Origin of the sequence: Vibrio orientalis CIP 102891 = ATCC 33934, assembly GCF_000176235.1 — a bacterium.
Taxonomy (GTDB): Bacteria; Pseudomonadota; Gammaproteobacteria; order Enterobacterales; family Vibrionaceae; genus Vibrio; species Vibrio orientalis.
This window is the reverse complement of the sequence record NZ_ACZV01000004.1, coordinates 1384117-1440831: the sequence shown is the minus strand read 5'-3', so window position 1 is coordinate 1440831 and position 56715 is coordinate 1384117. Positions and strand designations below refer to the sequence as shown.

Genomic DNA, 56715 nt, shown 5'->3' with positions numbered 1-56715 from the left:
TAAGTTGCCATCCGCCACTTGGCTCATGACATCAATACACTGACCTAACGGCCCAACCATGGTATCGAGCAGATTGTTAATGCCGTCCCCAAGTTCTTTCATGAAACCGTTATAAACGCTGGTGTCGATTCGTTCATTTAACTCACCGGCAATGGCTTTTTGAATCAAGGATTCAACTTGGCGTTGACCATCTTGCTGCTCGGTAATATCAACCCACTGCAACGCAGGACCAACGTAGTTTCCTTGACCATCACGCATCGCAATACACGTTAAGTTGAACTCTAGGCCGCCAACTGCGATGTTAGATGAAAACGGCAGCCGATCAGGGTTGGCAATAATATTGCGCTGGTGGCTAGGGTTCTTATGGAAGACATCAATATTTTTGCCAACCAAGTTACTGGCGTCAAAGCCCGGAAGAGCTTTCTGTAGGTCACTTTCACGGCTTTTTAGTAGGGTTGCAAGCGATGGGTTTAGATAAGTAATGATGCCGTCTTTATCGGCCATCATTAGGTTGGTTGTCATACCTGATACCGCTGATGCTAAGCGCCCGATCTCTTCTTCTTTAGCACGTTCCTCTGTCACATCACGCCACTCTAAGGTATTACCAATATAGTTACCTTGGGCATCATTGATAGCAGCGACATTGAGCTCAATCTTTAAATCTTGAATTGAAATATCAGTGCTATAAGGCAAGTTGTTCTGATCGGCAAGCAATTGACGTTGGTGTGCTGGGTTTCTGTGGAACTCATCGATACAGCGCCCTAGTAACCACTCTTCGCTGGCGGTAAAACCCGACCATACAGAGCGTAGTGTCGCCTCATGTTTACTAAACAAGTTAATCGTTTCGTGGTTGGTGTAGGTAATATTTAAGTCACGATCAATCATGACCATCGCTGTTTGTGCTTGATCGACAGCCGCTTGAAGGCGGGTGATTTCATCCTGCTGTTTTAGATCACTAGTTACATCAGACCATTCCAGGGTGTTACCCACATAGTTACCACTCGCATCAATGATCGCGCCAACATTCAGCTCGATCTTAACGTCTTTAACGGTAATGGTTGTGGTGTAAGGCAAATTAGAGGGATTAGAAAGCATTTGTCTCTGATGACTTGGATTGGTATGAAATAAGTCAATACAGTAACCAAGCAGGAACTCTTCCGTCGCTTGAAAATTTGGCCACACTGAGCGAAATAAGGCTTCATGTGTTTGTAACAGATCCATCGACTTTTGGTTGAGGTAGGTGATATTGAAATCACGGTCTATCATCATGAGTGCCGTTTGCGCGGCGTTAAGCGCAGAAAATAGCTGCTCTTTCGTTACTCCCTGATCTTGTTCTTGTTCTGGCTCAACGCTTTCTGTCAACGTATCTTGCGTTGGTGCTACAAATTGAGCTGAAGGCTCCGTTCTTCTATTCCAAAATGCCATGAGTTTCCCCTCACTGGTTGCTTCATCTGACGTTATCTACCGACACGAAAACACTGCATACGTAACGGCCTTAAGCCCAACTCTCTTCCTCTTGGTTGGGTAGAACTAATTCTGCTGCATCGAACAGAGTTTCAAGATTAATAAGAATAAGGTGCCCATTTGCTACCGAAGCAATTCCTCGAACATAGCTATGATCGACATCAGCGGAGACATACGGAGATGGTTTGATCTGCTCTTCGCTAAGTGGATAAACTTCAGAGACACCATCAACAATGATGCCTAACGGATGTTTTTGTGCATCATTGAGTACAATCACTACCGTCGTTGCCCCAATATGGGCCGGAGACAAACCAAATCGCATTCTCAGGTCAACAATAGGGACATATTCTCCACGAATCTCCAACACCCCTTTCATATACTCCGGCGAGTTTGGTACTTCTCTGACTGAGCTCCAGCCACGCACTTCTCTCACCTCTAGAATAGGAACGCCGTACTCTTCCTCTTCAAGGACAAAGCTTAAAAACTCTTGAGTCATAATCATGAGTGCGCCCTTAATATTCGTTCAATGTTAAGTAACTCTTCTGTATCAAGTAATGACATGACTTGTTCACCAACATTGATCAGCCCTTGCAAGTAGGGGGTCACAAGCGATTCACCAACCGCCGGATAGAGTTCATTTTGACCTTGGCTAACCACATCACTAACCGCATCGACGACTAAGCCCATCAAGCGCTCTTGCTCATCATCACTAAAGCGCAGCACGATAACGACTGTCGTTGGTAGATACTCTCGAACTCCAACTGAAAAACGCAGTCTTAGGTCGACAACGGGAACGATCATCCCTCGCAGGTTTATCACCCCACAAACAAAGTCTGGCGCTCTTGGAATCGGGGTTGGTCGCTCCCAAACGCGAATCTCTTCGACGTCTTTTATCTCAACGCCATAAAGCTCCCCAGCAAGTTGGAAGCTGAGAAAATCCGCACTTTCGCTCGCCTCATCATTCATGTTCTCAAGCAAGGCTTCCGCTTGAGCTTCAATATTTTCTCGCGACTGCGCGGCAAGTTCGTTGTTGTTACTTGGTGTTGCTACCACTTCCATGTTCGCCCCCTTACGCCGCTAGGCCTTTGTTAGATGAATCAGAGGTACGATTTAAGAAATTGGTAATCAGTCCTTGCACATCAATAATCAAAGAGACCGAACCATCTCCCAAAATAGTGGCTCCGGATATCCCCGCCACTTTGCTGTAATTTGATTCTAAACTCTTGATCACGACCTGTTGCTGATCGAGCAATTCATCAAGCAGTAGACCAACTCGATTTCCCGCCGCTTCAACAAAACAGAGAATTCGTTGATCTAGACCGCCGCTGCTGCCCATCTCTAACTCTTCTTGTAATCGCAAGATTGGAATGTTCTCTTCTCTAAGGCGATACAACTCGATACCGCCAGAAGCGAGTTTGATGCATTGAGGATCAATCTGAATCGATTCAACAATGGTTAATAGCGGAATAACATAGACTTCTCCCGCGACTCGAACTAGTTGGCCATCGAGAATAGCCAAAGTCAGAGGTAGGCTAATAGTAAATCGACTGCCTTTCCCTAGCTCTGATTCCACCTCGATATGTCCACCTAACTCCTCAATATTTCGTCTAACCACATCCATTCCTACACCTCGACCAGAGATGTCTGAAACTTCTTCTGCTGTTGAAAAGCCCGGTGCAAAAATGAGGTTCATGATCTGTTTGTCGCTATACTCTTCGCGACGTGAGTCCGGTGATAACACGCCCTTCTCTAGAGCCTTATTCCACAATTTGTCGCAATTCAGGCCTGCACCGTCATCTCGGATTTCGATAACAATCGCACCACCTTGATGGTAAGCATTCAGTTCAATCACACCCATTTCTGACTTGCCGTTTTCTAAACGCTGCTCTGGCTGTTCAATACCGTGGTCGATACCATTTCTGACCAAATGCACTAGAGGATCCACTATTCGCTCAAGAACGGTTTTATCTAGCTCGGTTTGTTCGCCTTTAATTTGCAGGTCAACTTGCTTCTCAAGACGGCTTGATAAATCACGAACTAAACGAGGGAAACGGCTGAAGGCAAAGCTCATCGGTAACATACGTATGTTGAGCACATTCTCTTGCAAGTCTTTACTGTTCTGCAGCAGTTGATCTAAGCCTGATTTAAGTTTCTCTAGCTTATCGATGGAAAAATCATTACCAATTTCAGTCAGCATCGACTGAGTAATCACCAACTCACCTACTAAGTTGATCAAGCTATCAACTTTGTCGATGTCAACACGGATGGAACTCACGCTGGAGTCAGACTTCGCGACCTTAGTCGATTTAGCAGCACTCTCTGGTACAGGTTTTGTCTCAGTGTTTTCAACCGTTGTGACAGGTGACGTTGTTTGTTGGCTATCTTCAGCAGGTTGCTCTATATCGGGTTGGCTCAACTCAATAGTTAAGTCACACTCATCTTCTACCCACTCAAAGATTTCTTTAATAAGGTCGAGGTCAAGTGCGCCACTTATCGTCGCATGCCAAGATAAGAAGCAAAGTTCAGATTCAATCTCTTGTAGTTCAGGCAGAGCGGAAGTATCAATATTGATCTGACATGAATCGTCTAGCTCGCTCAGTTCTCTCAATATTCTAAGCGGGTCATTGCCGCTAAAGAACATATCCTGATGGGGTGCAAAAGAGATATTCCAGACTTGATCGGCGTTTGATGAGGTTTCTAAAACGTCTTCACTTTCACAGTCGACAACTTCAGGCTCACTCGAGTCGCTACCTAATAGCTCTGCCAACTTTTGACTGACCTCTTGTTTGAGATCCAGATTCACATCGGTTCCCTGTTCATGCCCTTCTAGCATGCTGTGAATACAGTCGCCGCTCTTAAGGAGTAGATCGATGCTGTCGGCAGTGAGCGTTCGTTCTTGGTTGCGCACTAAATCGAGATACGCTTCGACATTATGAGTAAACTCGCTAATGTCGAGAAGATTAAACGTCCCTGCTCCCCCTTTGATTGAGTGTGCTGCTCTAAAGATTGTATTGATGGACTCATCTTCAATATGAGCCAAATCTAAATTGAGCAATACCTCTTCTAGCACTTCAAGATTTTCACGACACTCCTCGTAAAACATCTTGCGCAGTTGCTCCATGTCTAATGCCATATTGTTGCCTTACCAATTGACGTTGCAGTGGAAAACTAAACCGAACTAAATAACGCGTTTTAGTGTTTTTAATAGCGTATCTGGATTGAACGGTTTCACTAACCAACCTGTTGCTCCTGCCGACTTACCTTGTTGTTTCTTATCAGTACTGGTTTCAGTCGTTAGCATTAGGATGGGAATAAATTTGTATTGGGGTTTCTCTCGTAAAGCTTTAACTAATTCAAAGCCCCCCATGTTTGGCATGTTGACGTCTGAAATAACAACATCAAACTTTCCAGCGGTCACTTTGGACAAAGCGTCGCGTCCATCATTAGCGGTCTCAACATCGTAACCAGCATCACGTAATGTGTGGCTAACCATTTGACGAATTGACACCGAATCATCTACAGCCAAAATTTTTGTCATATTGTCACTCTCCAACTGAGTTGCTCTTTTCAAACTGTTCTTTCAGCCCAAGGGTCGAAATACCTTCAAGCAGTAAATTGGTTGGGTTGATGAGTTGAACCTCAATCTGATTGCGTTTCGCGGTCAGGAATAAAGCGGTGAGCGCTTGGATGCCTGCAGCATCAACACGCACCACTTCAGAAGCGTTAATATGGAGTGTGCTAGCTTGAGTAAGCCAATGTTGGTATTGAGTCGTCGTGTCGAGCACAGTCGATATATCAAGAGACTCAGGTAATAAACAGTCCATGTTTTCACCTTTTTAATTATTCCTAGCCGATATTAAGCAAGTTGCTTAATGTTGAGTGTAGGAAGGAATCATTAATTCGCAAGGTGAGGCAATACAGATTTTGTATGAAGAGGGCTTGAATTTAGTTGTAGATAGATTAATTAATCTTTATATATTAGCTAATTAGGAAGTTTTAATATTGATATAAAAAAATGCTAATCAGGGCGGTATGTTTAACTACCATCAAGTTTATCAATATATTGTAGATTGAATTTACACTGTAAAACAGTCACTTGTTTACAGTGTAAATTCAGTCATTGAAATCTGATTCACCCTTTTTACAGTGTAAATCTAACCATGTTATAGAGACCGTAATATCTCTCTTAGAGCCTGTTCCGTTTGCTTATATCCTGCGAAATTGAACGCCTTAGCACATTGGTTCCAATCCCACCGTTGAACGACTTTTCGAATAAACAAATCATCAAGCTGATTCGCCAAGTGAGGGGCTTGCTTCCACCAATTATCAAGAATTGGCGCCACACTATCAAAGTTAGTCCCTCCTTGAGCATAGAGCTGAACTAAACGGCCAACGCCCCTATTTTCAACGGAAGCATCATTAACAGAGATTAAACTACGGACAAGTTCAATCTCAAGTTGTTGGAACCCTTCGCTCAATGCGTAGTGAAAACTTTGTTGGAAAATTTCACTCGCTCTATCGCTCCAATTGCTACTGCCTAGAGTCATTACAAGTGAGTGGGTTCCGCTCGCCTGATCTCGCTGACTTCCTAATTTGACGGGTTGAAAACCCACACTTTTCCAGAAGGCCACAAGTTCAGGTGTCGCACCAAAGCTGGTGGAATAAAAATCGTAGTGAGTCATATCTTGAAGCTGGCGAATCAGCAATTGTCCGTTACCCATATTCTGCAATTGCGGATGTACAGCAATACGCATCACTCTTAAGCTGGACTGCGCCGCTGCTTGTGTAAGTCCAAGTTGGCCCGCCAATACGATGGGAACAAGATGCCCACGTGGACGACGCTGACCAAGTTGAACCTCATTGATGAGTTGAGGAGATAACCTGCCTTCATCAACGGTGAGTATCGACGCTAAACATTGTTCGTCTTGCTGCCAAACATAAAGCTGAATTGCCGGATCGCTGAGCAACAACATCAGGTCATTGGGAGAAGTTTGATAATGAGCATTCACAAGTAAAGCGAAGCAAGAGCGTAGTAGTTCAGGTTTATCAACTAGACGTTGTTTATCGATTAACTCAAGCACAGGTTTACTCACCGCATTTGGCACTTCGACTAAATCGGCATTGAGTAAGAAACTGTCAAACAACCACAACTCTAATGGGTCTCCACTTGCCCATCGGATTGGCTGATCTAAGTGATAGAATACCGAGCCAGGACGCTGCTCTTTAAGCCAAGTTTGGAACTTAAGCGTGAACCCTCTACCGCAACCTTCGTAACCATGAATCGTGGTAGAAAACACAGTGCGATGATGACTCTCAACCATTTTCTTTAGCATTGGGATAGGGATAGCAGAGGCTTCATCGACAAATAGACAGTCAATCGCCTGGGTGCGTTTTAACAGCTCGTCAGGTGCAACAAACTCTAATATCGAGTTTTCCCATTCGATAATATTCTTGCCACGCTTTGCATCGGGTAACAGACGACTAGCGTGTTCAAATACAGGCGAAATGGTTGCCGAGCTTGGCGCCGTTAACACGATATGAATAGCTCGGCTTTGCATCAATTGTGCGGCGGCAATCCCCAGCGCACTGCTCTTGCCTCGACCTCTGTCAGCGGTCATAACTAACGGGCGCTTACGATGCCCTTCAACCACCTTAATGATTTTCTCAACCGCAATACCTTGTTGTTCGAACGGTGACATCTCGGTAACGTTAATGTTAGGCAACGCTGGAAGTTCACTGCCCTGCTCTATGACCAATAGTTTTTGTAACGACTGATTGAACCAAGCAGAGTCATAGCCCTGCGTTTGTTCTAAAGCATCACATAAGATAACAATGATTCCTCCACCTTTAACGCAGCCTGTCGCAGCGCTAAAACTGTTGGCATCAATCCCATCTCTAAAATCACAAACAAGTAACTCACACTCTTGTCCGAGTAACTGCTGACCTTTATTAAACTTCACGCTCTTTGTCGCTTGTAGCGCAATTGACCCTCCAAGCTGGTAAAGGCTTTCTGGCTTAATAGCATGGCATAGTTGCTCAATAGATGCGTCTTGCCAGTCGCTATCTCCAGACAAAACGACACCAAATCGATGGTGACGCTGCTGAGCAATATTAATAAGTTGAGTAAAGTAGTGATTGAGAGCAGCCATGTGAGAGCGAGGACCTAGAGTTACGTCAGTGGCTATCATTATGACATAAAAAAAGCCGCTAATAAGCGGCTTAATTAATTTCGAATTATCGACTAATTGAGTTTAGTGGCAACTAAATCTAAGATCTCTTGCATTAACTCGTCATCAACTTTCTTAAGATTTAGGGTCAAATTAGAGCCCTTACGAGTGTAGTCCGCTCGACCTTTTACCAACTCTTTTTTCGCGGAAGGAGTTTTCTTTGCAGGAGACAACTCTTCAACCCAAGCTTCGATGGTTTCAGTCACTTCTTTAGTAATACGAGCCACGCCTTGAGACTCACTACGTTGCCAAACAAAACCGTCTTCAGAGCGACACTTATCGAGCAACTGACTGCGTTTCTCTTGCGCCAGACCATTAAACTGTTTATGCAGTTTAACTATCGTCGGTCGACCAAGCTCTGCAACATTCGGGTATGCTTGAAGAAGTTGCAGTGGGAGATCAGCCGCTTTTAAGGCGCCGCTCACCAAAGCCTCACTACATTGGAACATCTTCGCTAGTGCTTTCTGGTCTTCTGCTTCACCACTTTCGAGTTTGGCTAACATCTCTTTGCCCTTCTCATAAAGAGAAAGTGGCTTGTGCGCGTTCGCAACATCAGAAAGAAACTTAGCGTGTTGCGTGCTAATGTTCTCACCAACGTAAATAAGAAACTCTTTATCCGCCAGAATACATGACATGCGACGACGGCTACCATCGAGAACTTCGATTTTGCCATCTTCACGTTTACGGCCAACTGCTGGGTATTGCTGGCCACGCTCTTTTAAAGTCACCAACACATCTGACAGAGCGTGCTCATTTAGGAACGATTGCTCACGTGCGTTCTCTGCGAATACGACTGTTTGCTCAGTCACTTTGTCCGCTGGAATTCGAACTAACTCGAACTGCACCTTTTCTTCACCTGCAACCGAAAGTTCAATAACCTGAGCTTGGTCTTTTGCGGCTTGTTGGGCTTCCTGCGGCGTCGTTACATGACGCTTATTCGCCTTACCAAATAATCTTGCGTTTAAATCTGAAGTCTTAATTGCCATTTTCTAATTACCCCTGATTTAATGATGTCCAGTGACTGTGCAGTACACGCTCGACTTCAAGCGCACTTTTTTGTACTGCATCTTGCGCGGTAGCAAGTGTCTTCTTGCCGCCTTCAAAATCACCTGTTGTCAGGTCAAATACAGTACTGTAGGTATCTGCACATGTTTCAAATGCTCGGCTGCGCGGAATCGTCGCCATGGTTACTTGATCACCAAGTAAGTAGTTCATTTCCGTCAGCACTGCGACTTGCTTCTTGTTATCATCTTCAAACATTGTTGGCATTAAACGAACAAACTCAAGACCTTGCCAGTCTTCAGGGAACATCTCGTACACTGTCGGTAAATGTTGGAAGAAGTTAACTGTTGATGCCCAGTCCAAACGCTTAGCTGCACAAGGGATAAGCAACGCGTTCGATGCGTACATCGCGTTCCAAACTAGTGGGTCAACGTGTGGACCCGTATCAATCATGATGATATCAAAATCATCCGCAATCTTATCAATCAGTTTCTCTTTAAGTAGCTTAACGATGTCTAGAGATTGATTCTGAGATAAATGCTGCCACGCTTCAGCGTTAAACATCGCATCTTCTGGGAATGCAGAAACCGTCTTAAGATTTGGATACTGAGTTGGTAACAGTACATTCTTGTTAAGGAATTCATTGTCGACTTCTACCCCTTCAGGCACGTTATCAAGCATAACGTCGACGGCAGAATAGATATTCTCATGATCGGTAAGGCTGATTTGCGGATTGAGGAATAGACGTAAAGAGCCTTGCGGATCTAAATCTATCAAACAGATACGGTAGCGCTTATCAAGATTTAACGCTAAACATGCAGCTAGGTGAACCGCGGTCATCGATTTTCCCGTACCACCCTTTTGGTTCTGTACGTTGATAATCCAAGGTTTGTTGTCGCCGTTTTTCTTACGTTGATGGAATTTAGGGAGACCCGCAGCGTCCATCAGCATATGTGCTTCATCAAGAGAAATAGAGTAATGGTTAGCATTGTTCTTCGTAAACTGATGACCAGACTCTTCTAACTTGCTAATTGCATCATCGAGTTTACGACGCGTTAAACCAGAACGTGTTTCCATCAATGCTTTTGACATCGGAGGGAAATGTTCGTCGCTACGCTCTTCTAAAACTATCTCAATGCGATCTGCTTGAACCTGAGCTGTTTTTTCAGCGAGTTGAATGAGACTCTCGATTGTATGTTCTCGTTTCATTTGCCAAATTCCGTTATTAATGACTTAGTTACGATTGTACAGCATTTAAAACCATAGACAATAAAAAGGTGCACACTCAGTTATAGATAAACATCACATAAAATTGAGTTTTGACATTAATTTGATTGAATTGAGGATTAAACAAGCAAAAAATTGACTCAATTTTACATTGATAATGCACTACAAACTGAAAAACATTGAAAGTGTCACAGTGTCACTTATTTACAATGTAAACATGATTGTCTATTGTGAACTCCGGAACGATTAAGATTAGTCACTAATTTACGGATGGTGTAATTTTGACTTTAAAAGGGATATTTTGTCGCTAAGCTTTTGTCATCACTAACTCGTAGACAATGAGTCGGTATTACTATTACTCGTCTTACTGTTGGAAGCATGATCAAGGGAACTGTCATGATCATGCTTCCTTATCAAATTGCTACTTTAGGAACGATGATCAAGGAAAAATCATCGCATCTCACAGCCTTACGCTCAGTAAATTGAAAAGATCCAAGATCGGAAAAATGATCAAGTGTAAATCAACACCGGAAGCATGATAATTCCAGACTAAATTACGGATGAATGTATATGGAGTGGGAGATTAGGGCTAATTCACTCAATTAAATGAAGCTTCTTGGTAAACATAGGAAGAACACGCATAAGTAGAGCTCCCATCATGATCATGCTTTCGAAACTATTCTGCTAAACCGCCATATGTGGACAAACTCAGTTGAGTGTTAACTGAATCTTTAATTAGATTATTATTCGACCACTTTAGGATATCAGCGCTTGATCCTTGATCATTCTTTCGGGACAATATCGAACAGATTCAACTGTCGTTATTAAATAGAGCATCCTTTCCTCACCTTGCTTGTGGATAAAGTGTTAGAAGATGATGATCATGCTTTCAGTCATTCATTGATCATTGATTCGAGTTCGCTATGATCATCGTTCTAGCGATTTTTGATCATGCTTTCAATGGTTTATTGATCATGCTTTCGCTTCAGCCATGATCATGCTTTCCACGCATAAAAAAAATAGTCTTTTATAAACAATCTCTTACAATCAATCTTTCGCCCTGATCAATAGATCATATAATCAATTAAGATCAGATTAATCAAAAAGATCAGTTATTTAAAAGCAATAATTTTTTCTTTATTTATGATCTTTTTTTCTTTATTCTTTCGGAACTATAGCGATATTACGGCTAGCGTGACACGGATCTAATAATGAGCTCAGACGAAAAACTGCTGATCAAAGCGCCAAGAAGCCACAAAGACGGACACTTATTTGAAGTTTCTGAAATGGCGGTGAACTGGATTGAACAGTACCAACACTTCAAAGGCGTTACCAAAAGTATCGTTGAACTTCTTAATTTAATTTCACTGCGAGGCTTTAGCAGCAAAGATGGCTTGGTTTCAACAACAGAGCTTATCGATGCAACTGATGGCCAAGTCACTCGTGCGGCTATTCAGCAGCGTCTGCGTGCAGCAGTAAATATCGGATTATTTCAACAAGTCCCAGTTCGTTTTGAAGAAGGGCTTGCTGGTAAAACCATGCTGCATCGCTTTGTGAATCCAAATCAGCTCATTTCAGTACTAGGCGCAACTAGCTTAGTGACTGAAACTGTTAAGCAAAACGCAAAGCAAAAACGTTCGAAAGCATTGGCTCAAACACAAGTCAATAAGCGCTTACTTAACGAGTATGGTTTGAATACCCCGCCAGCGATGCGTGATGAAGCCGATCAATTTGTCGTTTCTCCAACTAACTGGGCTGGTATCATCGATCAAGCCTTAGCTCCGCCCCGAACGCGTAAGAGTTATCAAAAGAGTATGGTGTCGATCTCCGGCACGCGCGCAGTGATCGAGACACGATCTTCAAAGAGCATCATGACCGTGGACGATCTGATGACACTGTTTGCTCTGTTTACGCTTACCGTGCAATACCATGAGCACCACCAGCATCAATACCAACTGGATGGTACGCACGTACCGAATAAAACGCCGCTCTACATCACGGATATTCTTTCTTTGCGTGGCAAGAAGGACAGTGGTCCAGCTCGTGATTCAATTCGCGATAGTATTGATCGTATCGAGTTTACGGATTTCCAACTTCATGAGCTAACAGGGCGTTGGTTAAGCGAGAACATGCCAGAAGGCTTCAAGAGCGATCGTTTTAGATTTTTGGCCCGTACCATCACTGCATCGGAAGAAGCACCTACAGAGGGCGCTGACGGCGAAATTCGCATTAAACCGAACCTATACATCCTGGTATGGGAGCCATCGTTCTACGAAGAACTGCTCACACGAGATTATTTCTTCCTATTTCCGCCAGAAATTTTGAAGCAGCACACCTTGGTATTCCAGCTGTATAGTTACTTCCGTAGCCGCATGTCTCGCCGTCACAGTGATGTTATGTTGCTCAGCGAGCTTAACCAGAAACTGGCGCGTAACATTGAGTGGCGCCGTTTCTCGATGGATCTGATCCGTGAGTTAAAGAAATTGTCCGATAACAAAGGGACAGAAGATCTTTTTGTTGTGAACTTATGGGGTTATCACTTAACGATCTCGACCATGATGGAGAACGGAAAGATCAAGGATTACCAGTTCGATATTAAGTGTGATGCTGAAGAGGTATTGCGTTACTCGCGTGCTCGTACGACCAATGCGGGTAAGCGTAATATGGCGCCAACCTTGCCGAACCCACTGCGTAATGAAATGGTTTCGAAGAAGCAGCTTGAAGAGATGTCGCAAATCATTGATGGTGAATTTGAGCCTATTCAGCGAAAAGAACGTTCACCGAAGGGCAATTTGGGCCGTCGCGTGAAGCAGCGTAAACACCTAGTAGAGATTAACGCTGACGAGATTACCATTACTCTATCTAAATATACCTCCTCAGAGGCTCTAGAACGCTCTATAACGGCTTTAGCTGCGATGACCGGGCATTCCCATAGCTCGATTCAAGAAGAGTGTCTGGAGCTCATAGACAAGCTCGACTTCTTGAGAGTCGGTGATCAAGCAATTCCATATGAAACGCTAAGTAAGATGATCGAGCTGTATAATGCTCAGAGTGAGAACAAGCACTTATCGATTGAACGATTGATCGCAGGCCTAGCGGTTCGACGCAAAGTCTGTAAGCAGGTGTTTGAAGGGCATTTAGATGAAACGGTATTCCGAGCACTGGATGAAGTCGCGGTATAGCGTGAAAAAGCCTTGAGACAAAAACCAGCATACAAATGCTGGTTTTTTTGTGTTTGGTTACCTTGTTAAATACCCTGTTACACTCTTGGTAGAACAAGACAAAGCTACTACATTCCCCTGACAGTTAACTGACATTGTGAGTAGGGGAGTTGGATAATATTTATCCCGAATAGACAACCTTTTGTCCTTTCTGATGAATGGGGGATAGGATTATCCCCGATAGATTGGCTCATATTGTTACATTCATTCTGAATATTTTGCGAGTTCTCTGAACTCGCTTTTTTTTGCCTAAAATTCAGGTCTTAGCGACAGTTTCCGGATCAATGATCAAGGGATTTTCCTTGATCATTGATCCGAGTATTACCGCTTTAATGACTAATGGAGCGATGAACTCCCTTGATCATAGTTCCTAAGATCACGACTTTGAGGTTCATTCCATGCGTGACTCGCCATAAATTGGACATGGCTTTCGATAAGCTGATGGGATTCTTGCTGCCAATGTGAGCGCGTTTGTTGATTACAGAACTCTAGGCTCAGGACAGCAAGGTGTTGTAAGCGTTTCATGCACCAATCTTTTAATTCCAACTCACTTGCCGGTTTAGATACAACCTGCTGAAGCTTGCTATAGGCTAACTGAAGATATTGGAACGCCTTTTCAGGGTCACTATATTGAGCGTGATGAAAGATACGCAGACAACCATCTAACCAGCAGGCGATCGCCTTGCTCTGAACATCAGTGATCACAGGCCCCCATACACTGTCAGGCACCGATAGGATCAATGATTCCAATTGATTGCCTTGATCATGCTTTCGAGTTTCATACCACTGACTTATCTGCTCTACCCACGTACCCAGTTCACTCATGCTGCTTTAACCCAATGTTTTACAAAGTGGTTTGGACCAACTTGATCAAATCCTTCTTGTACAATCGCACTCTGCTCACGAATTTGATCAGCATCTAATGAATAGTTTGGTTCACTTTTGACTAAGTTACCAAATGGCAGATCAGGATCGGGTACGGCAGAGATGAGAAGCTTGGTATAGGGATGTTGCGGATCGGTCAAGATCGCTTGGGTGTCACCCCATTCAACAATTTGCCCTTTGTACATCACGGCCGTCTCCTCTGCGATGTAATGGGCGGTCGCTAAGTCATGGGTGATATACAAAAAGCCGATTCCGAGCTCTTTTTTCATCCGCTGCATCAGATTAAGCACACCTAAGCGAATAGAGACATCCAGCATTGAAGTTGGCTCGTCCGCTAAGATGACTTCAGCCCCCACCGCTAATGCTCTGGCTAGGTTGACTCGCTGTCTCTGGCCGCCACTCAGTTGATGTGGGAATTTCTCAAGGGTATCGGGGGCGAGTTCCACCAGTTCAATTAGCTCTTTTAATTTAGCCGGGATATCAGCATTGCTCGCTACTTGATTGTGGATCTTAAGTGGACGAGTGAGGTGATGAGCGATGGTGTGAGTAGGGTTGAGTGAACCAAACGGGTCTTGAAACACCATTTGAACTTTGCTGCGATACTCTTGAAGATCTTTACGGCTAGTGATCTCATTAATATTTCGTCCATTGAATAGGATCTCGCCCGAAGTTGCAGGGTGAACCTTAGTGATCAATCGAGCACAGGTGCTTTTACCACAGCCTGATTCACCCACCAGCGCAAGTGTGCGCCCCTTGTAAAGGTTTAGCGTTATCCCTTGCAGAGCTTTGAAAGTATCGACGGAAGAGAACCCACCGCCAATGGTGAACTCTTTGACTACGTTGTTGAGTTGAATGATGGGATCGCTCATACCGTGACTCCTTGGGTTTGATGTTTAGCTTCATGGATATTAGGGAAAGAGGCCCAAAGCTTTTGTGTGTAGGCGTGCTGTGGATGGTTGCGAATGTTTTTTGACTGATTCACCTCGACAATCTCGCCATTGCGCATAATGGCAATCCGGTCACACAGCTGGCTCATCAGTGCCAAATCGTGGGTAATGAACAGCACGGAGAAGCCAAATTCTTCACGTAACTGGTAAATCTGCTGCAGGATTTCACGTTGAACGACGACATCAAGTGCTGTGGTGGGTTCATCCATGATAATGAGTTTAGGGTTCAATGAGAGTGCGATGGCGATGACTAAGCGCTGACGCATTCCGCCACTAAACTGGTGTGGGTACTCGGTTAAACGTTCGCGAGGAATATTAACAAGGTCGAGTAGCTTTTCAGCGCGATCTTTTGCCTGTTGGTCGCTCATGCCGCGATGATGACGTAGCACATCGGCAAACTGCTCTTGAATCGGTAACACTGGGTTGAGTGAGTTCATGGCACTTTGGAACACCATAGCAATTTCACTCCAGCGGATAGCGGTAATCGCTTTATCTGATAGGCGCAATAGATCTTGCCCTTCAAAATGGATTTGACCATCAGAGATAAACGCTGGCGGCTTATGAAGACGATTAATTGCGAAAGCGATGGTACTTTTTCCACAACCTGACTCGCCTGCCAGGCCAAAAATTTCGCCTTTGCCGATATCGAAACTCACCGAATTGACGGCGCGAAAGTCACCTTTTTCTGTAATGTAATCGACACACAAATCCCGTATTTGAATGATCGGGTCCGGATGAAAAGCATATTGCTTTGAAAATTCACTCATAACTCTTACCTAAAATATAAAAGAGAATGATTATCATTAATGCTTATTTTATGAGTGGAAAGAAGTTAGGTTGAAAAGGGTGAACTCACTCGAAAAATCTCGCGGTAACAAACAAAGTCACAATGGGGAGAGGCGGAATCTTAGGAGAAAAATGAGAGCCGGATCGACTTCATTTGTTAGGGGGTAATCCTTTAAATGTACTTCGCTCTATAGTGCTGCGCAAAAGTTATTTATACAAAAAACAGTAAGAATTTTGGATCTATTAGCACAATCACATTCTCGGACTAAAATTCTTAACAAGGGACGAAGAGTTTTGCTACAGATTAGTCGTCCCTAGCATGGTTTGTTCGGAGGTATTTATGTCCATTAATTCTATTGACCATGATGAAATGAGTAAGATTGCTGGCAAGTGGGACTTCACGGAAGAAGTTGAATCACAGAAGCCGACTAAGGGAGTTAAATCAGCCGAAGCTCGTCGCCGTATTGAAGCATTAAGAGAGATTCGAGAAAGCGGTTTAACTATCGAAGAAGCGAAAGAGTTAGGCCTGTTGCACTAGTCACAAACTCAATTGAAATCTCTAAGGGTGGCGTAGGAAAGCCGCCCTTTATTTTTGCCTCTCACTATCGACATTCCTTGAGATTGGGGACAAGCGTTTGCTGACTCAGCTGAGATCGAAAAAGTAATGACTATGATACTCAAGTAGAGTTTAGCCACGACAACCACGGCTACTCATATTGCTCGAGCAAAACTGAAATACGACCAGTTTCCTGAAGTGATTTAAGCCCTGTATTGAAAACAAAGATAATATGTTCCTTTTTAGGGTGATCACGGCTGATAGCAATATACAGCGGGTTTTCGGCCAAAGGTTGTTTGACCAATTGGAAATCGCTTATCTCTAGGTTGTTGTTTTTAATAAACCATTTAAAAAACATCTTATCGGCGATCAAAGCATCAATTCGACCTGCTTTAAGTTTCTTAATGTTGGTGGCTATATTGTCCGCGTCCAAGCGATCAAAATCATTAGAGTTCATGAAAGCATCGTCGTAGGCGTAGCCTCGAAGTACGCCGATCCTTTTCCCTTCTAGGCTCTTTAAACCATGGTAATCAAATGAGTTACCGTTCAGAGTGACAAACACTAATGAGTTGATCAGATAAGGTTCACTGAAATAGAGGTATTCCAGCCTCTCACTGCTCTTCCATACCGTCAGGGCGATATCGTAGCGTTGGGTTGCCACTTCTCTCAGCGCTCGACTCCAGGGTTTGATAGTGAGTTTCAACTCGTACCCTTGAGCGGAAAAAGCTTCAGCAATTATCTCATGGGCGATGCCATTGTATTCTGAAGAATCAATGATATAGGGTGGCCATTCATCCTGAATTGCCCAAATTACCTTGGCATGTAGCGCTACATTGAAAGTGACTAGGTACAGTGTTAATGCCAAGAAAATAGCAGATTTCATGATTTCAGCCTCGCTAAAACTACTAGTGAAATTGTAGTCAATAAATGGCAAATCTAAATCTAGTTCTGCTTTAGATGAGTAAATAGATCCATCTGCTCCTATCGGTAGCATTTGCGTGATTGTTTATTCAATTCACGATTTTTTTGATCTATTCCGTCTCACAACCGCGGTTTCGCTCTCTACTTTGCTTTTTGGTGTGGTATATTCCCAAACCATATTTTTACGGATTTGAGCTTTTGTATGTCGATCAACCTATCTACGCTTCCGGCTAACGAGAAAAACAAGATTGAACTTGATAAACAAGCTTCGTTTTTAGTTTGGAAGTTGCGTGAAGCCAAGGCTGTGCCTGACGAGATTGATCAGCAAGCCGCTAAAATTGTAGATGACGCAGAAAAAGCCTCATTTTTAGAATCTGTAGACAAATATAAGCGAGTAATGGGCGTAGCGTAATTGCGTCCCTTTCCTCTGCAAAGGTGAGAAATTGAAAAGCTCACACGTTTTGCTAAAATCCTTCGCAACAAATTGAATTAGAGAGAACATCCCGATGGGAAGAAGTTTTGAAGTGCGCAAAGCCTCTATGGCGAAAACTGCAGGCGCAAAAATTAAAGTTTATTCCAAATACGGTAAAGAAATTTACATGTGCGCTAAGAACGGTGGCGGTGATCCAGACATGAATTTGTCTCTGAAGCACTTGATCACTAAAGCGAAAAGAGACCAAGTTCCAGCTCACGTTATCGATAAAGCGATCGATAAAGCGAACGGCGGTGGTGGTGAAGACTACGCTCCAGCACGTTACGAAGGCTTTGGCCCTGGTGGCACAAGCGTTATCGTTGACTGTCTAACAGACAACGGCAACCGTACTTTCCAAGATGTTCGCCAATGTTTTGTTAAATGTGGCGCGAAGATTGGTGTTGAAGGTGCAGTTTCTCACATGTTCGATCACCAAGCGGTATTCCAATTCAAAGGCGAAGACGATGAAGCAATTCTAGAAACGCTGATGATGGACGACGTTGATGTGACTGACGTTGAACTTGAAGATGGCGTGATCACGGTATTTGCGCCTCACACTGAGTTCTTCAAGACGAAAACAGCATTGAACACAGCATACCCAGACCTAACTATGGATGTGGAAGAGATTACTTTCGTACCTCAAACTCATACTCCAGTAGCAGGTGAAGACGCGGAAAAATTCCAGAAGTTCTTGGATATGCTAGATGATTGTGATGATGTACAGCAGGTTTACCACAACGCTGAACTGTAATCAGAATTGAATAAAAAAACCGAGCCAATGGGCTCGGTTTTTTTATGCTTGGGAAACGGAATTCGCGCCAGAAAGCCAGCTAGATAGCTTACGTATTTGTGGTAATACTGTCAGATTCAAGACAATGGCGGCTGGCCATGCGAGCAAAAAGCTATCTAGCCAAATTGCAGGCCAAGTACTACTGAACCCAAGTTTATAGCCTGAGATTAAGCCAGACATGATGACGGCCATGGTAAATGATGAAAGGAGAGCGGAAATCCAAAATTGTTTACGGCTCATAATGTGTCCTCCTCGGCTGTTGTTTTGTTGTAAATAAGGATATAACTAACCAATAGTGAAAAAAACACCCAGGGTTAGAACTATGAGTTCCATATTTGGAAACATTGACGATCTCTATCTGTTTTGTTGCGTGGTTGAAGAGGGCTCGTTGCTTGCTGCTTCAAAGAAGTTACATCTGCCTGTCTCCACTATGTCACGCCGCCTATCCGCCTTAGAACAGCGCTTAAACACTCGACTTTTAGAGAAGAGGGGAAGGGAGTTGGTTGCGACACAAAATGGCGCACAAGCGTTTGAGGCGCTGCGTAGTGGTATGGAATCAATTGAGATGGGCTTTGGTCAGATGGTGACTGACACCCAAGAAGTCTCGGGCAAGATTAAGTTAGCTATTCCGCACAATTTTTATCGTGCATTTGTCGGTGATGTAGTTGAGCAATTCTTAGCTGATTACCCTAAGGTCACACTGGATCTTATATTGAGCCAGCAACAGGTGATCCCTCAAACAGATCGAGATTTGCTGATCACATTTGATTTATCAGAAATGGATGGCATGATTGCGCGGCCATTATTTAAAGCAAGGCACGGCTTTTTTGCTAGTCCGGAGTATCTGGCTAGAGTAGGAGAAGTAAAAAATCTCGATCAGCTAGCGGAGCTTGATTGGGTCAGTGTTGACCACACGACGGAACTTTCTGTCTATCAGGACGAAGCCTTGATTGATGTCATTAAGGTCAAGCCCAAGCTAGTGGTCAATGATATTTTTGCTGTGTGCGGAGTGGTAGAGAAAGGGTTGGGGGTTGCCTCATTGCCGTTCCGACATGTTCAAGAGGAAATGAACATCGTCCGCGTTTTACCGCAATTTCAGCGCAGTGTTCGTGAGGCCCACATCGTGTATCAGCAGCGTCAGTATCAACCTAAGGCGTTGACTCTATTGGTGGAACGAATATTAGCAAGTACCGAAAAAATGAAAGAACCAGCGAGTTTTACACTGTAAAACGGCGGTAACTAGGAAGGAAAGTATCAACATGGAAAAAGTTGTCATTGTGACTGGAGCGAGCCGCGGTATTGGCGCTGAAACAGCCAAATTATTAGCCTCGCAAGGCTATCGCGTATGTGTCAATTATCTCAGTCGGCATCAACGTGCCGCGCAAGTTGTGGATGAAATTGTTACCGCAGGTGGTCAAGCTTTTGCTGTTCAAGCTGACGTGTCGAATGAAGCGCAAGTGGCCGCTATGTTTGAGGCGGTGCAGGAGAAATATGGCACGGTAACTCACTTGGTCAATAATGCCGGCATACTCTTTACTCAGTCTAAGTTGAGCGACATTGATTTAGAGCGCTTTCAAACCGTGATGAAGGCGAATGTGACGAGCTGCTTTTTATGCTGTAAGGCGTTTCTTCGCCAATCGGGTTCTAAGAGTGCCATTGTTAACGTCTCTTCGGCAGCGTCGCGTCTAGGCGCGCCCTTTGAGTACATCGATTATGCCGCTTCAAAAGGCGCAATGGACTCTCTGACGAAAGGTTTATCGTTAGAAGTCGCAGAGCAAGGCATTCGCGTGAACGGTGTTAGGCCAGGTTGTATCTATACAGAAATGCATGCCGATGGGGGAGAGCCAGATCGCGTTGACCGTCTTGCCGCTAGTCTACCTTTGCAACGTGGTGGTACCGCTGAAGAAGTTGCCCAATCGATCGCATGGTTACTTTCGGATCAAGCTTCTTATGTGACAGGTAGCTTCATCGAGTTAGCCGGGGGGCGATAACCTCTTCGCCGATATCTGAGCCGCTCAGTGCGTAAAGTAGAAGCGGCTCATATTGTAGGTTACACTTGAGACAGATTAATAAGCAGAGGTAAGCATGTCCAACTCATCTTCTGAATCGGTGACTCGAACAAAAAAAACGTTCGTCCCTAAAGCGGATAACTTTAAAGTGAGCCTTAAGTACGAGGGAATGTCACTCAAAGAAGACAAACGTCATTCTATTGAAGAACTGAAAAGGAAATATGCACGATAAGTATGGAGTCTTTCATGATAAGTACTGTTACGCAGGCACGGATGTTTTAATTAACCTATTAAACCTACGTGACGGTGAGGGGCTGATAGAGGCGGAAATCGCTTTTACGGCAGAGCGCTATCGTACTTACCAAAGTCGCGCCACTAAGATCGAAGACTTCACTCTTTCTCACTTTAAATACCTACATTTTTATCTTTTCCAAGACCTTTTTGAATGGGCAGGCGATATCCGAGAGGTTGATATTTCCAAAGGCAACACTCGTTTTTGTACCGTGCCTAGAATCGAAGTCGAAGCGGAAAAACTGTTCCAGTTGATCCCTAAATTGAAGCTTATTCACAATCGCGATGACCTGATTAATCAGGTCGCGTCACTGTTTTGCGAAATGAATCTGATCCACCCGTTCCGAGAGGGAAATGGGCGAGTACAACGGTTTTTCTTTGAAGAGATGATGTTTGTGCTCGGCTATGATCTGAATTGGCCCGTCATCACCCAGCAGCAGTGGGTAGAAGCCAACATCGCTGGCGTTTACCTTGACTTAGAGCCGTTAAAAAGCATCTTTCGCCAAGCGATATCGGAACTCGCAGATTAAGCCGTCTGGATTAAGGGTAAGTGCCCTGTTTTAACCAAGATTATGGTTTCTTGCTCGACAAATGGGTAGTGTTCGCTCATGTGTGGGCTGCGCATCCAAGTCCCTTGAGGGTATTGGCCGTGCTCGTCAGCAAACTGACCGGATAACACCAATATTTCCTCACCGCCAAAATGTCGGTGGGGCTGAAAACGTTCACCCGCAGGCCATTTAACTAACGCAACATGTTCATGCTCGAATTCGTGTAATGGCATCACTTCTAATCCACCGATACCCGGTAACCAAGCTTCTTCGGCAGTATTGAGTCTAATTGATGTGCTATCTCGTTGATCAAACTGATTGAGTTTGACAAAAATAACGCAACCTTGCTCACTAAACGGAGCATGCGAACTGCCTGGAGGGTTACGAATATATGTCCCTGCAGGGTAGTCACCATGTTCATCGGAGAATATCCCTTCTAGGACAAATATCTCTTCACCCATAGGGTGTGGATGAGTGTTAAAGCGTGAGCCTGCATCGTAGCGTACAATACTGGTGGTATGGCCGGATTCGGCTTCTTCACGTTCTAAAGGTTTACGCCAAACTCCTGTCGCAGGGCTAGCCACCCACGGTTGGTCATTTGTGCGAATCACAACTCGCTCGGCAAAGTTCATATTGAACATAATCTTTTCCTTGGTTCTATTCGGTGGCAGCAGCAAATGGGTTACGGTGACGTTTAAGTCACCGTATACAATTAGTTTCGACCCGCTATGACGCCGCCGTCAACATCCCAGATTGCACCTGTTACCCAACTTGCTTGATCTGAAAGTAAGAAGCAAATGCTGTTAGCAACATCTGACGCTGATCCAACGCGACCAATTGGGTGGAAGTCATTAAAACCATCAAGGGCTTGGTCGACTTCTTTCGGGTCAATAAAGGCTTCATAAATAGGCGTTTTTACTACTGCTGGAGAGACGGCATTGACGCGAATGTTGTCGTCAGCCAACTCCATTGCTAAATGTTGCGTCATCGCATGTAAACCTGCTTTTGCCATAGAGTAGGCCGAAGATGGCGTCGCTTTGATCGCCTGTTTTGCCCACATTGAACCAATATTAACAATGCTACCAAATTGGTTGGCTATCATATTTTTCGCCACCGCTTGGGTGAGCTTAAAAATTGCTTTGTTCAGTTCATGGTAGCGATCGTAATCTTGCTCTGTATGGTCGATAAAGGGTTTAGGATTAAAGTACCCTGCGGCATTGACCAGATAGCTGATGGGTTGCTCCATTGAGGCAATTTTACTGATTAGATGTGAGACTGAATCAGAGTCGTACAAATCCGCTTGGTGCGTATCGACACGACCAAATTGCGTAAGCTGAGTGCGTGCCTTTTCAAGCTTCTCTTGGTTGCTGCCGACGATCATTACAGGGATATTATTTTCTAGTAGTTGCTTAGCGGTTTCGAACCCCATGCCACTTGAGCCACCAATGATGAGTGCAGTACCTTGATTGTTGTATTTCATTTTCTTGCTCCTGATTGATTGGGACGTGCTAATATTAGGAACAATCTAACTGTATGAATAGTAAGTACAAATCGGTAGGGTAGGTACTTTTTGGTACATCTTTATGAATAACAACGAAAAACTTTTTTCAAGAAAAACAGCCCCGCAAAGTAGTGCTCGTATGGTCGAAGCCATTTATGGATGTAAATGGTCATTAACGGTCTACCAGTTGCTTTCTTCTGGGGTCAATCGTCCGGGAGAAATGGTTCGAAATGTCGAGGGGCTATCGACCAAGGTGCTTAATCAATGCTTGAAGCGCAATGTTGAGTTTGGGATCTTAGATAAAGTGGTCTTTAACGAACTGCCACCTAGAGTGGAATATCAAGTCACTGAATTTGGTGAGAAATTTCTCGCGATTCTTGACCAATTGGAAGCGTTGCAGCAAGAGATTGACGAGAAAGCATGAGCGCGATGAGTGCGCGCTCATGTCCGGTACAAACTTATCCTGCAATGAGCGCTAAGTTACGCAGCGATTGATAGCTAGCGGTTTGGATTTCTCTTGGCTTACACACTGACAGTAAGTCATCAATAAAGTGAGACAGAGCGCGAGCTTCAATTTTTCGCACGCCACGTTGCTGTGTTTCGTTCAAATAGTCATAAACTGACGCTGCGCCGAAATCACCAAAAATCATTTCACCATGATCATTGATCAGAACATTGTGAGCGTAGAGATCGCCATGACAGACCTTATTGGTGTGTAGGTGATTAAACACATCGATCATTTGATCGACGATCTTTTCAATTTGAGTTACCGAAAGCGTAAAGTCGGCTTTGAACACATCACGTGTACAGGTTTCCAGTGTCGGTGGCAGGCCGAGATTAAAGTAATCATTTGGGATCAATTCCATCACTAGCGCAAGTGTATCTTCTTCATTCACTTGACCAATCGACTTAACTAAGTTGTTGTGATGCCCCGTTTGTAGGCAGGCTTGCAGCTCATCACAAGGGTAGCCATCACTGGTGACTTCGCCTTTGAAAACTTTAACGGCAACCTCTTTAGGAAATTCATCATCATTGTTGAGCCAATTAGCATGAGAGATCACGCCTGACGCGCCTTGACCTAACACTTGATTTAGCTGGTAGCTAGCAGCAGAGACGCTCGGTACGCTTTCAGTATGATTTACGCGCTCGCAGAAAGGGTTACCAGCAAACGCCATCCAAGCCAGTTTCGGTAGCTCTAGCAGTACATCAGGGAACTGCTCTAGTTGGTTAGCAGATAGACGAACCAGTTCTAAATTGATGAGCTTTGAAAAGCTTTGCGGCAGTGCTTTTAGCTTATTGCCAGCTAACGCCAACTTTTGTAGGCGAGGACGATGTCCAAGTGCTTCAGGTAGCTGCTCAACTTGGTTATCGGTTAGGATTAACCAACGTAGCGGCTTTGGAAGCGCATCGCCAGAGACTCGAACAATCTGGTTGCTTTTAAAGCCGACCATTTCAAGCTTTTGACAGCGGCCTAGCACCAATGGCAGATGAGTAAAACGGTTGTTGGAGGCAAAAACAATCTTAAGCTTAGGCAGCTCTGTTAGCCACTCAGGCAAATCAGTAAGTAAGTTATCTGAAAGATCCAAGATCTCTAGCGAATCCGCCAAAGTTAAAATTTCACGAGGTAACTCTGTGAGCTGCTCAGCCAGTTTTAGTCGCTGAATACCCTGTAACTCACCATTGTTAAGTTGTTCTATTGTGTGCAAACCGTCTGCCTATCTCTACTCATAAGATGAAAAGAGAGCGCATTCTACTTAGGTTGTCCAAGAAAGGCGAGGGGGGATTTTGCGCCTCAATCGTGAAGCGCAAAACATCATTGTTGGTTGAGCTGACGATAACTAAGCAGGGTCAACAGGGCAAAGAACGCTGGATCACTCCAGCCGAAACCGACAAAAATACCGGTGATACCTGCGTATCCGGTGATTATTACACCGAGCAGGTTAGTGACCAACAGGGCTTTTAATAGCTGCTTAATTGTCTCAGTATGCTCTATTTCTCTCAAATACAGACTGACAGCAGCGACACCACCGAGAAAGATACTGGTGTGCTGTGACAAAAATTGAGCGTATTGATCGTTGATCTCTACACCGTACATCGGCCACATCATGTTAGGAATAAAAAACAGCGCTAGGGCAAAAATGGTGTAGATAGCGCCATGTAAAGTGAGAAAAATTTTGTTGTTCATGGTAATTCCTTAACTCTCGATTGGACCGCGGTTGATGGACGTTAGTGGCTGGTTAATATCAAAGATGATGCCTCTGACTTCTAGTACCCCCATTTGTTTAAGTCTGGCGGAGTGCATCTGTAGATAGTTTTGCGCACTCACTTCGTCTTCAAATAGGTAGATACCACCGCCCAATTTTTCTGATTCACTCTCTGTCCAAATTTTCCACACTAAGCCTGGCTCTTGATTGATCGACTCAGCCAGTTCAACCAATGCCTTAGACATCTCTTCACCCATCGGGCCGTGATATTCAAAATCAACTTGTAGTAGTTTCATCTCATCTTCTCTATCTGTTTTCGCACTGTCTGTGCCGTTGTTTGATGGAGCTATTGTTGTCTATATAAATTCAACAGAAAAGTTCATAATATTGCGTGTACATGTCTAAAAAACTGACAGGTTGAGCAATGAGATTAAAAAGCACTCTAGAGCAATGGCTGACTCTGCAAGAGGTCGATAGAGCGGGGAGTATTCAGGCTGCCGCGTTGTCTCTCAATAAAAGCCACACCACTTTGATTTACGCGATTAAAAAGCTTGAAGAGCAAATGGGTGTGAAGCTGGTGGAAGTAAAGGGCAGGCGTGCCACTATCACTGAGCATGGTAAGTCATTACTTCGCCGGGCAAGCAGTATGTTAGAACAGGCGCGAGAGCTAGAGGATTTGAGCCAGCAGATTTCTGCGGGTGTTGAATCTGAAATTACTATTGCTATCGATCACCTGTGTGATCCGACTTTGCTCTATCAGCCGATGGCACAATACCTTCAGCGCAACAGTATTACTTCGATTCAGGTGGTGGAAACCTCGCTAAGTAAAACCAGTGAAATGGTCACTAATGAGCAGGCGGATATTGCGATTATTACTTTACCTGTTACCAATTATCCGGCGCAGGTTTTGTCTTCTACTAGCATGATTCCTGTGGTCTCAAGTAAGCACCCACTCGCGAAGCAGGATAATGTTTGTATGGCTGATTTTGCCACCCACTGTCAGGTTGTGGTACGTGACCTCGGTGCTGATGTTGCTGAGCGAAGAGAACAAAATGTCGGTTGGTTAAAGGCAAATCAAAGAATTACTGTCGATAATTTTGACCATGCGTTTCGCGCGATAGAGCAGGGGGTTGGCTTCTGTCGCCTTCCTGAACATGTTGTTGCCAAGAGAAATCATGGTCAGCTGACCGTGTTGGACGTTGAGCATAATGCTAAGTATCAAGTGCCGCTGCATATCACTCTGCCGAAGGGGGCGAAAACGGGGCCTGCCGCAAGATGCTTCTATGATTTGTTACTAGAGAAGGTAAGTTAATCGTTATGGTTTCTAAGCTAGCTATAACAGTGAGTAATTACTTACAACCTTCTGTTTACGACTGACCCACGCGAAAAGTGAGCTGTCACACGAAGCACAAATTTGCTGAGGAGAGGCCGCTACAAACTGGTTTTGATATGCGATATTTCACGCAATAAAGAGACTTCTTAGTACGGTAACAGAGATGAGAACAGAAAAAGACAAGATGTTAGCAGGTGAGCCATATGACGCTTGGGATAAACAGCTTTATAGTGAGCGCATTTCGTGTCGTAAAGTGCTGCAAACACTCAATAACAGTATTCCCGATACCGATGAGTGGCGAGGTGCAATTGACCGTTTAATACCTGATTCAAAAGGCGCGTATCTTGAACCGCCATTTCGCTGTGATTACGGCTCAAACATCAAAGTAGGCAAAAATTTCTACGCCAACTTCAACTGTGTGGTTCTTGATGTTGCTGAGGTACATATTGGTGACAATGTGCTGTTTGCACCCAATGTACAAATCTATACCGCAGGTCATCCACTGGATGTTAAAGGCCGAGTTGAAGAAGGCGTTGAATTTGGCACACCCATTACCATTGGCGATAATGTCTGGCTTGGTGGCGGTGTAATTGTTTGCCCTGGTGTGACGATTGGAGCAAACAGCGTGATTGGCGCGGGCAGTGTGGTAACCAAAGATATCCCTGCCAACGTAGTTGCGGCGGGCAATCCATGTCGGGTACTTAAACCTATCGAGCAGCAATAAACGGGTTTATATCGATGCCATGGTTGAGTCTATGGCATCGAACTTTCCTTGTTACTTTTCACTCGCTTCAGCAATTAGTATTTTTCGCAATAATCCCGCTAACTGGTCTTGCTCGTCAGAGGTCAACACGCTGATCATGTTATCGAGATTATCTACATGATCGTTAAGCGCGGCGTCTACAAGACTCACCCCCTTTTCAGTCAGAACTACCTTACAACTGCGTCTGTCCTGTTCACTGAAGATTCGTTCGACTAAACCATCCTTAACCAATTTTTCCAGACGCGTGCTGACTGCGCCGGAAGAGAGCATCAGGGTTTTATACAGTTCGGTAGGAGTACAGCCTGTCGGGGCACTGCGACGCATGGTGGCTAAGATATCAAATTCAATGCTGCTTAGATCATGCTGTTTGAATACTGTATCCATCTTTGCTTTCCAGCTGTTGCTGGTACGGCGCAATCGTCCGACAACGCCCATAGCTGAACAGTCGAGATCCGGTCTGACGTTTTTCCACTGAGTAAGAATGGTATCCACGTTATCCGCTGACATTTTTATCTCCCACATAAATATCTTTTAAAAAAGATACTTGATCATGAGTTAGATCTCCATTACTTTAATAAAAGTATCTTTTGTGAAAGATACTTTTATTTGAGGTGAATTGGAGCTGGATGATGAACGGAATTGATCAGGTAAAGACCATTGTTTTGACTGCCATCGCGCCTGTGGTGTGGGGCAGTACCTATATCGTAACGACAGAGATGTTGCCGCCAGAGAGTCCGCTACTGGCGTCAACTATTCGTGCCTTACCCGCCGGGTTGTTATTGGTATTGTTAGGAAACATGTTACCAAGTCGAGCGTGGTTACTTCGTCTTGCGTTACTGGGCTTTCTCAATATCGGCCTGTTTTTTTACTGCCTGTTTTTTGCTGCCACTTATTTACCTGGTGGTATGGCGGCCATGGTGATGTCGGTGCAGCCTGTGGTGGTAATGTTACTGAGCTGGAAGTGGCTGAACTCTGAGCTTTCTCCATTACAGCTTTTCGCCAGTGTGGTCGGGATGACGGGTATTGCTCTGTTAGTGGTCAATAGTTCAGCTGAACTCAGTGCTGCTGGCCTGATTGTCGCCAGCATAGGGACTTTGAGTATGGCAAGCGGCGTTGTGTTAACCAAAAAATGGGGCAGACCACAGGGTATGACACTGATTAATTTTACTGGCTGGCAACTGCTCTTCGGTGGCCTGATGTTACTCCCGGTGGCGTTATGGGTTGAGGGCATTCCTCAACAATTAACGCCCACCAACTACCTTGGTTATCTCTATTTGAGCGTAATAGGTGCGGTACTTGGTTATTTCCTCTGGTTCCGAGGTATAGAAAAACTGCCACCTATTTCAGTCTCATTCCTCGGCTTTCTTAGTAGTGTCTCGGCCTGCATCTTAGGCTTCCTGATACTGGACCAGACCTTAACTGGCTTACAACTTCTTGGTGCGACCAGCGTTCTACTCGCCATTGTTCTGGCAGCGCCGCACAGCCGTAAATCGACCAACCCAACTCCATTCGTTGAATCTTTGAAAAGGAATTAATATGAACATTACTATTGTTGCTGGCAGTCAGCGTGCAAACTCACAGAGTGTTAACGTCGCTCATTACTTGAAATCACTGGCTCTTGACCATTTTGATCGAGCCGATGTACTCGACCTCCACCAATTGGATCTGCCTTTGTGGAACGAAGGCGTCTGGCAAGGAACAGATGAGTGGCAGCAGTGGGCGCCAACAGCTGAAACTCTTAAACAGTCTGATGCTGTGATATTAATTACACCAGAGTGGCACGGCATGGCGACCCCATCGTTGAAGAACTTTTTATTATTAACCACTGATGAAGAATTGGCTCACAAACCTGTGCTACTCGTTTCCGTATCAGCCAGTGTTAATGGCGTCTATCCGATTAGTGAGTTGCGTATGACAGGCAGTAAAAACAATCATGCCTGTATTCTTCCTGACCATCTTATTTTCAGAAACATTGAGCAGTTACTAACTGAGCAACATCAGTGCACAGATCCTGCTATGCACCAGCGCAGTGAGTACACTCTATCCCTGTTAGCCAGTTATGCCCGAGCGCTAGCACCTGTGCATCGTGATATGCTTTCCGTTGGTAAAGCGTTTCGTTATGGTATGTGACTAAGGTTCTGTTTACAGTGTAAAACAGCACCTTAAACTTAGTGAAAACCAAAAACACGTAAGGAATTGTAATGGCTGACCCACACATTAAATCGCCCATGGATGCACTGGATCACCTTACAGTCATCATTTATCGACTCGGCTTTACACTCGCGTTTCCTGTCATTGCACTCCTACCCTGGAACCTTGACTTTCCTATTGAGAAGCTTGTCTTTTTGAGTGCGGTAATGTGCGCCTCGTCATTGCATGTTTACAGCAAACCCTTTCGTCTATTACTCCAGTTCGCGACTTGGATAGGTATACTTTGTTTTGTATTTGGTTGGACAGCGATCGGTATAGGTGGTGCCTTTATTACCTTGGGTGGTCTTTGTTATAAAGAGTACTTCTGCTTTAAGGTTCCAGGCTTACAGTTGCAACCTCTGCTCCTTATGGGGTTGTGGTTTTGCATGATGTTTGATGCCGATATCGCAGCCAAGATATTCGCTGCAATATCAGCCCTGCTTTTCTTAATCACTAGCGTTTATAAATGGCGAATGCCGAGATACTTCGATATTGGTGACAAAGCAAAATATGATGTCTGACAAAAGAATCTGAACGACAAAAAGCCGCGCCAATTTAGTGCGGTTTTTTGTTTATCTACCCTTTCCACTTACACGTCCTTACAAACCCCTACATTCTCAGGTGATATATTTCTTTGCAGATCAAGTGCCGATTCGAGCACAACCAAACAATATGACCAAGAGAAAAGCAGTATGAAAAAATCAATCATTACCCTATCTATTCTTGCATCCACGTTATCAGGTGCGGCTTTAGCGCATAACGGTTTTTATGTTGGTGCAGCCTACTCAAAAATGGGCTACTCAAGTGTGTACAAAGATTTTGGCTCTTTCAAAGAGCAAGAGACACGCGATGGCTATGCGGTGAATGCGGGCTATGATTTTGCATTTGGTAACTTCTTTGTTTTGGGCACAGAACTTGAGTACAAAGATTGGGGTGGCGTAAGCGGCATTATTGATCCTAACGGCCTTAATATCGCATCTAAGCTAGATATGACATCATTCGGCGTGAACGTTATGCCGAAAATGTACTTTGGCGATAAGTTCAACATCTATGCGAAAGCAGGTTTACATAACTTCAGCATTGATTCGACAACCTCAACCGCTATTGGTAGCAATTCTATTTCTTTGGCTTCATCAAGCAGTGATACGAGTATGGTTTGGGGTCTTGGCCTTGGCTATGACTTCACTCAGCATATTTCAGCGCAAACCACCTATGAAGTGGTTGATACCGATTCTGGCGTAATTGCATCTGTAAATATGGGTCTGAGATACAAATTCTAATTAGTTGATTTATGAAATGTAAGCCGTCTTAAATAGGCGGCTTTTTGTTGGAATAAATATGAGAAAGTTAGTTGCCATATTGATATCAACCCTCGCTCTTTTGGGTTGCCAAGATGGTCATATTGATGAAGATAAAGGGGCCAAAAACAACGGCTCAGGCTACACCCCTCAAGTCATTACCGAAGCAAATAGCGCAATTTTCAATTTAGTTGGCAATGATCGCCAAACCTATAAAACTGAAAGTTTGGTTCGAATGACCACGTTTGCTAGCGACAGGATTTTGAGCGCAGTGGGTGCGAAAAGTATCAATGATCTGATCATGATTTCTGAGCGAGCGTTTATCAATGGAACAACAACAAAAACGTTAACGAATGGTGATGTGGTTGATTTTTCGGTCTATTTTGTCGAGCCTTCATCAGGTCGCCTTAGCCTAACCATTAGCGGTAATAGTGATATATTGACCAAAGATGCGCCGCATCTAGTCGAATCAGAGCATGGTCTAAAGGCGGCAAACTTCCCGACTGGAAAAATAGCGCTCTTTCTGGTAGTTGACCTTGACCCAATTGAGTCAAAAAATTCATTCGTCACCGAAATAGACAATGAAATGTATTCAGTCACTAATGAGTTAGGAAAGATAACTTACGTGCATAGCAAGCACAACCATGGTCGAAATAACTTTATGAATGAGATCGTGTTTGACAAGAACACATCTCAAGTCAGGTATTCGATTGACAATGAGCTTAAGTATCTTTCATATAACTTAAGTACAGATACACTAAGCCAGTGATTCTGATGCCTATAGGCGAAGCTGCAAGAGTTAAATGAACATGATCAAATACCTACCATTTTTGTTATCAGTGATGAGCCTTGAGTTAGCTGCACAAAGCCTGTGCTTGGAACAAGAAACGGATGAGTTTTCATGCAAACTAAAAACCAAGCTTGTTTCGGTGTGCTCCGCTGACAATCAGCAGATTTATCGCTTTGGTTTGCCGTCAAATGTTGAACTTGAATTAACCGCCGAAGATGCCATTGAGCACTACGGTTTTAGTGGTGGTGGCGAGCGAGTAATGACGTTTAACAACGGCCAGTATTCGTATGTTGTTAACTCTCGCACTGTTAGAACAGAGTATGCTGTGGGCGGTTGGGACATTGAAACATCCGCAGATCTCATTGTTAGCCGCAATGATGAGATTGTGGTTAGCTGGGAATGCTCAGAAATATATACTCGTTGATAGTTGTCCGTTGTTGGTAATAAAAAACCGCGCTCATTGGCGCGGTTTTTATTGGTTGTAATTGATTTATTGGGTCTGACACTCGGCAGGTGCGGGTCGGTTTTGTCGCAGTGCGAGAATAGCCTGTGGTAATAACGACATCACAATCATGCCGATCATCAAGCTGTACTGGAATGGGGTGAATGACTCACCAAGCAATACCAAACCGGTAACAATACCCGCGATTGGATTGGCGATGCCGCCGAACGTGAAATCAACCACCGACATACGTTGCAGTAGCCACACATACATGCCGTAGCCAAGTGCAGTGTTCAATCCAACCACCCAAAGTAGGCCAGATAGGTTTCCCATTGAGAAGTTTTCAGCGATGGCTAGGTAGGTTGTAGGTTCTGATATCGCTTGTACAGAGGCTGCAATCGATAGGATTACGCCACCTAAAATCAACTGCCACGTCAGTACTGTCCACCAGTGCATACGATCGCCAAGCGATTTGGTAATCGAACTACCCACCACAATACACATAATCGCGGCGAGCATTGCGCCTAAGCCAATAGGATTTAGGCTGATAGAACTTGGGTCAAATAGCATCCACGCGAGGCCAATGAGCGCAGCCCCACTTACGGCTTGAATAATGCCTGGGCGATGCTTGTTGATCAGCCAGTTATACAGCATAGCGAACACGGGGACTGAAATCATACCGACGCCTGAAATCGCCGAAGGTAGCGTCAAAGCCATCACAAAGATCAAACCAAAGAAGGTTGCGATGTTGATTAGACCTAGGGTAAATAGGATTTGCCAATCGCCCTTTTTCGGTAGGCTTGGTCTAAATGCCAATAGCAGCAGTCCTGCTGGTAGCGCACGTATTGCGCCCAGCAATAGAGGGGGCCAGTCCGCAAGTGTGTATTGCGTGACAGCATAGGTGGTGCCCCAAAAGAACGCCGGTATCATGGCTAGTAATATATTCATAGGTACTTATCTTTACGTTAAGATACTTTTGTGGTGAATGTACGCCTAAAATCGATGTTTGTAAAGTATCTTTATGTTAAGATACTTAGAACGACATTTTGTTACTGGAGACAAATTTTCATGGACGCTATTGAAAGAGTAGTTGAGCAGTGGGCTAAGGAAAAGCCAGAGTTAGATACTGAGCCTATGGCCATTATGGGCCGTTTGATGCGTATCGCTAAGTATATGGAGACGGAAGTTGCTCAGTTACACAAGCGTTATGATTTAAAGCTGGGGGAATTTGATGTCCTTGCGACTTTGCGTCGTAGCGGAGAGCCCTTTTGTCTTACCCCGTCAGAATTGATTGATTCGATGATGCTGACATCGGGTGCAATGACCAATCGACTCGACAAGCTGGAAAAGAAACAGCTGATTATTCGTGAACACAGCAAAGAAGATCGCCGCAGTGTTACTGTTCAACTCACTCAAGATGGCTTCACTCTGATTGATAAGATTATTGAAGAGCACGCCGCTGTGCAGGCCAAGCTTGTTAAAGGAATGAACGCAAACCAGAAAAAGCAGATCAATACCTTGCTAAAGGGTTGGTTGACTCAATACGAGTAACGCGGAATCAAGATTAAAAAAACGCCCTCTACTGAGGGCGTTTTTGTTGGTCGGTAGACACTAGGAAGTTACTAAGAGAGTGTTTCATCGCAATAGAGCTCGGCATGGTCGATGCCACCAAGCGCGCAGCTCTCATCAATATCGGATAGATCGCCACTTACCCCCACGGCACCCAAGATGTTTTGTTCGGCATCTCGAATCAATAAGCCTCCCGGAACGGGCACCATATTACCGTGAGCAAGAACATTAACAGCAGAGATGAATGCTGGTCGGTTATCAGCGTCTTGCGCTAGCTTACGTGAAGAACAGCCCAGTGCGAGTGCCCCCCAAGCTTTGGCAATAGCAATATCTGGACGCATCATACTGGAACCATCTTGACGTTGGAGAGAGATGAGCTTTCCGCCACTATCAAGGACAGCGACTGTCAGTGGTGCGCTTTTGGTTTTTGAACCAGCTTGAAAGGTGCCGTCAATGACACTCAATGCTTGCTCTAGAGTTAAACTTCCCATGTTATCTCCTGTTGTGTGCTACCTTTCGGGCTCACAGAGCCCTCAGGTATTACTCAGTCCCATGAAGAAACTGATAGCTTGGTAAGGTCAGGAAGGTGGCGAACTCTTCTGCGGTAGACAACTCGAAGAAAAGGTCAGCAGTTTGTTCAAAGCGGCCTGCTGCATAACGAGCATCACCCACTTCCTGTTTGATTGTGTCGAGCTCTTGGTATAACCAAGTGTGGAACAGCTCTTTAGTAAAGATTTGGCCATCATCGAGCGCCACACGATGGTGGATCCACTGCCAGATGTTGGCACGAGAGATTTCTGCCGTTGCAGCATCTTCCATTAAGCCGTAAATAGGTACGCATCCGTGGCCTTGAATCCAAGCCTCAATGTAGTAAAGCGCGATACGGATGTTTTTACGTACGCCCGCTTCGTCACGAGTACCATCACAAGGTTTGAGCAGAATGTCGGCGCCAATCTCATGCGACGGGCTGACAAAGTTTAATTGGTTCGGTTTGCCATCAAGGTTTTTCTCAAACACTGACATGGCTAAATCAACCAACGCAGGGTGCGCGACCCAGGTGCCATCGTGACCATTGCGAGACTCGCGCTCTTTATCTTCGATAACCTTGGCCGTTACTCGCTCCATTTCTGCGGGATCTTTGGCTGGAATAAACGCCGACATACCCCCCATCGCTAGTGCGCCACGCTGGTGGCAGGTGCGAATCAGCAGTTGGCTGTAGGCATTGAGAAACTCTTTATCCATACCAACCACATGACGGTCAGGCAGAATGCGATCGGCATGATTTTTCAGCGTTTTAATGTAGCTGAAGATGTAATCCCAGCGGCCACAGTTCATCGCGACAATATGATCACGCATGGCGTAAAGCATCTCATCCATTTGGAAAACCGCTGGCAATGTTTCGATCAGTACTGTCGCGCGGATCGTGCCTCGTTGAACCCCGAAGTACTCCTCAGTAAACGAGAAAACATCATCCCACCACTGGGACTCTTCCATGCTTTCTAGTTTTGGAATGTAGTAATACACGCCTAACCCTTGTTCGGCGCGGGTTAGGTAGTTGTGATAGAAGTAGAGCGCAAAATCCATCAAACAACCAGGAATCGGCTTGTTTGCGTATTGAATTGATTGCTCCGGCAGGTGCAGGCCTCGTGGACGGGCAATCAATAAAGCTGGGTCATCACTAAGCTGATAATGTTTGTTTTTGGCTTGGTCGTGATAACTGATGGTTCTCGCATTGGCATCGCGCAGGTTGATCTGTCCCTCCACCATATTCTCCCAAGTTGGAGAAGAGGCATCTTCAAAACAGCACATAAATACTTTCGCGCCAGAGTTAAGTGCGTTGATCACCATTTTACGCTCGACAGGCCCCGTGATCTCGACGCGGCGATCAAGTAACTCGGCCGGTGGAGTGGTTACCTTCCAGCTTTTGTTGTCACGAATCGCTTGGGTATCAGAGCGAAAGTTAGGTAATTCACCCGCATCATAGCGTTGTTGTTGTTCTTTGCGGGCTTGCAGTAGGGCATCTCTACGCGGGGCAAACTTCTCGACCAGTTTGGCTAGGAAAGAGAGTGCCTCTTTAGACAGAATGGTTTGGTATTCTGGGTTGTCCATATTACCGACTACGCGTAGACAAGCAGTTTCTTCTTTTTCTGCTACATCGTTCAGACTCATTGTTCGTCTCCTTTAAACAATAGCGAATGATTTTGTGTACAAAATCTACCTTTCACGAATACTTATATTTCAATTTATGTAAACAATCAAAGGGTATTTAACATTTATTTTTCATTTGGTCCGTTGGGAAATTATTTTTACGTGAAGATAGTTTATGTAAAGTAATGATTTCTAGGCTTTTAGGGGTTAGTGATCACTTAGAGTAAGTGTTCAATGTTGAAAAAATGTTGCATTTGGGGGTTGCCAAATTCTGAATATGATTCATAGTACACAAAGTATCTTTGAATTGTATACAATCGAAATGGAGGTTCACATGGCAAAGATGAAGGCAATTGAAGCAGCGGTAGAAGTGTTGAAAAAGGAAGGTGTAGACATTGCCTTCGGCGTCCCTGGCGCAGCCATTAACCCAATGTACGCAGCGATGAAAAAGCTTGGCGGTATTGATCATGTACTGGCGCGCCACGTTGAAGGTGCGTCTCACATGGCAGAAGGTTACACCCGTACAAATCAAGACAATATTGGTGTTTGTATCGGTACATCTGGCCCTGCGGGTACCGATATGATCACGGGTTTGTACTCGGCATCGGCTGACTCGATTCCAATCTTATGTATTACCGGCCAGGCACCACGTGCTCGTCTACATAAAGAAGATTTCCAAGCGGTAGATATTGAATCTATTGCCAAGCCAGTCACCAAATGGGCGACAACGGTTTTAGAACCAGCACAGGTACCACGTGCATTCCAGCAAGCGTTTCACCTAATGCGCTCTGGTCGCCCTGGTCCAGTTCTAATTGACCTTCCGCTTGATGTTCAGCTAACGGAAATCGAGTTTGATATCGATACTTATGAGCCATTAGAAGCGTATCAACCAAAAGCGACTCGCGCCCAAGTTGAGAAAGCGATGGAGATGATGTGTGAGTCAGCAAACCCACTGATTGTTTCTGGTGGTGGCGTTATTAACGCTGGCGCTGAAGAACTACTGCAACAGTTCGCTGAAATCACTGGCGTACCTGTCGTTCCAACTTTGATGGGTTGGGGCTCTATCGCTGATGATCACGAACTGATGGCTGGCATGGTTGGCCTCCAGACGTCGCATCGTTACGGTAATGCGACCATGCTGGAGTCAGACTTTGTATTTGGTATTGGTAACCGCTGGGCAAACCGTCATACCGGTTCACTGGATGTTTATACGAAAGGACGTAAGTTTGTTCACGTTGATATTGAACCAACCCAAATTGGTCGTGTGTTCTGTCCAGATTTAGGCATTGTCTCTGATGCTAAGGCGGCGCTAGAGCTATTAGTCGAAGTGGCGCGTGAATGGCGTGATGCAGGCAAGCTACCTAACCGCAGTACTTGGGTGGGTGAATGTCAGCAGCGTAAAGCAACCATGTTGCGTAAAACGCATTACACAGATGCACCAATTAAACCAATGCGTGTTTATGAAGAGATGAACAAAGCGTTCGACCGCGATACGTGTTACGTCAGCACCATCGGTCTATCACAAATTGCTGCCGCGCAGTTCCTCCATGTCTACAAACCTCGTCACTGGATTAACTGTGGTCAGGCGGGTCCATTAGGTTGGACAACACCGGCCGCATTGGGTGTACGTGCCGCGGATCCTAATCGTGACATCGTAGCGATTTCCGGTGACTACGATTTCCAGTTCATGATTGAAGAATTAGCGGTAGGAGCGCAGTTCAACCTGCCTTACATCCACGTATTGGTGAACAACTCTTACCTAGGTCTGATTCGCCAAGCGCAGCGTCAGTTCGATATCGATTACTGTGTTCAATTGGCATTTGAAAACCAAAATGCGCCAGAGCTAAATGGCTACGGTGTTGACCACGTGACAGTTGTGGAAGGCTTAGGTTGTAAAGCGATTCGTGTCACAGACCCTGAGCAGATGCAAGCGGCATTCGCTGAAGCGAAAGAGCTGATGAACAAGCACAAAGTACCAGTGGTGGTTGAAGTGATTCTTGAGCGCGTAACCAACATCGCTATGGGTGTTGAAATCAACGCAATCAATGAATTTGAAGCATTGGCTGAAAACGCAGATGACGCGCCAACCGCACTGATTCATCGTGGCTAATTAGAAATAAAAGGAAATCACAATGGCAAAGTTTGCAGCAAATTTATCCATGTTGTTTACCGAACTGGAATTTGAAGATCGCTTTGAAGCCGCAGCAAAAGCTGGCTTTCAAGGTGTGGAGTATCTTTTCCCTTATGCGCTGGAAGCAAAGCAAATTAAGGAGAAGCTAGATGAAAACCAACTTACCCAAGTGTTGTTCAACCTTCCGGCCGGCGATTGGGAAGCGGGCGAGCGCGGTATCGCCGTGGACCCAAAGCGAGTCGAAGAATTCCAGTCTGGTGTGGCAAAGGCAATCGCCTACGCCAAAGTATTGGGTAATACCCAAATCAACTGCCTCGCAGGGATCGTTCCACAAGGGGTAAGTGAGCACGATGCCCACGCTGCGTTCGTCATCAACTTACGTTATGCCGCGCAAGCATTAAAAGAAGCGGGTATTCGCTTAGTGATTGAAGCGATCAACACCCGCGATATTCCAGGCTTCTTCCTCAATACTACAGAGCAAGCCAAAGCGGTGATTAAAGAAGTCGGCAGCGATAACTTGTTTATCCAATATGACATCTACCATATGCAGATTATGGAAGGGGACCTGACCCCAACCATGACGGCAAATATCGACCAAATTGCTCACGTTCAATTGGCCGACAACCCAGGTCGCCATGAGCCGGGAACGGGGGAAATTAACTACCCGTTTGTTCTAAAACATTTAGATGACCTTGGTTATCAGGGCTGGGTGGGCTGTGAATACAAGCCGAAAACCACCACGACTGAAGGTCTAGATTGGATCAACCTATACCGCTAATGCGGTGAATGCCCATCAACAGTGGTGGACAAACGTTACGGAGAACAGATTATGAAAATTGCATTTATTGGTACAGGTATCATGGGCCGCCCAATGGCCGCGAATCTACAAAAAGCAGGCTATGAGTTGGTGTTGTCTGATCACTTTAACCCAGCACCAAAGGACCTTGTTGATGCAGGTGCTCAGGTGGTGAATTCTGCTCAAGCCGCAACTGAAGCAGCGGATGTGGTTATCTTAATGGTGCCAAACACACCTCAAGTTGAAGATGTGCTATTTGGTGACAACGGTGTCGAAGCTGGCCTCAATGCAGGCGATGCTGAAGGTAAACTGGTTATCGACATGAGCTCTATCTCGCCAATGGCAACGAAGGCGATTGCGGCTCGTGTTAATGAAAGCGGCGCACAATACCTTGATGCTCCAGTATCTGGTGGTGAAGTTGGCGCGATCAACGCGGCACTAAGCATCATGGTCGGTGGGTCACAACAAGCATTCGACAAGGCGCGTCCTTTGTTCGAGGTGATGGGCAAAAATATCACACTTGTGGGTGAAAACGGTGCGGGTCAGACATGTAAAGTGGCTAACCAAATCATCGTTGCGCTTAACATTGAAGCGGTATCAGAAGCGCTTGTATTTGCTTCGAAAGCAGGCGCAGATCCAGCACGCGTTCGTCAAGCACTATTAGGTGGCTTTGCTAGCTCAAAGATTCTAGAAGTACACGGCGAGCGTATGATCGAAGGCACATTTGATCCTGGCTTTAGAATCTCTCTTCACCAAAAGGACCTTGATTTGGCCCTAACCGGTGCGAAAGAGCTCGAAGTGGCACTACCAAACACGCAAACGGCGCAAGAGCTATTTGAAGATTGCGCAGCGCTAGGTGGCCAAGATTGGGATCACTCTGCACTGATTAAGGCAATCGAGAAGCGTTCGAACCACTCAATCCGAGACTAAGGTTAGAACGCTGAAATTAACTCTTTAGGTTAGTTTCCGTCTGGGGTGGTTAGGACTCCTCTCCCTACCACCTCAATAACTGTACCAATCAAGGTGACTCCATAGTAGGGATGTTCGTTAGATTGGTATTAAATCGCGTAGTTTTTCGTCTCCTTTTGTACGCGTTCCCGTTGTAAGACAATAGGTAGGAGCATCCTCGGGCTCCGTCTTAGCAGGCACCTAGTGGACTTACTTCGGGATTTTTTCTTGGTTACTCTACGCCATGCACTGTTGGCGCAATAAAACGCTAGGGCAGGTGTGCTATGTTAATCCTAGTGAAGAGTAGGGCTTCGAGAAATAAAAGAGATGCAGTTAAATACGTTAATCGCAAGACAAATCGTTGAGCGCGCGACAAAGATCATCCAGTTTCCTGTCAACGTGATGGACGAGAATGGACAGATAATTGGTTCAAGCGATCCCGCTCGTTTACATCGCACCCATGAAGGGGCATTACTAGCGATACATGATAACCGCACTGTTGAAATCAACCATACGGTTGCGAGTACTTTGATTGGTGTAAAAGAGGGGATTAACTTACCCATCTTACATCAAGATTGCGTTATCGGTGTAGTGGGCATTTCAGGAAAACCTGAAGATGTTAGACGTTACGGTGAGCTAGTTAAGATGACGGCTGAGCTGATTGTCGAGCAAGCTGATTTAATGGCTCAGATTCAGTGGAACAAACGTCATAGAGAAGAGTTACTGCTGCAGTTGATACAGGGCTCTACACTAAATGAAACCCAGTTATTGTCGATTGCAGAGCGATTGGATTTGGATTTATCACAGCCAAGGATTGCCGCCACTGTAAAGGTAATACCTAAGCAGGGCCAACCTTTGACTTTAGAGCAATTGCAAAAATTGGTGCATTTACTGGAATACCCTGAGCGAGACAATATTGTTGGTATTGTGTCTGTTTCTCAGAACGAAGTTGTTGTCCTTAAGCCTGTGACTTTAGTCGACAATACCTGGAGCAAAACCGAAGAGAAAAAGCGGGTTAAACGCCTGCTCAAACGGATCGCTCAAGAGGCGGACTTCACTGTGAAAATAGCGATGGGTGAGTATTTCCCGGGTCTTGCTGGATTATCGCGCTCTTATGAAACGGCTAAAGCGACCTTAGCCTGCAGTGATGGAACTAAACAAGCGATTTTGTTTTATCAGGAGCATAAGCTCTCTGTTTTGATAGATAACTTAAAACAAGATGAATGGCGTCGAAAGCAAATCAGTCATCCTGTTGAAGTCCTGCAACAGCACGATAGCAAAGGGGTTCTGGTTAAGACGTTAATAGAATTTTTTGCTCAGGATTGCGATCTGGCTCAAACCTGTGCAGCACTCCATATTCATCGTAATACATTGCGCTACCGTCTTGATAAGATAGAAGAAGTTACATCATTGAAAATCAATAAGTTAGACAATAAAGTTCAACTGTATTTAGCCCTGAAATGTGTGTGATTATTTGATGGTTTTTGTGCAAACGCACAAACCAATCCATTTTAGAAAACAATAAATCTGTCATTTTGCATAAAGAATTTATTTGTCTCTGCTCTTACTCTTCAGGCAGTTCACAAAATAATCGGAAATAACAACAAAATGATAGAAGTCACTACCCTTGGTGCGTTGACCGCTTTGGTCGTCGCCATTGCCCTTATTTTGAAAAAAGTGCCACCTGCGTATGGCATGATCATTGGTGCCTTAATTGGTGGTGTTGTCGGTGGCGTATCACTGACCGACACGGTTTCACTGATGATTGGTGGTGCGCAAGGCATCGTTACGGCGGTACTGCGAATTTTGGCTGCTGGTGTGTTAGCGGGAGTCTTGATTGAGTCTGGTGCGGCCACCTCAATTGCTGAAACAATAGTGAAAAAAGTGGGTGAAACACGCGCCCTTCTTGCACTGGCCATTGCCACCATGATTTTGACTGCGGTCGGCGTATTTGTTGACGTTGCAGTGATCACGGTTGCCCCAATAGCATTAGCCATCGCGCGCCGTGCCGATATCTCAAAAACCGCAATCTTGCTTGCCATGGTTGGTGGCGGTAAAGCGGGTAACGTGATGTCACCAAACCCAAATGCGATTGCGGCGGCAGATGCGTTTAACGTTCCACTCACTTCAGTGATGGCGGCTGGTGTGATTCCGGGTTTATGTGGTTTGGTGCTGGCTTACTTCATCGCTAAAAAGCTAGTGAATAAAGGCTCGAAAGTGGATGCATGTGAAGTGGTGGAAGTGGATCACTCACGCTTACCAGCCTTCAAGGCCGCTATCGTAGCGCCATTAGTGGCGATTGCACTGCTCTCGTTACGCCCAATCGCAGGCATTAATGTTGACCCATTAATTGCACTTCCTTTAGGTGGCCTAATTGGTGCGGTTGTGATGGGGCGCTTTGCCGATACAAACCACTTTGCTGTAGCCGGTCTTAGCCGTATGGCTCCGGTCGCTGTGATGTTACTTGGTACAGGTACATTAGCAGGCATTATTGCTAACTCAGGCCTCAAAGATGGGTTGATTGACGTACTGACAGCGTCGGGCTTGCCTTCATTCTTACTTGCGCCAATTTCAGGTGCAATGATGGCTTTAGCTACCGCGTCAACAACAGCGGGTACTGCGGTCGCATCAAGCGTGTTTAGCGGCACAATTTTAGAGCTTGGTGTGCCAGCACTAGCAGGCGCAGCAATGATTCACTCGGGCGCTACGGTTCTCGATCACATGCCACATGGTAGCTTCTTCCACGCAACTGGTGGTGCAGTACATATGGATATTCGCGAACGTCTAAAGTTAATTCCGTACGAGTCTGCGGTCGGTCTGATGATCGCCTTTGTCTCAACCATGATGTTCGGTGTGTTTGGTTTATTTGTTTAAGGATTGAAGATGAAAATTGTAATTGCTCCTGATTCGTACAAAGAAAGTTTAACTGCTATGGAAGTGGCGACTGCGATTGAAAACGGCTTTAAAGAGATCATGCCAGACGCAGAATTTGTTAAGTTACCAATGGCCGATGGCGGTGAAGGGACGGTTCAATCCCTAGTGGATGCGACGGCTGGCCGCGTTGTGACAGCAACAGTGACAGGGCCTTTAGGCCAACCTGTTGAGGGCTTCTATGGTTTATTGGGTGACGGCTCTACCGCTGTGATTGAGATGGCGGCCGCTTCTGGTCTTCATTTGGTTGAACCAGAAAAGCGTAACCCTTTGTTGACGACCACCTATGGTACCGGTGAACTGATTAAAGCCGCGCTTGATGCTGGAGTGAAACACATCATTGTTGGTATTGGCGGCAGTGCGACCAATGATGGTGGTATTGGTATGGCTCAGGCCTTAGGTGCTCGCTTGCAAGATGCGCAAGGTGCAGAGTTAGCCTACGGTGGCGGTGCGCTTGAAAAGCTGGCTGCTATTGATCTGTCAGACTTAGATCCGCGCTTAGAGAGCGTTCAGCTTGAAGTCGCTTGTGATGTAGATAACCCATTGTGCGGACCGAAAGGCGCTTCACATGTATTTGGCCCACAAAAAGGCGCGACGCCGAAGATGATCGAGCAGTTAGATGCCAATCTTGCGCACTATGCTGACGTGATTCGACAAACTAACGGTAAAGATGTGATTCATCAATCGGGAGCGGGCGCAGCAGGTGGTCTTGGTGCTGCGTTACTCGGTTTGTTTGATGCAACGCTTCGTCCTGGTATTAATATCGTGATGGATGCGGTGAATCTGGCGGAAGTGGTCAAAGATGCTGACTTAGTGATTACTGGGGAAGGACGCATTGATAGCCAAACCATTCATGGCAAAACGCCAATTGGTGTGGCGCGCACGGCTAAGCTCTATAACCTACCTGTCATTGGCATTGCAGGTAGCACTGCTAAAGACTGTCGAGTGGTTCACGACCACGGTTTAGATGCGGTATATAGCGTTGTACTCGGGGCCACAGACTTGCCAACGGCACTTAAAGAAGCGGCGTTTAATGTCGAGATGACTTCTCGCAATGTCGCTGCAGCGTTGGCGATGACGTTCAAATAAATTGCGATTTTACACTGTAAACGGCCGCTAGTTAGCGGCCGTTTTTGTATGTGTTTATCAGAAAGATTTCCAAGGGGCGGTTTATTGAATACCTCACTGCTATTATCCCCTTATACTTGAGCTATTGGTGTGATTGGCGCAGAAAAGGAGTTAAGCGATGAAAGGTAGGTTGGCGATAGCGTTAGGTCTGACGGTGAGCGTTCCTGCATTCTCTGCACAAGTTGCAGATATGCTCTTAACCAACGGGGTGATTTACGGACATTCAAACGCCAATTCCGTTGCTGTCACCGATGGTAAAATTCTGCAGGTGGGAAATACTGAAGAGATGGATGCTCTTATTGATGATTCGACCAACCTTATTGATCTGCAAGGCGGTTTTGTCTCTCCCGGTTTTATCGATAACCATAATCATGTCTTCGAAGCTGCTTCAGATGCAGGCTCTCAATGCGAATTAAGTCTTGATGAAGGGCTACGAGGTCAAGTTTCTTACCTTAAAGCGTGCCGAAAGCAGACCCCACGAGGTGAGTGGATCATGGGGTATGGCTTTTCTATTGAATCCATACTCGCCGATGAAGATGGCAGCACGCCACTGCAAGTGATTGACTCTATATTTCCTGAACAGCCTGTGATTTTTATGGAGCAAACGTCTCACTCGATGTGGGTTAACTCTGCGGCGTTAAGGCAAGCAGGCATCACAAGAGAGTCCCCAGATCCACAAGGGGGCAAGATATTAAAGGATGAAGAGACTGGCGAGCTGCTTGGGATCTTACTCGATAACGCGGGTGATCTTGTTGTTGAGCTTGCGTGGAACAGCTTACGCGATCAATTTGAGCAAAGTTACCAAGGGTTGATGCAAGGATTGGAGCAGGCAAGAGCATACGGGATTACCACCGTAGGTGATGGACGCCTGTATTGGAAACGAGGTTGGTACGAAGTTTGGAAGAAAGCAGAACAAAATGGTGATTTAACCGCGCGCGTGTCATTAAGGCCTTGGATCTATCCCACCGAGCCAATGCCAGCACAGTTAAAATACCTAAAATCAATTCACTCGGAGGATAGCGCTCAGTTATTGCTGGTGGATCAGGTCAAAATGTACAGTGATGGGATCTTAATTAACGGTACCGCAAAGACGCTGGCCCCCTACCTTTTTACTTACATTCCTGATGAGCCATACGGGCTTAATTATATTGAACCTAAAGCAATGTCGAAGTGGCTTAAGGAGCTCGACAAAATCGGATATGGGGCGCACATTCATGCGATTGGTGATGGAGCCATTCGTGAATCATTGGATGCGATTGAGTCTGTCCGTGAGCAAGGTAGCGAGAAAGATTACACTTTAACTCATGTAGAGCTAGTTAACTCTAAAGACCTTCCTCGCTTTGCCCAGCTGAATGTGACGGCTGATTTCCAAGTGGGTTCTGATTATGTCGCTTATCATGAACATCAATGGGCTGAAGCGTTCTTAGGAGCAAAGCGTACACGTGCGTTGATGAACCTAAAAGTATTATTCGACACTGGTGCTAACGTTACCTTAAGCAGTGATTGGAATGTTCATGATATTAATCCACTCATTGGTATCGGCAATAGTATTATTATGGGAGATACTGGGTTGCCAGACTCTATTGCTGCGCTCGAGGCGTACACTATCAATGCAGCGAAGAGTTTGGGGATTGAGGAGGTTACAGGCTCGATTGATGTAGGCAAGTCGGCGGATTTTGCGGTGTTATCCCGTGACATTACCTTGTTACCTCCTGAGGAAATTAAAGCAACGGAGGTTTGGATGACGATCGTTAGAGGTAAGGTGGTATTTGAGTAATCTGGCGAATAGGGGTTAGCCAATAATTGAATTGGCTTGCTGTCTAACTTGTTTAATGTGAAACTTTATTTATTGCAACTAATGTCATTGTTTCATTAGCTTATTGATGGGTAATGAATAGCCTGAATTTTGTAGGCCCCTTCATGGCTACTATTGCTACTCTCTTTACCATGGTCATTATTTTGTCGACAGTGTCACATTTGATGAATTTAAAAATTACCAATTATATGAATTATGATTATCTTTAACTTGTTACTGTAGCATTTTATTATCAATAAGGAGGTAACATGAAAAAATACAATAATTCTAGTGTTTGGTTTACCCTCGATTATAAAATTGCACTATTCTTCCCTCATTAAGTTATAGCCTTCGCACGCCTCGTGCACATAACCCATCACATTATCGATATTGACTCACCTGTCTTTGTTATAGGTGTTTGTTGATGATCTAACGTATGGGTTCATTTTCCAGTTTAATTATATTTTGGATTTATATATCCAAGGTACGGTTTTGTCTGGGAATAATAGACTAAATCTTTTCTGAATAAATTATTTGGTAGAGAGTGAAAGCTATACTTATATATTAGGGATTATTCATGGAAAATTTCAAACATCTCCCAGAACCATTTCGTATTCGTGTTATTGAACCTGTAAAACGTACCACCAGAGAATATCGTGAACAGGCAATTTTAAAAGCAGGGATGAACCCGTTTCTTCTTAATAGTGATGATGTGTTTATTGATCTTCTCACCGATAGTGGCACAGGCGCGATTACCCAGGAAATGCAAGCTGCAATGCTGAGAGGAGATGAGGCCTACAGCGGTAGTCGCAGTTACTTCGCCTTAGCAGATGCAGTCAGCGATATCTTTGGCTACCAGCATACGATTCCTACCCACCAAGGACGTGGCGCTGAGCAAATTTACATTCCAGTACTGATTAAAAAGCGTGAAAAAGAGAAAGGCCTCGATCGCAATAAAATGGTGGCTCTATCTAATTACTTCTTTGATACCACTCAGGGACATACGCAAATTAATTGTTGTGTTGCAAAAAATGTCTATACCGAAGAAGCGTTTGATACCGCGGTTAATGCCGACTTTAAGGGTAACTTTGACCTAGAAAAGCTTGAGCACGCAATATTAGAAGTAGGCGCTCAAAACGTACCTTATATTGTTAGTACGATCACTTGTAACTCTTCGGGTGGACAGCCTGTATCCATCGCTAACTTGAAAGCAGTGTATGAGATTGCTCAGCGCTATGATATTCCGGTGATTATGGACTCAGCGCGCTTTGCTGAAAACGCCTACTTTATTCAACAGCGTGAATCGGGTTACCAAGATTGGAGTATTGAGCAGATTACTCGCGAAAGCTATAAGTATGCCGACGCGCTGGCCATGTCTGCGAAAAAAGATGCCATGGTGCAAATGGGTGGCTTGTTGTGCTTTAAAAATGACAGCATGCTCGACGTTTATAACGAGTGTCGCACCTTGTGTGTCGTGCAAGAAGGCTTCCCTACCTATGGTGGCTTAGAAGGCGGTGCAATGGAGCGTTTGGCGGTCGGCCTATACGATGGCATGCGTCAGGAATGGTTAGCGTATCGTATCAGTCAGGTGCAGTATTTGGTTGAAGGTTTAGAAGCCATTGGCGTGGTTTGCCAACAAGCGGGTGGTCATGCTGCATTTGTTGATGCAGGTAAGTTGTTACCTCATATCCCATCCCATCAGTTCCCTGCGCATGCATTGGCTTGTGAGCTATACAAGGTTGCCGGTATACGCGCTGTCGAAATTGGTTCACTGTTGCTTGGACGCGATCCTGCGACGGGGGAGCAAATGCCATGTCCTGCTGAACTGATGCGCCTAACGATCCCGCGCGCGACCTACACGCAAACGCATATGGACTTCATTATTGAAGCCTTTGAGCAAGTGAAAGCCAACGCTGAAAACGTCAAAGGGCTCGACTTCGAATATGAGCCCGAAGTGTTGCGTCACTTTACCGCACGATTAAAAGAAGTGGACAGCAAATAAATATTAATAACGCAGCTTTCAATAAGCTGCGTTTTTTTGCCTGTTTACCACATAACGTGGCCATTTTTTGTTAGGCGTAATGGCTATTTTTCGCCAAGGCTTATAGATTAATACACATCGGCTTATTTGAGATCGGATCCGACATAACAACCGCGTCGAGATCGAAAACATCTCGTAGCAGTGATTCGGTAAAGACGTGTTCAGGTGATCCCGTTGTGGCGACTTTTCCTGATTTCAGTACCACCAAGTGATCGCAGTAGCGACAGGCTTGGTTTAAGTCGTGGAGCACAACAATAATGGTTTTCCCTTTCGCGTTGAGCTTTTGAATCAACTTCATCAGTTCAACTTGGTGAGATAAGTCTAGGTAAGTGGTTGGCTCATCAAGCATGACTATTGGAGTGTCCTGAGCAAGAACCATCGCTATCCAAACTCTCTGTCGTTGCCCCCCAGAGAGCGCATCCACTTTCTTATCAACCAGCGACTGAATTTGTGTTTCTTCTATCGCCTTATCGACTTTTTGATGATCGTCTTGTGTCAGCTTTCCCCAGTAGGACAAATACGGCGAACGGCCATACTCGACCAATCGACGAACCGTGATGTCTTCAGGTGTAGTCAGCACCTGAGGAAGCAAAGAGATGTACTTGGCGAGCTCTTTATCGGCGTAGTGTTGAATCGGTTTATCAAATACAGACAGATGGCCGACAAACCCCTTGTTAATTCGGCACAAGGTTTTGAGTAGCGTTGATTTTCCACTGCCGTTGGGGCCAATAAGTGCGGTGATTTTACCTTCAGGGATCTCAAGGTCTAAGTTCTCAATGACAGTGTCTTTACCATAAGAGACACACAGTTGCTGGGTTTTAATCATTATTTCCAACCTTGGTAACGCTGCAGCAAAAAGATGAAATAAGGTGCGCCAATTAATGACGTAAGAACGCCGGCAGGGAGTTCAAGCGGCGGATCGATACCACGAGCGAGTGTATCGGCGATCACCACCAGCAACGCACCAATTACGCCTGACATTGGGAGTAGTAGCTTGTGGTTGTGACCAAACAGCAGTCTGGCTAAATGCGGAGAGAGTAAGCCAACAAAACTAATGGTCCCGCACACCGCAACGCTGACACTGGCCAGCAGTACAGACAAGATTAGGGCGATAAAACGGGTACGCTCAGGTTGCGCTCCCACGGTTGTTGCCGCTTCCTCTCCCAAACCCATAAGATCGAGTCGCCAAGCAAGATACATCGCGCAAGGAATCAAGCAGGCTAAGCTGACCCAAATAAGGGGCATCTGAGACCAGTTTCGCCCCCATAAACTGCCAGTTAGCCATACCATAGCGGTATTAATTTCAACTGGATGGACGATGAGTAGAAAATCGATACCACTTGAAATAAACGCACTAATAGCGATGCCGATAAGTGCTAAACGAGCCGGAGTTGGGTTGTATTTGTAGGCAATGGCAAGGATGAAAATGGCTGCTGCAATTCCTCCAGAGATCGCAACACTGGCGAGTAGTGGCAGGGAGGCATCCGGGATGTAAACTAAGAGGAGCGTTGCAGCAAAACCTGTACCGGCACTAATCCCCATTAGATCTGGAGAAGCAAGTGGGTTGCGCAAGACACCTTGAATTAATGCGCCTGAAACTCCAAGTCCAACCCCCACACCGATCGCAAGTAAAAATCGAGGTAGACGGTATTCATTGACGATAAAGTTAAGATCGCCGCCGTTCCATAGCGTGTCGATAACCGCGCTCGATTCTAGCGGTGTACCGCCAATAAACAGGCTACCGATAGCACAAATCAGTAAAGTGCCGACTAACATTGAGACTTTAAGCTGAATCATGACATTTTACTCCTTACGGCCAGAGCAATGAAAAATGGTGAGCCAATGAGTGCAGTGATAACACCAACAGGGGTTTCAGCAGGAAAGGCGACCATTCTAGAAATTACGTCAGACCACAGGAGTAAACTTGCTCCGACGAGAGCTGAAGTAGGGATCAAAATGAAATGGTTGCTACCAACTAATTTACGTGCGATGTGGGGCACCAATAGACCAACAAAAGCGATTGGGCCCGCAATCGCGACACTCGAGGTGGTAAGCAGTAAAATCGCTATACAAGTGATCAGCCGAGTTTTGGAAATATTCACACCCAGACCAACGGCAATATCATCGCCCAGCGCCAGTAAATTTAAGCTGCGGGCAAGGCTGACAGTAATCACAATACCGACTAAGCTCACTGGCCAAAAGGTGCCCCAATCTTGCCAAGTAATGTTGGAGATAGAGCCCGCTAGCCAAGTCAAAACACTATAGGCCATATCATCTGCCAGAATCAGCGCACTTCGTGTCACGCCAATAAGCAGAGCATTGACTGCAATACCGGCAAGAATGAGTTTAATAGGATGAGACTTCGCACTGAAAAAACCGCCGAGTGATAACACCAACAGGCCACTTAGCGTTCCGCCAAGTAGAGCACTAATAGAGAGTGGGAGCTCAGGTAAGAAAGCCAGGTTCATCGAGGTTAAAGCGATAAAGCATGAAGCGCCGGCATTGATACCCAAGATGCTTGGAGACGCTAACGGGTTCGCTGTTAGACCTTGCATTAACAGCCCTGCTATCGCGAGGTTAACGCCAATCAACATCGAGGTGAGCACTCTCGGCGCCCTTAGCGTCGCTAGGATCTGCTGCTCCATGCTTGAACTATCAAAGTGAAATAGGTAGTTGGTTAGGTGACCAATGGTTAGCTCGAAAGAAGAGTAGCTAACCATTGATGAGATGGTACCTGCCATCAGTATGAAGGCGGCAGTCAAACACCCCAGTAGCATACGCTGCCGGGGGAACGTCGTTTTTTCGATCATGATTTATTAAGAATCGTATCGAGGTTTTGTGCGATTTCTTCAGCGGCATTCATGCCACGGTTGAGGGACCAAACTTGAGGGGAGACCGTGATAATTTGTTGTTGCTTTTGAGAGTTAAGTAGATTGAATAGTGGGTTTTTCTGCCAAGTATCGGCGATGGTTTCATCGCTGTATGGACCAAGTAACAACCAATCTGGATTTACTTTTAACAGCTGCTCTAAGCTTACTTCAACGTAGGCTTTTTTAGTCTCTTGTGGCATTGGGCTTTGAATGCCAAGGTTAGTTAATACGCTACCCGCATAAGATTCCGGACCATGCATCCACATGCCTTTTTGTGTTACAACCGCAAATTGCATGGTTTGTTGGCTAGAGAACTTGGTTTTGTATTCGGCCATCAATGATTTGTGCTGGTTAATACGCTGCTTCATTTCCGCTTCTTTGTTAAGAACGATACCGATCTTTAATGCTGCTTCAAGGTTCTCTTGATAGTTTTCGCCACGGCTTTTTAAAATCAAGGTCGGTGCGATTTTTGATAGATCATCATAGGCAGGAGAGTGACGTTGTACGTCGGCGATAATGAGATCGGGTTTAAGCTGAGCAATGATCTCTAAACTGGGCTGAGGGCGCATACCGACTGAGGTCCAAGGAGAGATCTGATCGCGAATTGACTTAAGGATGCGATTAACATCTTTGTCATCGGCCACCCCAACAGGCGAGACACCGACTGAAGCAAGAGCATCAACAAATGAGTATTCAAGTGCCACAACTCGCGTTGGAGTACCAGTGATAGCGAATGTGCCTTTTTCATCAACGACAGAGCGCTGTTCTTGTGCGGTGACACCAAATGAAAGCATTGCTGCTAACAGGAGTGAGGAGAGTTGCTTGAGTCGGTTCATTAAATCATTCCATTAATATTAAAACAGTAGCGGACAGAGCGTAGTCCGTTGCTACGCATTTCGTCATATATCAAACGAATTTGTAGCAAAATATTAATAACGAATGCTAATTTAAATGATAACCAATATCAATACTGGTAGTTGCAAGTTACTTTTTATGGCTACTTAAATGGTAATTTCTCCAAGAGGGAATTACCGTTTAAGCTTATCTTTCCCTTGGAAGTGCGCTCGCCATTCCGATGGAGAGACATCGAATTCCGTTTTAAAGTTCTTCCTATAGATGCTCTCAGAGCCAAAGTCTGTTAGTTCAGCAACTTGTGTAATTGAATGATGACTGCTTTCTAAGAGCTGTAAGGCGTCTCCAACGTATAGGGCTTGTCATCAGATATATAATGCTTACACTGGAGCAGAGTAGGAACTATAAGGATCTCGGATGACTCGCATTAGGCAGAAAAATCAGGAACTGATTATCGACGTTGCCAGTGAACACTTTGCGCTAAACGGTTATGCAGCAACCAAAATCGCTGATATTGCCAAGGCGGCAGACATTGCCAAAGCGAACGTATTCTACTATTTCAGCTCTAAAGACAAGCTCTATTATGCGGTATTGCAAACCGTTACACAGCCTTTGTTAGAAGCCTCTCGCCCGATTGAAGAACTCACCGACCCCGTTGAAGCTCTTAGCCAATATATCGAAGCCAAACTTCGTATCTCGCAAGAGCATCCTTACGCTTCTAAGGTATTCGCCAATGAGGTAATGTCAGGAGCTAAGGTTCTGCCAGAAGACATTGCAAATGAACTATTTAAACAATCGCAAATGATCATCGACAAGTTCTCTACTTGGTCACAGCAAGGTTTGATGGATGATGTGCCGCCACATCACCTCATGTTCACCATTTGGGCTGCGACTCAGACGTATGCAGACTTTGGCTGGCAAATTTGTAATGTTATGCAGAAAGAAGCGCTTGATGGTGAAGATTATCGACAAGCTGCGCAGTTTATTACCCAGCTTGTGATCAAAGGGTGCGGTGTTAAGAGCAATGCTTAATTAAGCTTAAAAGCGTCCCCAAACGGAGAGTGGTGCAAGCGCCTCGAACTCCACGCTTTGTAACCGCTTCACTTCCTCTTCATCGCCGTAACCCACAATCATAGAGCTCGGGTAGAGCGGCTTAATATGGCTGATAAGTTCAGGCAACAGTGTGGCATTACCCCATAGGTTATAAATACCAATTGACTGCGCATCATAAAAGCTCGTGATACCCGCGATCTCTTCACCGTCAGAGGCGGTAAAGAACCGGGTCGCTTTATTGTCTAAGAATGCATTGGTGTAGATGCGGTCAAATGTCTCTTCTCCACGCCATAGCGACTCCCATTGCTTTAACTGCGCTGCATCGATTACTTCTGTGATTTCGATTCCGCTTTGCTGTTTACCATGGTCGAGTAACGCCGGTGCGCAATACCACTGCGCATCAAATAACTTAATGAACTCATCTCCTTCGAGCTTCATTGTGGCAAAACTGTCTTTAATGAAATAAGCGCCGCTTTGAGGCAGCACATTTTGTAGTTCATCCGTTGTCAGTTCGGGGCTTAAGGTCACTAGGTTAGGAAAAAACGTTGGCATCGCTTGCTGTGATCGCCACAGTGATGCTTGTGCCTCATGGGGAATGTTATGCAATTCTGCAACGGTTTGGCACCAGCGAAGGTTATTGTTGAGAGCGTGTGTAAGGCGTTGACTTAATTCCATGTCGTTCTTTTTCTCGCTTTGTATTGCTATTAGTTCAACATGCTTAAACTAGCTAGCGGTATTTATTGTTCTGTTTGGATTTGGCGTTTTTTTCGTTGCCACGTTTGTAGTTGCCCGTGACCCGTGCCATGAGCTGTTGGCCGTCATTGTCGTTCATATCCGCAATTTTAACCATGAAGTCTTGAGCCGTTTTGCCTCTTAACGTTGTGACGGTTAATCCATTGCGAGAGATATGAACATTATTGGCACTTGCCTGGTAGTGAAAGCCCAGAGCATGCTCAAAAGATTCGTCGGTCATAGTGGGTATCCAAATGAGTGGTGGATATGTGATTGTACACGTTAGCGGACTTTTCTCTAATTCAGGGCTTCATTTTGCTCGCAGTCAGGTCTATCTGCTTCTTGCTAATACCGTGCAGCCGACTGATTCAACCCTGCCTAATTTTTATTTGTACTCTAATTAATAAATCGCATTATTGGCTGCGTTCATACCCCCAAGGCACTTAATTAAATTAAATTGGTTAATTTAGCATTAACCTGCCCTTCAAATGGCTAATCATTAAGTTTTTGATTGTTAATGGTTTGCTCCCTCTTTCTTGTGTTTGGATCATTGCTGTGAACTTTAGTTGCACGAGTGATTAGTTATTTGAACTCGGCCTAGCAATTTATTTGGCCTCAATAATCCTAATAACTCTAAATGTTAGTGTTCTAACAAGTGGTGGTGTTTGGTTTTTGGTGTTTTAATGTGACGTGGCTCATATTTGTGTGGCATTTCTCGACTAAATGTTGCTTTTTGGAGCATGTTTAGAGCGATAATAGATGTGAATTTTGTTTAGAGTACAAAGTAAATGCACATTCCTATGATCGTTTCAGCTCCCTGGGTGGCTTTCCCTGAGATAGGGGGAGAAACCGAAAAACATGGTTCTTTCAGCGAACCTAGCGCAGATGATGGTGATGACATCTTTAACCTCATCGCACAATGCCCACCACTTGATACTAATTCTTCCTATTGTAATTTTTTGCAGTCTACTCACTTTAGCAAAACGTGCTTGATCGCTCGTTATGATGGCGAAGTATCTGGCTTTATTTCTGGTTACCTAAAACCTGAAGACCCAACCACTCTTTTCGTCTGGCAGGTTGCAGTTTCTCCAAAACATCGTGGCAAAGGGCTTGCGCACCAAATGCTCAGAGCGCTTCTATCAAGAGAGGCTTTGCAGGGGGTTAAAGCGATTGAAACGACGATTACCCGTGATAACGGGGCGTCTTGGGCACTATTCAAAAAGGTCGATACGCAAAATGGTCAGCAAGGCAGCGTTTCAACATTTCTCGATCACACGACACATTTTAAAGGGAAGCATGATACGGAGTATTTGTATCGCATCCCACTCAATAGATAACACGCCAATTAAAGGATAAATAAACGGTCTAATCATGGATATTTTTCATAAGCAAGAATCAAACGTACGTTCTTATTGCAACAGCTTCCCAGTGGTATTCACTAAAGCGAAAGGTTGTTGGCTCGAAACCGAGTCAGGGGACAAGTACTTAGACTTTCTTGCTGGAGCTGGTTCACTTAACTATGGCCATAACAACCCGATATTTAAGCAAGCTTTGCTCGATTACATTGAGTCAGATGGTATTACGCATGGACTCGACATGCATTCAGGTGCCAAGGCTGAGTTTCTTACCGCGCTACAAAACCATATTCTTGAGCCTAGAGATCTCAACTACAAAATTCAGTTTACTGGGCCAACGGGTACCAACGCCGTTGAAGCTGCACTGAAACTGGCTCGAAAAGCAAAAGGCCGCAGTTCAATTGTTGCTTTCACCAATGGTTTTCATGGTTGTACAGCGGGTGCTTTGGCGGCAACGGGCAACCAACATCACCGACAAGGTGCGGGAGTGAGTCTTAACAATGTCACACGTATTCCTTTCGAGGGTTATGCCGATATTGATGGACTTAGCCTGTTTGAAACAATGCTAAGAGATAACTCCGCTGGTATTGATATGCCTGCTGCTGTGTTGGTGGAAACTGTCCAAGGTGAAGGCGGACTTAATGTTGCTTCAAATGAGTGGCTACAGCGTCTAAGTGACCTCTGCAAACGACACGATATCCTACTGATTGTCGATGATATTCAAGCAGGGTGTGGACGTACCGGCACTTTCTTCAGTTTTGAGTCTGCGGGCATTAAGCCAGATATGGTGACTTTATCTAAGTCGATCGGTGGGTACGGTTTACCCATGGCGATTGTATTGTTGAAACCTGAGCTCGACATTTGGAAACCTGGCGAGCACAACGGCACCTTCCGTGGCAATAATCATGCTTTTGTTACTGCGACTAAAGCAATCGAGACGTATTGGGCTAACAGTCAGCCATTCGAACACCACATTGCAAATTGTTCAGCCTTAGTATCAGACGTGATCGCCTCTACCATAGCGCAACACCGCGGTTTATTCGTGAAACAAAAAGGCCGTGGAATGATGATTGGCATTGAGTGTTGTAATGGTGAATTAGCAGGTGAGATAGCAAAAGCATGTTTTGAGCATGGTTTGGTTATTGAAACCGCAGGTCCTGATGATGAGATCATCAAGTTTTTTGCCCCCCTGACCATTACCGAATCCGAACTGAAACAAGGTTTAGAGATTTTCCAGAGAGCGGTTGAAATCGTTATCCAACAACAGTTTAAGAAAGCATCGTAATTAGGGAAGTAAAGATGATTGTTCGTACATTAGAAGAGTGCCGAGACAGCGAGCGTAGAGTAGCGTCAGAGACATGGGAAAGTGTTCGTATGTTGCTTAAAGATGACAACATGGGCTTTTCATTTCACATCACAACGATCTTTGAAAATACAGAGACGCATATCCACTATCAGAATCACTTGGAATCGGTCTTTTGTATGAGTGGCGAGGGTGAAATTGAAGTGGTTGGTGGCGAAACCTATCCAATCAAACCAGGCACACTTTACATTCTAGACAAGCATGATGAACACTATCTTCGTGCTTACAAAGGGAAAGAAATGGTGATGGCGTGTGTGTTTAACCCGCCGATCACAGGCAAAGAAACGCACGATGAAAACGGCGTTTACCCGCTGATTGATTAACTCTCCTCCTATGAGCTAGGCCCTTAGTTGGCCTAGCTACATTTCTAAAGATGTGCACCCAAAAGGACTTACCATGACTTATACCGTAGAGAAAATCGGCGGTACTTCAATGTCTGCATTCGATGCAGTGCTAGACAACATATTGATCAAAAATAGCGATGAAGACACCTACAACCGAGTGTTCGTGGTATCTGCTTACGGAGGGATTACCGACGCTTTGCTTGAATGCAAGAAAACCAGTAAGCCGGGTGTTTATCAATTAGTTGCAAAAAGAGACGATACTTGGAAAGCGGCATTAGATTACGTAGAGCAAAGAATGTTATTGGTAAACGAGAATATCTTTGCCGATCCAATGAACCGCTTACGAGCCGATAAGTTTATTTGTTCACGAATTTCTGAAGCGAAAACCTGTATTTCAAACATTCTAGAAACTTGCCAATATGGTCAGTTCTCGCTGCGACATTACCTTCCTCAAGTCAGAGAATTTCTTGCGTCTATTGGTGAAGTTCATAGTGCGTATAACACCGCACTGAAGCTTAAAAACTTAGGCGTTAACGCAAGATTTGTTGACCTATCTGGTTGGGATACTCAGGCACCAAGTAGTTTAGATGAATGTATCGTTAACGCATTTTCAGACATCGATATGAGCATTGAGTTACCTATTGTTACGGGTTACGCCTCTTGTAAAGAAGGTTTAATGTCGACGTATGACCGTGGTTATAGCGAAATGACGTTTAGTCGAGTCGCATCATTAACCCAAGCTGACTTAGCCATTATCCATAAAGAATATCACCTAAGTTCCGCAGACCCTCG

Annotated in this window: 60 protein-coding genes (2 of these 60 cut by a window edge); 31 read left to right on the top strand and 29 right to left on the bottom strand. The window is 45.0% G+C overall.

Features of this window, described 5'->3' with window-relative positions; genetic code table 11:
- The 9 genes from aer2 to VIA_RS09930 all read right to left on the bottom strand — a co-directional run.
- On the bottom strand, window positions 1–1425 hold the 5' portion of the coding sequence (gene aer2, locus VIA_RS09970) for an aerotaxis transducer Aer2 (RefSeq protein WP_004412859.1). 978 nt of this gene lie to the left of the window's left edge; 1425 of the gene's 2403 nt are visible here — the first part of the coding sequence; the start codon lies at window positions 1423–1425; its stop codon lies off the left edge, out of view.
- A gap of 70 nt (window positions 1426–1495) precedes the next feature.
- Window positions 1496–1966 carry a chemotaxis protein CheW gene (locus VIA_RS09965; RefSeq protein ID WP_004416509.1) on the bottom strand — a complete coding sequence of 157 codons (471 nt, stop codon included), beginning with the start codon at window positions 1964–1966 and terminating at the stop codon, window positions 1496–1498.
- Window positions 1963–2430, bottom strand: a complete 468-nt coding sequence (locus VIA_RS09960) for a chemotaxis protein CheW (protein WP_235801280.1) — start codon at window positions 2428–2430, stop codon at window positions 1963–1965. The genes VIA_RS09965 and VIA_RS09960 overlap by 4 nt, the downstream gene beginning before the upstream one ends.
- A gap of 103 nt (window positions 2431–2533) precedes the next feature.
- Window positions 2534–4597, bottom strand: a complete 2064-nt coding sequence (locus VIA_RS09955; RefSeq protein ID WP_004412858.1) for a chemotaxis protein CheA — start codon at window positions 4595–4597, stop codon at window positions 2534–2536.
- A 45-nt stretch (window positions 4598–4642) separates the two neighbouring features.
- On the bottom strand, window positions 4643–5002 hold the full coding sequence (locus VIA_RS09950; RefSeq protein WP_004412857.1) for a response regulator: 360 nt from the start codon (window positions 5000–5002) through the stop codon (window positions 4643–4645).
- A 4-nt stretch (window positions 5003–5006) separates the two neighbouring features.
- On the bottom strand, window positions 5007–5288 hold the full coding sequence (locus VIA_RS09945) for an STAS domain-containing protein (protein WP_004412856.1): 282 nt from the start codon (window positions 5286–5288) through the stop codon (window positions 5007–5009).
- Between the two features lie 339 nt (window positions 5289–5627).
- The gene (locus VIA_RS09940; protein ID WP_004412855.1) at window positions 5628–7613 is read right to left on the bottom strand and encodes a tRNA(Met) cytidine acetyltransferase TmcA; all 1986 of its coding nucleotides are present in this window, start codon (window positions 7611–7613) and stop codon (window positions 5628–5630) included.
- Window positions 7614–7705: 92 nt separating this feature from the next.
- Entirely contained in the window at window positions 7706–8677 is a 972-nt protein-coding gene (locus VIA_RS09935; protein WP_004412854.1) for a ParB/RepB/Spo0J family partition protein, read from the bottom strand.
- A gap of 7 nt (window positions 8678–8684) precedes the next feature.
- Entirely contained in the window at window positions 8685–9902 is a 1218-nt protein-coding gene (locus VIA_RS09930; RefSeq protein ID WP_004412853.1) for a ParA family protein, read from the bottom strand.
- A 1229-nt stretch (window positions 9903–11131) separates the two neighbouring features.
- Here VIA_RS09930 and VIA_RS09925 point away from each other — a divergent pair.
- The gene (locus VIA_RS09925) at window positions 11132–13102 is read left to right on the top strand and encodes a replication initiator protein RctB domain-containing protein (protein WP_004412852.1); all 1971 of its coding nucleotides are present in this window, start codon (window positions 11132–11134) and stop codon (window positions 13100–13102) included.
- A 375-nt stretch (window positions 13103–13477) separates the two neighbouring features.
- Here the strand turns inward: VIA_RS09925 and VIA_RS09920 are convergent, their stop codons facing one another.
- The 3 genes from VIA_RS09920 to VIA_RS09910 are packed head-to-tail and all read right to left on the bottom strand — an operon-like array spanning window position 13478 to window position 15740.
- Window positions 13478–13966 carry a hypothetical protein gene (locus VIA_RS09920; RefSeq protein ID WP_004412851.1) on the bottom strand — a complete coding sequence of 163 codons (489 nt, stop codon included), beginning with the start codon at window positions 13964–13966 and terminating at the stop codon, window positions 13478–13480.
- Window positions 13963–14895 carry an ABC transporter ATP-binding protein gene (locus tag VIA_RS09915; protein ID WP_004412850.1) on the bottom strand — a complete coding sequence of 311 codons (933 nt, stop codon included), beginning with the start codon at window positions 14893–14895 and terminating at the stop codon, window positions 13963–13965. Before VIA_RS09915 ends, VIA_RS09920 begins: the two co-directional genes overlap by 4 nt.
- Window positions 14892–15740, bottom strand: a complete 849-nt coding sequence (locus VIA_RS09910) for an ABC transporter ATP-binding protein (RefSeq protein ID WP_004412849.1) — start codon at window positions 15738–15740, stop codon at window positions 14892–14894. The genes VIA_RS09915 and VIA_RS09910 overlap by 4 nt, the downstream gene beginning before the upstream one ends.
- Before the next feature lie 359 nt (window positions 15741–16099).
- Between VIA_RS09910 and VIA_RS09905 the strand changes: the two genes are divergently transcribed.
- Window positions 16100–16297: a PA3496 family putative envelope integrity protein gene (locus VIA_RS09905; RefSeq protein ID WP_004412848.1), complete on the top strand. Its 198-nt coding sequence runs from the start codon at window positions 16100–16102 to the stop codon at window positions 16295–16297.
- A 169-nt stretch (window positions 16298–16466) separates the two neighbouring features.
- On the opposite strand, the gene VIA_RS09900 is transcribed toward VIA_RS09905, so the two are convergent.
- The gene (locus tag VIA_RS09900) at window positions 16467–17309 is read right to left on the bottom strand and encodes a substrate-binding periplasmic protein (RefSeq protein ID WP_004412847.1); all 843 of its coding nucleotides are present in this window, start codon (window positions 17307–17309) and stop codon (window positions 16467–16469) included.
- Window positions 17310–17438: 129 nt separating this feature from the next.
- Here VIA_RS09900 and VIA_RS09895 point away from each other — a divergent pair, with 129 nt between their 5' ends.
- Window positions 17439–17648 (top strand): DUF3283 family protein, encoded by a 210-nt coding sequence (locus VIA_RS09895; RefSeq protein WP_004412846.1) that lies wholly within the window; start codon window positions 17439–17441, stop codon window positions 17646–17648.
- Window positions 17649–17742: 94 nt separating this feature from the next.
- Window positions 17743–18459: a YebC/PmpR family DNA-binding transcriptional regulator gene (locus VIA_RS09890; protein ID WP_004412845.1), complete on the top strand. Its 717-nt coding sequence runs from the start codon at window positions 17743–17745 to the stop codon at window positions 18457–18459.
- A 42-nt stretch (window positions 18460–18501) separates the two neighbouring features.
- Here VIA_RS09890 and VIA_RS09885 read toward each other — a convergent pair whose 3' ends face one another.
- Window positions 18502–18738 carry a DUF2798 domain-containing protein gene (locus tag VIA_RS09885; protein WP_004412844.1) on the bottom strand — a complete coding sequence of 79 codons (237 nt, stop codon included), beginning with the start codon at window positions 18736–18738 and terminating at the stop codon, window positions 18502–18504.
- Window positions 18739–18820: 82 nt separating this feature from the next.
- On the opposite strand from VIA_RS09885, the gene VIA_RS09880 reads away from it, so the two are divergent.
- The 3 genes from VIA_RS09880 (at window position 18821) to VIA_RS09870 (ending at window position 21328) form a co-directional block, all read left to right on the top strand.
- On the top strand, window positions 18821–19726 hold the full coding sequence (locus tag VIA_RS09880; RefSeq protein ID WP_004412843.1) for a LysR family transcriptional regulator: 906 nt from the start codon (window positions 18821–18823) through the stop codon (window positions 19724–19726).
- Between the two features lie 31 nt (window positions 19727–19757).
- The gene (locus VIA_RS09875; RefSeq protein ID WP_004412842.1) at window positions 19758–20489 is read left to right on the top strand and encodes an SDR family oxidoreductase; all 732 of its coding nucleotides are present in this window, start codon (window positions 19758–19760) and stop codon (window positions 20487–20489) included.
- A gap of 239 nt (window positions 20490–20728) precedes the next feature.
- Window positions 20729–21328, top strand: a complete 600-nt coding sequence (locus VIA_RS09870) for a Fic/DOC family protein (RefSeq protein ID WP_004412841.1) — start codon at window positions 20729–20731, stop codon at window positions 21326–21328.
- On the opposite strand, the gene VIA_RS09865 is transcribed toward VIA_RS09870, so the two are convergent.
- Complete coding sequence (locus VIA_RS09865) at window positions 21325–21987, bottom strand: cupin domain-containing protein (RefSeq protein WP_004412838.1); 663 nt, start codon at window positions 21985–21987, stop codon at window positions 21325–21327. The two genes, VIA_RS09870 and VIA_RS09865, sit on opposite strands and share 4 nt — an antisense overlap.
- A gap of 71 nt (window positions 21988–22058) precedes the next feature.
- Complete coding sequence (locus VIA_RS09860; protein ID WP_004412837.1) at window positions 22059–22826, bottom strand: SDR family NAD(P)-dependent oxidoreductase; 768 nt, start codon at window positions 22824–22826, stop codon at window positions 22059–22061.
- A gap of 103 nt (window positions 22827–22929) precedes the next feature.
- Here VIA_RS09860 and VIA_RS09855 point away from each other — a divergent pair, with 103 nt between their 5' ends.
- Window positions 22930–23271, top strand: a complete 342-nt coding sequence (locus VIA_RS09855) for a winged helix-turn-helix transcriptional regulator (protein WP_004412835.1) — start codon at window positions 22930–22932, stop codon at window positions 23269–23271.
- A gap of 34 nt (window positions 23272–23305) precedes the next feature.
- Here VIA_RS09855 and VIA_RS09850 read toward each other — a convergent pair whose 3' ends face one another.
- The 3 genes from VIA_RS09850 to VIA_RS09840 form a co-directional block, all read right to left on the bottom strand.
- Entirely contained in the window at window positions 23306–24553 is a 1248-nt protein-coding gene (locus tag VIA_RS09850; RefSeq protein WP_004412833.1) for a leucine-rich repeat-containing protein kinase family protein, read from the bottom strand.
- A 107-nt stretch (window positions 24554–24660) separates the two neighbouring features.
- The gene (locus VIA_RS09845; protein WP_004412832.1) at window positions 24661–25032 is read right to left on the bottom strand and encodes a hypothetical protein; all 372 of its coding nucleotides are present in this window, start codon (window positions 25030–25032) and stop codon (window positions 24661–24663) included.
- 9 nt (window positions 25033–25041) lie between these two features.
- Entirely contained in the window at window positions 25042–25347 is a 306-nt protein-coding gene (locus VIA_RS09840) for a monooxygenase (protein ID WP_004412830.1), read from the bottom strand.
- Between the two features lie 128 nt (window positions 25348–25475).
- Here VIA_RS09840 and VIA_RS09835 point away from each other — a divergent pair, with 128 nt between their 5' ends.
- Complete coding sequence (locus VIA_RS09835; RefSeq protein ID WP_004412829.1) at window positions 25476–26363, top strand: LysR family transcriptional regulator; 888 nt, start codon at window positions 25476–25478, stop codon at window positions 26361–26363.
- Between the two features lie 184 nt (window positions 26364–26547).
- Complete coding sequence (locus VIA_RS09830) at window positions 26548–27108, top strand: sugar O-acetyltransferase (RefSeq protein WP_004412827.1); 561 nt, start codon at window positions 26548–26550, stop codon at window positions 27106–27108.
- 51 nt (window positions 27109–27159) lie between these two features.
- On the opposite strand, the gene VIA_RS09825 is transcribed toward VIA_RS09830, so the two are convergent.
- On the bottom strand, window positions 27160–27654 hold the full coding sequence (locus tag VIA_RS09825) for a MarR family winged helix-turn-helix transcriptional regulator (protein ID WP_004412825.1): 495 nt from the start codon (window positions 27652–27654) through the stop codon (window positions 27160–27162).
- Between the two features lie 122 nt (window positions 27655–27776).
- Between VIA_RS09825 and VIA_RS09820 the strand changes: the two genes are divergently transcribed.
- From VIA_RS09820 to VIA_RS09795, 6 genes are all read left to right on the top strand, one after another.
- Window positions 27777–28682 carry an EamA family transporter gene (locus tag VIA_RS09820; RefSeq protein ID WP_004417059.1) on the top strand — a complete coding sequence of 302 codons (906 nt, stop codon included), beginning with the start codon at window positions 27777–27779 and terminating at the stop codon, window positions 28680–28682.
- A 1-nt stretch (window position 28683) separates the two neighbouring features.
- On the top strand, window positions 28684–29277 hold the full coding sequence (locus VIA_RS09815; RefSeq protein WP_004412821.1) for an NADPH-dependent FMN reductase: 594 nt from the start codon (window positions 28684–28686) through the stop codon (window positions 29275–29277).
- Window positions 29278–29348: 71 nt separating this feature from the next.
- Window positions 29349–29858 (top strand): DUF2301 domain-containing membrane protein, encoded by a 510-nt coding sequence (locus VIA_RS09810; RefSeq protein ID WP_004417057.1) that lies wholly within the window; start codon window positions 29349–29351, stop codon window positions 29856–29858.
- A 171-nt stretch (window positions 29859–30029) separates the two neighbouring features.
- Entirely contained in the window at window positions 30030–30617 is a 588-nt protein-coding gene (locus VIA_RS09805; protein ID WP_004412818.1) for an outer membrane protein, read from the top strand.
- A 58-nt stretch (window positions 30618–30675) separates the two neighbouring features.
- Window positions 30676–31404 (top strand): hypothetical protein, encoded by a 729-nt coding sequence (locus tag VIA_RS09800; RefSeq protein WP_004412816.1) that lies wholly within the window; start codon window positions 30676–30678, stop codon window positions 31402–31404.
- A 34-nt stretch (window positions 31405–31438) separates the two neighbouring features.
- Window positions 31439–31849 carry a hypothetical protein gene (locus tag VIA_RS09795; protein ID WP_004412814.1) on the top strand — a complete coding sequence of 137 codons (411 nt, stop codon included), beginning with the start codon at window positions 31439–31441 and terminating at the stop codon, window positions 31847–31849.
- Window positions 31850–31915: 66 nt separating this feature from the next.
- Here VIA_RS09795 and VIA_RS09790 read toward each other — a convergent pair whose 3' ends face one another.
- Entirely contained in the window at window positions 31916–32815 is a 900-nt protein-coding gene (locus VIA_RS09790; RefSeq protein WP_004417056.1) for a DMT family transporter, read from the bottom strand.
- A 120-nt stretch (window positions 32816–32935) separates the two neighbouring features.
- Between VIA_RS09790 and VIA_RS09785 the strand changes: the two genes are divergently transcribed.
- A complete protein-coding gene (locus VIA_RS09785; protein WP_004412811.1) occupies window positions 32936–33418 on the top strand; it encodes a MarR family winged helix-turn-helix transcriptional regulator in 483 nt (160 codons plus the stop codon).
- A 71-nt stretch (window positions 33419–33489) separates the two neighbouring features.
- On the opposite strand, the gene VIA_RS09780 is transcribed toward VIA_RS09785, so the two are convergent.
- Both VIA_RS09780 and aceB read right to left on the bottom strand, forming a co-directional pair.
- Entirely contained in the window at window positions 33490–33927 is a 438-nt protein-coding gene (locus VIA_RS09780) for a GlcG/HbpS family heme-binding protein (RefSeq protein ID WP_004412808.1), read from the bottom strand.
- A gap of 49 nt (window positions 33928–33976) precedes the next feature.
- Window positions 33977–35605 carry a malate synthase A gene (gene aceB, locus VIA_RS09775; protein WP_004412807.1) on the bottom strand — a complete coding sequence of 543 codons (1629 nt, stop codon included), beginning with the start codon at window positions 35603–35605 and terminating at the stop codon, window positions 33977–33979.
- A gap of 313 nt (window positions 35606–35918) precedes the next feature.
- Here aceB and gcl point away from each other — a divergent pair, with 313 nt between their 5' ends.
- From gcl to tnaA, 9 genes are all read left to right on the top strand, one after another.
- Window positions 35919–37694, top strand: a complete 1776-nt coding sequence (gene gcl, locus VIA_RS09770; RefSeq protein WP_004412806.1) for a glyoxylate carboligase — start codon at window positions 35919–35921, stop codon at window positions 37692–37694.
- A 22-nt stretch (window positions 37695–37716) separates the two neighbouring features.
- Window positions 37717–38493 (top strand): hydroxypyruvate isomerase, encoded by a 777-nt coding sequence (gene hyi / locus VIA_RS09765; RefSeq protein WP_004412804.1) that lies wholly within the window; start codon window positions 37717–37719, stop codon window positions 38491–38493.
- 48 nt (window positions 38494–38541) lie between these two features.
- On the top strand, window positions 38542–39441 hold the full coding sequence (locus VIA_RS09760) for a 2-hydroxy-3-oxopropionate reductase (RefSeq protein WP_174269822.1): 900 nt from the start codon (window positions 38542–38544) through the stop codon (window positions 39439–39441).
- Between the two features lie 345 nt (window positions 39442–39786).
- Window positions 39787–40929, top strand: coding sequence for a sugar diacid recognition domain-containing protein (locus VIA_RS09755; RefSeq protein WP_004412801.1), 1143 nt, complete (start codon window positions 39787–39789; stop codon window positions 40927–40929).
- 138 nt (window positions 40930–41067) lie between these two features.
- Window positions 41068–42333 carry a GntP family permease gene (locus tag VIA_RS09750; RefSeq protein WP_004412799.1) on the top strand — a complete coding sequence of 422 codons (1266 nt, stop codon included), beginning with the start codon at window positions 41068–41070 and terminating at the stop codon, window positions 42331–42333.
- Window positions 42334–42342: 9 nt separating this feature from the next.
- Entirely contained in the window at window positions 42343–43479 is a 1137-nt protein-coding gene (locus VIA_RS09745) for a glycerate kinase (protein WP_004412796.1), read from the top strand.
- 157 nt (window positions 43480–43636) lie between these two features.
- Window positions 43637–45295, top strand: coding sequence for an amidohydrolase (locus VIA_RS09740; RefSeq protein ID WP_004412795.1), 1659 nt, complete (start codon window positions 43637–43639; stop codon window positions 45293–45295).
- Between the two features lie 287 nt (window positions 45296–45582).
- Window positions 45583–45654, top strand: coding sequence for a tryptophanase leader peptide (tnaC, locus tag VIA_RS22655; protein ID WP_071816296.1), 72 nt, complete (start codon window positions 45583–45585; stop codon window positions 45652–45654).
- A 236-nt stretch (window positions 45655–45890) separates the two neighbouring features.
- On the top strand, window positions 45891–47315 hold the full coding sequence (gene tnaA, locus VIA_RS09735; protein WP_004412794.1) for a tryptophanase: 1425 nt from the start codon (window positions 45891–45893) through the stop codon (window positions 47313–47315).
- 100 nt (window positions 47316–47415) lie between these two features.
- On the opposite strand, the gene fecE is transcribed toward tnaA, so the two are convergent.
- The 4 genes from fecE to VIA_RS09715 are packed head-to-tail and all read right to left on the bottom strand — an operon-like array spanning window position 47416 to window position 51060.
- Window positions 47416–48180 (bottom strand): Fe(3+) dicitrate ABC transporter ATP-binding protein FecE, encoded by a 765-nt coding sequence (gene fecE / locus VIA_RS09730; RefSeq protein WP_004412793.1) that lies wholly within the window; start codon window positions 48178–48180, stop codon window positions 47416–47418.
- On the bottom strand, window positions 48180–49151 hold the full coding sequence (locus VIA_RS09725; RefSeq protein WP_004412791.1) for a FecCD family ABC transporter permease: 972 nt from the start codon (window positions 49149–49151) through the stop codon (window positions 48180–48182). Before VIA_RS09725 ends, fecE begins: the two co-directional genes overlap by 1 nt.
- Window positions 49148–50131 (bottom strand): FecCD family ABC transporter permease, encoded by a 984-nt coding sequence (locus VIA_RS09720; protein ID WP_050778697.1) that lies wholly within the window; start codon window positions 50129–50131, stop codon window positions 49148–49150. Before VIA_RS09720 ends, VIA_RS09725 begins: the two co-directional genes overlap by 4 nt.
- Window positions 50132–50160: 29 nt before the next feature.
- The gene (locus VIA_RS09715; protein WP_004412788.1) at window positions 50161–51060 is read right to left on the bottom strand and encodes a Fe(3+) dicitrate ABC transporter substrate-binding protein; all 900 of its coding nucleotides are present in this window, start codon (window positions 51058–51060) and stop codon (window positions 50161–50163) included.
- Window positions 51061–51493: 433 nt separating this feature from the next.
- On the opposite strand from VIA_RS09715, the gene VIA_RS09710 reads away from it, so the two are divergent.
- Window positions 51494–52108, top strand: coding sequence for a TetR family transcriptional regulator C-terminal domain-containing protein (locus VIA_RS09710; RefSeq protein WP_004412787.1), 615 nt, complete (start codon window positions 51494–51496; stop codon window positions 52106–52108).
- Between the two features lie 6 nt (window positions 52109–52114).
- Here VIA_RS09710 and VIA_RS09705 read toward each other — a convergent pair whose 3' ends face one another.
- A complete protein-coding gene (locus tag VIA_RS09705) occupies window positions 52115–52804 on the bottom strand; it encodes a hypothetical protein (RefSeq protein ID WP_004412786.1) in 690 nt (229 codons plus the stop codon).
- 52 nt (window positions 52805–52856) lie between these two features.
- Window positions 52857–53102, bottom strand: a complete 246-nt coding sequence (locus VIA_RS09700; protein ID WP_004412785.1) for a hypothetical protein — start codon at window positions 53100–53102, stop codon at window positions 52857–52859.
- Between the two features lie 559 nt (window positions 53103–53661).
- On the opposite strand from VIA_RS09700, the gene ectA reads away from it, so the two are divergent.
- The 4 genes from ectA to VIA_RS09680 all read left to right on the top strand — a co-directional run.
- The gene (gene ectA, locus VIA_RS09695; protein WP_004412784.1) at window positions 53662–54198 is read left to right on the top strand and encodes a diaminobutyrate acetyltransferase; all 537 of its coding nucleotides are present in this window, start codon (window positions 53662–53664) and stop codon (window positions 54196–54198) included.
- A gap of 34 nt (window positions 54199–54232) precedes the next feature.
- On the top strand, window positions 54233–55501 hold the full coding sequence (gene ectB / locus VIA_RS09690) for a diaminobutyrate--2-oxoglutarate transaminase (RefSeq protein WP_004412783.1): 1269 nt from the start codon (window positions 54233–54235) through the stop codon (window positions 55499–55501).
- 14 nt (window positions 55502–55515) lie between these two features.
- Complete coding sequence (locus VIA_RS09685; protein WP_004412782.1) at window positions 55516–55902, top strand: ectoine synthase; 387 nt, start codon at window positions 55516–55518, stop codon at window positions 55900–55902.
- A 73-nt stretch (window positions 55903–55975) separates the two neighbouring features.
- Window positions 55976–56715 carry the 5' portion of an aspartate kinase gene (locus VIA_RS09680; RefSeq protein ID WP_004412781.1) on the top strand. The gene runs 685 nt beyond the window's last position, so 740 of the gene's 1425 nt are visible here — the first part of the coding sequence; it begins with the start codon at window positions 55976–55978; its stop codon lies beyond the right edge, outside the window.

Bases quoted from the DNA above. Each gene is read 5' to 3' on its own strand.
- VIA_RS09805 (WP_004412818.1), top strand. From the start codon at position 30,030: ATGAAAAAATCAATCATTACCCTATCTATTCTTGCATCCACGTTATCA.
- VIA_RS09875 (WP_004412842.1), top strand. From the start codon at position 19,758: ATGGAAAAAGTTGTCATTGTGACTGGAGCGAGCCGCGGTATTGGCGCT.
- VIA_RS09830 (WP_004412827.1), top strand. From the start codon at position 26,548: ATGAGAACAGAAAAAGACAAGATGTTAGCAGGTGAGCCATATGACGCT.
- VIA_RS09900 (WP_004412847.1), bottom strand. From the start codon at position 17,309: ATGCTACCGATAGGAGCAGATGGATCTATTTACTCATCTAAAGCAGAA.
- VIA_RS09865 (WP_004412838.1), bottom strand. From the start codon at position 21,987: ATGTTCAATATGAACTTTGCCGAGCGAGTTGTGATTCGCACAAATGAC.
- VIA_RS09710 (WP_004412787.1), top strand. From the start codon at position 51,494: ATGACTCGCATTAGGCAGAAAAATCAGGAACTGATTATCGACGTTGCC.
- ectB (WP_004412783.1), top strand. From the start codon at position 54,233: ATGGATATTTTTCATAAGCAAGAATCAAACGTACGTTCTTATTGCAAC.
- VIA_RS09945 (WP_004412856.1), bottom strand. From the start codon at position 5,288: ATGGACTGTTTATTACCTGAGTCTCTTGATATATCGACTGTGCTCGAC.
- VIA_RS09870 (WP_004412841.1), top strand. From the start codon at position 20,729: ATGCACGATAAGTATGGAGTCTTTCATGATAAGTACTGTTACGCAGGC.
- VIA_RS09935 (WP_004412854.1), bottom strand. From the start codon at position 8,677: ATGGCAATTAAGACTTCAGATTTAAACGCAAGATTATTTGGTAAGGCG.
- fecE (WP_004412793.1), bottom strand. From the start codon at position 48,180: ATGATTAAAACCCAGCAACTGTGTGTCTCTTATGGTAAAGACACTGTC.
- VIA_RS09780 (WP_004412808.1), bottom strand. From the start codon at position 33,927: ATGGGAAGTTTAACTCTAGAGCAAGCATTGAGTGTCATTGACGGCACC.
- VIA_RS09955 (WP_004412858.1), bottom strand. From the start codon at position 4,597: ATGGCATTAGACATGGAGCAACTGCGCAAGATGTTTTACGAGGAGTGT.
- VIA_RS09840 (WP_004412830.1), bottom strand. From the start codon at position 25,347: ATGAAACTACTACAAGTTGATTTTGAATATCACGGCCCGATGGGTGAA.
- VIA_RS09685 (WP_004412782.1), top strand. From the start codon at position 55,516: ATGATTGTTCGTACATTAGAAGAGTGCCGAGACAGCGAGCGTAGAGTA.
- VIA_RS09750 (WP_004412799.1), top strand. From the start codon at position 41,068: ATGATAGAAGTCACTACCCTTGGTGCGTTGACCGCTTTGGTCGTCGCC.
- VIA_RS09860 (WP_004412837.1), bottom strand. From the start codon at position 22,826: ATGAAATACAACAATCAAGGTACTGCACTCATCATTGGTGGCTCAAGT.
- VIA_RS09890 (WP_004412845.1), top strand. From the start codon at position 17,743: ATGGGAAGAAGTTTTGAAGTGCGCAAAGCCTCTATGGCGAAAACTGCA.
- VIA_RS09810 (WP_004417057.1), top strand. From the start codon at position 29,349: ATGGCTGACCCACACATTAAATCGCCCATGGATGCACTGGATCACCTT.
- VIA_RS09715 (WP_004412788.1), bottom strand. From the start codon at position 51,060: ATGAACCGACTCAAGCAACTCTCCTCACTCCTGTTAGCAGCAATGCTT.
- VIA_RS09725 (WP_004412791.1), bottom strand. From the start codon at position 49,151: ATGATTCAGCTTAAAGTCTCAATGTTAGTCGGCACTTTACTGATTTGT.
- VIA_RS09820 (WP_004417059.1), top strand. From the start codon at position 27,777: ATGAACGGAATTGATCAGGTAAAGACCATTGTTTTGACTGCCATCGCG.
- VIA_RS09835 (WP_004412829.1), top strand. From the start codon at position 25,476: ATGAGATTAAAAAGCACTCTAGAGCAATGGCTGACTCTGCAAGAGGTC.
- tnaA (WP_004412794.1), top strand. From the start codon at position 45,891: ATGGAAAATTTCAAACATCTCCCAGAACCATTTCGTATTCGTGTTATT.
- gcl (WP_004412806.1), top strand. From the start codon at position 35,919: ATGGCAAAGATGAAGGCAATTGAAGCAGCGGTAGAAGTGTTGAAAAAG.
- VIA_RS09965 (WP_004416509.1), bottom strand. From the start codon at position 1,966: ATGATTATGACTCAAGAGTTTTTAAGCTTTGTCCTTGAAGAGGAAGAG.
- VIA_RS09755 (WP_004412801.1), top strand. From the start codon at position 39,787: ATGCAGTTAAATACGTTAATCGCAAGACAAATCGTTGAGCGCGCGACA.
- VIA_RS09920 (WP_004412851.1), bottom strand. From the start codon at position 13,966: ATGAGTGAACTGGGTACGTGGGTAGAGCAGATAAGTCAGTGGTATGAA.
- VIA_RS09925 (WP_004412852.1), top strand. From the start codon at position 11,132: ATGAGCTCAGACGAAAAACTGCTGATCAAAGCGCCAAGAAGCCACAAA.
- VIA_RS09880 (WP_004412843.1), top strand. From the start codon at position 18,821: ATGAGTTCCATATTTGGAAACATTGACGATCTCTATCTGTTTTGTTGC.
- VIA_RS09740 (WP_004412795.1), top strand. From the start codon at position 43,637: ATGAAAGGTAGGTTGGCGATAGCGTTAGGTCTGACGGTGAGCGTTCCT.
- VIA_RS09800 (WP_004412816.1), top strand. From the start codon at position 30,676: ATGAGAAAGTTAGTTGCCATATTGATATCAACCCTCGCTCTTTTGGGT.
- VIA_RS09705 (WP_004412786.1), bottom strand. From the start codon at position 52,804: ATGGAATTAAGTCAACGCCTTACACACGCTCTCAACAATAACCTTCGC.
- VIA_RS09855 (WP_004412835.1), top strand. From the start codon at position 22,930: ATGAATAACAACGAAAAACTTTTTTCAAGAAAAACAGCCCCGCAAAGT.
- aceB (WP_004412807.1), bottom strand. From the start codon at position 35,605: ATGAGTCTGAACGATGTAGCAGAAAAAGAAGAAACTGCTTGTCTACGC.
- VIA_RS09815 (WP_004412821.1), top strand. From the start codon at position 28,684: ATGAACATTACTATTGTTGCTGGCAGTCAGCGTGCAAACTCACAGAGT.
- VIA_RS09795 (WP_004412814.1), top strand. From the start codon at position 31,439: ATGAACATGATCAAATACCTACCATTTTTGTTATCAGTGATGAGCCTT.
- VIA_RS09885 (WP_004412844.1), bottom strand. From the start codon at position 18,738: ATGAGCCGTAAACAATTTTGGATTTCCGCTCTCCTTTCATCATTTACC.
- VIA_RS09745 (WP_004412796.1), top strand. From the start codon at position 42,343: ATGAAAATTGTAATTGCTCCTGATTCGTACAAAGAAAGTTTAACTGCT.
- hyi (WP_004412804.1), top strand. From the start codon at position 37,717: ATGGCAAAGTTTGCAGCAAATTTATCCATGTTGTTTACCGAACTGGAA.
- VIA_RS09845 (WP_004412832.1), bottom strand. From the start codon at position 25,032: ATGAACAACAAAATTTTTCTCACTTTACATGGCGCTATCTACACCATT.
- VIA_RS09905 (WP_004412848.1), top strand. From the start codon at position 16,100: ATGTCCATTAATTCTATTGACCATGATGAAATGAGTAAGATTGCTGGC.
- VIA_RS09720 (WP_050778697.1), bottom strand. From the start codon at position 50,131: ATGCTACTGGGGTGTTTGACTGCCGCCTTCATACTGATGGCAGGTACC.
- VIA_RS09825 (WP_004412825.1), bottom strand. From the start codon at position 27,654: ATGTCAGCGGATAACGTGGATACCATTCTTACTCAGTGGAAAAACGTC.
- VIA_RS09790 (WP_004417056.1), bottom strand. From the start codon at position 32,815: ATGAATATATTACTAGCCATGATACCGGCGTTCTTTTGGGGCACCACC.
- VIA_RS09700 (WP_004412785.1), bottom strand. From the start codon at position 53,102: ATGACCGACGAATCTTTTGAGCATGCTCTGGGCTTTCACTACCAGGCA.
- VIA_RS09785 (WP_004412811.1), top strand. From the start codon at position 32,936: ATGGACGCTATTGAAAGAGTAGTTGAGCAGTGGGCTAAGGAAAAGCCA.
- VIA_RS09910 (WP_004412849.1), bottom strand. From the start codon at position 15,740: ATGAGTGAATTTTCAAAGCAATATGCTTTTCATCCGGACCCGATCATT.
- VIA_RS09940 (WP_004412855.1), bottom strand. From the start codon at position 7,613: ATGGCTGCTCTCAATCACTACTTTACTCAACTTATTAATATTGCTCAG.
- VIA_RS09930 (WP_004412853.1), bottom strand. From the start codon at position 9,902: ATGAAACGAGAACATACAATCGAGAGTCTCATTCAACTCGCTGAAAAA.
- VIA_RS09915 (WP_004412850.1), bottom strand. From the start codon at position 14,895: ATGAGCGATCCCATCATTCAACTCAACAACGTAGTCAAAGAGTTCACC.
- ectA (WP_004412784.1), top strand. From the start codon at position 53,662: ATGATCGTTTCAGCTCCCTGGGTGGCTTTCCCTGAGATAGGGGGAGAA.
- VIA_RS09960 (WP_235801280.1), bottom strand. From the start codon at position 2,430: ATGAATGATGAGGCGAGCGAAAGTGCGGATTTTCTCAGCTTCCAACTT.
- VIA_RS09895 (WP_004412846.1), top strand. From the start codon at position 17,439: ATGTCGATCAACCTATCTACGCTTCCGGCTAACGAGAAAAACAAGATT.
- VIA_RS09950 (WP_004412857.1), bottom strand. From the start codon at position 5,002: ATGACAAAAATTTTGGCTGTAGATGATTCGGTGTCAATTCGTCAAATG.